We start from the raw sequence: 55835 nt of genomic DNA, 5'->3' as shown, positions 1-55835 counted from the left end.
GTGGACCGACACCCGCACGGACGTCATCGTCTGGAGCCTGCTGCCGGAAGACCTCGCCGCCGTCAGCGAGCAGCTGGCCGACATGGGTGGTTTCACCGCGTACCCGGACTGGAACTGAGCCTCCGGGCACCGGACGCACCCCTGGCTTCACCAGGTACCCTCACGAAGCCCGCCCGGGCCCCGAAGACCTGCATGAACCCTCTGGAGACTGACTGCGATGGCCGACCGCGTCACGGTGATCGGCTGGGACGGCTCGCCGCTGACCGACGCGGCACGCGCCGCCCTCGGCGCCGCCACGCTCGTGGCCGGCGCGGCTCACCACCTGGCGCTCCCCGAGGTCCCGCCCGCCGCCGAGCGCATCCGCCTCGGCAGCCTCGCTCTGGCCGCCCGCCGCATCGCCGCCCACCGCGGCACCGCCGTGGTGTTCGCCGACGGCGACCCCGGCTTCTTCGGCGTCGTACGGACCCTGCGCGCACCGGAGTTCGGCCTGGAGGTCGAGGTCGTCCCCGCCGTCTCCTCGGTGGCCGCCGCCTTCGCCCGGGCCGGGATGCCCTGGGACGACGCCCAGGTGGTCGTCGCCCACCCGCGCACCCTGCGCCGGGCCGTGAACGTGTGCCGCGCCCACACCAAGGTCGCCGTCCTCACCGCACCGGGCGCGGGCCCCGCGGAACTCGGTCTGCTGCTGGACGGGGTCCATCGAACCTTCGTCATCTGCGAGGAACTGGGCACCGAACGCGAACAGGTCACCGTCGTCACCTCCGACAAGGCCCCCGACCACACCTGGCGCGACCCGAACGTCGTCATCGTCATCGGCGGCCCGGTCGGGGCCGCCGAGGGCGGCGGCTGGATCGCCGGGCGCGACCCGGCCACCGGCCCGCGCGGCTGGGTGCAGCCAGACGCGGACTACGCGGCGTACGGCGGCGGCCTCGGCGAAGGGGAGACCCAGCTGCTGCGTGCCGCCCAACTCGCCCGCCTCGGCCCCCGGGTCGGCGACCTCGTCTGGGACATCGGCTGCGGCAGCGGCGCGTTCGCCGCCGAGGCCGCGCGCGCCGGAGCCGCCGTCATCGCCGTCGACCGGCGGCACGACGCCTGCACCCGCACCGACGCGGCCGCGCGCCGCTTCGGCGTCCACCTCCAAGTGGTGCAGGGCACCGCCCCGCACGTCCTCGAAAACCTGCCCGAACCGGACGTCGTACGGGTCGGCGGCGGGGGAGCGGCCGTCGTTTCCGCGGTCGCCGACCGCCGTCCGCAGCGCATCGTGACCCACGCCGCGACCCGGGACGAGGCCGAACTCATCGGCCGCGACCTGACCGAGCACGGATACCGGGTCGAGTGCGCCCTGCTGCAGTCCGTCGAACTGGACACCAGGGCCTGGACGGAGACCGAGCGGAACGTTGCGTTCCTGCTCACCGGGGAATTGCTCCGGCGCGAAGCGCCTCGTTGAGGGGTGGTCGTCGGGCGACGGGCGGGCCTGCCGGATCGCGCCCCGTGATCCTGTTGTCGTACCGCGCGCGGTAGGCTGGCCGATCGTTGTACCGCATCCGCGGCCCGGAACTTCGTTCGCCAATGTCCGGAAAGCGTGCCCGTTTTGGGGTGGGTGTGGTACGGCAGAACCCGAGGACGCGCAACGTGGCGCAGTCCACAGCGGGCTGTCGCGGATCATGCTGTCGCGATGGCGGAACGGCCGGGACAATGCCACTGAATGGCTTTGTCGCCTTTTTGGGGCGGGTCGTTCGTGCCGCTGGGCACGCACGCTCGTTCTTCACTACGGGGCGGTCGGTGCGCCGTTCCGGGTGAGCTGGTCGTAGAAGCACTAACCGATGGGCGAGGGGTACGCATGACCGACACCGGCCAGGTCCCGGGCGAGGGACAGCCGGAGAGCGCAGGCATGGTGGAACAGCCGGGCGCCCCCGCGCACGGCGCGTACACCTACCTCTCCGAGGCTCCCGCCGAGGACGAAGACCTGCTGCTGCCGGGTGCCCAGGGCGCGTGGGGCAACGAAGTGCCGCCACCCGCCCCGGAACCGGTCGTCGAGGCCGTCCACGAGCCGGGCCCGCACGAGACGGGCGGCCGGGACAGTGGTTCCGTCGACCTCAGCGGCGTCCGGCTGCCGAACCCGGCGCAGGCGTCGGTGCCGCCGTCGCCCATCCTGTCGGCCCCGCACGACCCTGCGGCGCCACCGCAGCCGCAGCGCCGACCGCTGCACCTCGGCCCGCCGATCCCCGACGCCTCCGCCAGCCCGGTCCGCTCTCTCGCCGACCGCGGGCCCGCGGGAGCGCCGGTACGCCAGCCGGCTCCGGCCACGACCGGGCCCGAGTATCTCGACGTCCAGCCGCTGCGCGACATGGCACCGCAGAGCGCGGCCCCCTGGGGCGCCGCGCCTGCCGCCGTGGCCCAGGTCGGCGCCGAGGCACGGGCTGCGGAAACGGTTAGTCCGGTTGCTCGGCCCGAGGGCACCGCCGAAGCGCCCGATGCCGCCCAGGCCGCGATGACCCGCGTCGCCGCGCAGGCGTCCGCGCCGGTGCCGGGCGAGCAGATCCAGGCCCCGGTCCAGATGCCGGGCGGTGTGCACGGTCATGACGGTGTGCAGGCCGAGCACGGCCACGACGGCGGCTACGCCGTTGCTGCCGGGCAGGGCGCCGAGGGTGCCCAGAGTGCTCCGGCTTCGGCGGAGGGCGGGCAGGGCGCGCAGCCGCCCGCTGCCGTGAACATCCCCGGGCCCGGGGAAGCGGCCGCCACCGGTCCCGTGGCTCCTGCCGAGGGTGGTGCCGCTGCCGACGGGGGTGTACCCGCTCCCGAGGTCGTGGCGGCGGCTCCGGCTGCCGAGGTCACGGCGGTCGCCGAGACCGGCCAGGCGGCTCCTGCGGCGGACGCGGCCGAGCAGGGCGCGCCGGTCCAGGACGAGGCCGTACTGGTCCAGGCGCCGGAGGGGGCGCAGGTCGCGGAGGGCGCGGAAGCCGTCCAGGTGCCCGAGGCCGTTCAGCCGAGTGAGGGTGTGCAGCCGGTTGCGGGCGCGCAGGCCGCCGAAGCCGTGCAGGCCGAGGGACCTGCGGCTGCGGTCGCCGGCGCTGCTGCCGAGAGCGCGGATGCCGGTGCGACACACGCTCCGGCCGCGGGGGGCGACGCGGTCGCCGCCCAGGCCGTGCCCCCCACCCCCGATGTCGTCGCCGCCCAGGGTGCGGTTCAGAGCACTGACGCTGTTGCCGGCCAGGCCGTGCCCTTGGCTGCCGACGCCGTTGCCGCCGAGGGTGCGGTTCAGGGCGCCGATGCTGGTGCTGTCCAGGCTGTCCCCTTGGCTGCCGACGCCGTTGCCGCCCAGGCCGTTGCTCCGGCGCCCGGCGCCGTTCCCGCACAGCACACGGCCGAAGCCGCCGGCGTTGCTGCGGCGCAGGCCGACCCGCAGGTCTCCGGTGCCGTGGCGGCCGGCCCGGACTCTGCCGATCTAGCCACCCCGGCTGCCGAACCCGAGCACGCCGTTGCCGTCGAGCCCGTTGCCACCGCCCCCGGCGCGGAAACCGCGGCCGTCGCCGCCCCGGAGCCCGACGCCGTACAGACCCCGCCCGGCCCCGCCGCGCCCGCCGAGGTGCCCGAGCCGGCTCTCCACCAGGCGCAGGGCCCGCAGCTGGCCGGAGCCGTCCCGAACGACGGGGAGGCCGTGGCCGCCGCGCACGAGTTGCCGGAACTGCCGGCGCACGCTCAGGAGGCCCCCGGCCAGGGCGAGGGCGCCCCTGCCGCCACGCCGACCCTGGCACCCGGCGCCGCCCCTGCCGGCCCGCAGCTTCAGTCCGCCCAGGCCGAGCCCGTCGTACCGGACGGCGTCCCTGGGCAGGTCGAGTCCGGCGCAACCGCCGAATCCCGCCCCGCCGACGCCCCGGCGGAGCCGCAACCCGACCAGCCGCTCGGCGAGTTCGTGCCCGTCGAGGGCCAGGTGCCGACCACCCCGCACCTGGCACCGACGCCGCCGCAGCCCCTCGTGCTGCCCGCCCAGGAACAGCACGAGCCCGTAGCCATGGTCACGGTCCCCGCGCCACGCGAGGCCGAGCCCGCCGCCGCACCGGCCGGGCCGGTCGACGAGCACGCCCCCGACGTCGTCCAGCACGCGGAGGACCTGGAAACCAGGGCCGCCGAGCAGGAAGAGAGCACGGCCGCAGTGGAAGAGGCAGGACAGTCCTCCGGACCGGCCGCGCCCGCCTACGACGACGTCGAGCGCGAGGCGGTCCTCAAGGTGATGCGCGAGCGCCGCGACATCCGCAACGGCTTCCGCAGCGACCCGATCCCGCACGAGGTGCTGCTGCGCGTGCTGGAGGCCGCCCACACGGCGCCGTCCGTGGGCCACTCGCAGCCCTGGGACTTCGTCGTCATCCGGTCCGCCGACACCCGCCGCGCCATGCACGAACTGGCCATGCGCCAGCGCGACGCGTACGCGAAGTCGCTGCCCAAGGGCCGGGCCAAGCAGTTCAAGGAACTGAAGATCGAGGCCATCCTCGACACCCCGGTGAACATCGTCGTCACCGCGGACCCGACCCGCGGCGGCCGCCACACCCTCGGCCGCCACACCCAGCCGCAGATGGCGCCGTACTCCGCCGCGCTCGCGGTCGAGAACCTCTGGCTTGCCGCACGCGCCGAGGGCCTCGGCGTCGGCTGGGTCAGCTTCTTCGACGAGCGGGAGATGGTCCGCGCGCTCGGTCTGCCCGAGCACCTGGAGGTCATCGCCTACCTGTGTGTCGGGTACGTCGACGAATTCCCGGACGAGCCCGAGCTGATGCAGGCCGGCTGGTCCAAGCGGCGCCCGCTGTCGTGGGTGGTGCACGAGGAGACGTACGGCCGCCGCGCCCTGCCCGGAGAGGAACCCCACGACCTGCTTGCCGAGACCGTCGCACAGATCCGCCCGCTCGACGCCAAGGCGCTCGGCGAGGCCTGGGAGCGCCAGAAGCGCATGACCAAGCCGGCCGGCGCGCTCGGCATGCTGGAGATCATCTCCGCGCAGCTGTCCGGGCTGTCCCGGCAGTGCCCGCCGCCGATCCCGGAGCCCGCCGCCGTCGCCATCTTCGCCGGCGACCACGGCGTGCACGCCCAGGGCGTCACCCCCTGGCCGCAGGAGGTCACCGCCCAGATGGTGGCCAACTTCCTGGGCGGCGGAGCGGTCTGCAACGCCTTCGCGGGCCAGGTCGGCGCCGAGGTGTGCGTCGTGGACGTCGGCGTGGCCGCCGACCTGCCGGCCACGCCCGGTCTGCTGCCCCGCAAGATCCGCGGCGGCACGTCGGACATGACCACCGGCCCCGCGATGACCCGCGAGGAGGCCAAGGCGGCCATCGAGGTGGGCATCGAGACCGCCCGCGACCTGGTGGCGGCGGGGAACAAGGCGCTGCTCACCGGTGAGATGGGCATCGCCAACACGACGGCGTCCGCCGCGCTCATCTCCGTCTTCACGGGTGCCGACCCCACCGAGGTCACCGGCCGGGGCACCGGCATCAACGACGAGACCCTGGCCCGCAAGACCGAGGTGGTCCGCCGGGCCCTGGAGCTGCACCAGCCGGACCCGGCCGACCCGATCGGCGTCCTCGCGGCCATCGGCGGGTTCGAGCACGCGGCGATGGTGGGCCTGCTGCTGGGCGGCGCGTCTCTGCGCACCCCGGTGATCCTGGACGGCGTCAGCGCCGGCGCCGCCGCCCTCGTCGCCCGCGCCATCGCCCCCGAGGTGCTCGCGGCCTGCATCGCCGGCCACCGCAGCGCGGAGCCCGGGCATGTCGCCGCCCTCAACAAGCTGGGCCTGCGGCCCCTGGTCGACCTCGACCTCCGCCTCGGCGAGGGCACGGGCGCACTCCTGGCCCTGCCGCTGGTCCAGAGCACGGCACGGGCGATGCACGAGGTGGCGACGTTCGATTCGGCAGGGGTCACCGAGAAGTAGGGGTTCACCTCAGAGGCGGAGCGGGCGTCACCAGGGGTGGTCCGGTTTCAACTGCCGGACCACCCGTGCGGTCTGCCCTGCTCACACCTTAAAATCCGCACGTCAGGGCCGCTCCGGAGCCGCAGCGTGCCCACCGCAAAGCTGTCCGAGGAGCCGCCCCTCATGGCCGAACACCCCGCCTACCCCGTAGGCCTCCGTCTCTCCGGCCGCACAGTGGTCGTCCTCGGCGGCGGCCAGGTCGCCCAGCGCCGCCTCCCGGCACTGATCGCGGCCGGCGCGAACATCCTCCTCGTGTCCCCCGAGGCGACCCCCTCGGTGGAGGCGATGGCGGACGCGGGCGAGATCACCTGGGAGCGGCGCCCCTACGCGGACGGCGACCTCGCGGCGGCCTGGTACGCCCTCATCGCCACCAGCGACCCCGAGGCCAACGCCCGGGCCTCCGCCGAAGCGGAGCGCCACCGCGTCTGGTGCGTCCGCTCCGACGACGCGGACCAGGCGACAGCCTGGACCCCGGCGACCGGCCACAGCGAGGGCGTCACGGTCGCCGTCCTCACCACGGACGCCAAGGGCCGCGACCCGCGCCACACGGCCGCCATCCGCGACGCCGTGGTCGAGGGCCTGCGCGACGGCACCCTGGTCGCCCCCCATCACCGCACGCGCACGCCCGGCGTGGCCCTGGTCGGCGGCGGCCCCGGCGACCCGGACCTGATCACCGTCCGCGGCCGCCGTCTCCTCGCCGAGGCCGACGTCGTGATCGCGGACCGGCTCGGCCCGCGCGACCTGCTCGCCGAACTCCCGCCGCACGTCGAGGTCATCGACGCCGCGAAGATCCCGTACGGCCGCTACATGGCCCAGGAGGCCATCAACAACGCGCTGATCGAGCACGCCAGGCAGGGCAAGTCCGTCGTACGGCTCAAGGGCGGCGACCCCTTCGTCTTCGGCCGGGGCATGGAGGAGGTGCAGGCGCTCGCCGAGGCCGGTATCGCCTGCACGGTCGTCCCCGGCATCTCCAGCTCGATCTCGGTGCCGGGCGCGGCCGGCATCCCCGTCACGCACCGCGGTGTCGCCCACGAGTTCACCGTGGTCAGCGGCCATGTCGCCCCGGACGACGAGCGCTCCCTGGTCGACTGGCCGTCGCTGGCGAAGCTGACCGGTACGCTCGTGATCCTCATGGGCGTCGACAAGATCGGGAAGATCGCCGAGACGCTCGTCGCGCACGGCAAGTCGCCCGAGACCCCCGTCGCCCTCGTCCAGGAGGGCACGACCGCCGCACAGCGCCGGGTGGACGCGACGCTCGCCACGGTCGCCGAGACCGTACGCGCCGAGGACGTGAAGCCCCCGGCGGTCATCGTCATCGGCGAGGTCGTGAACGTCGGCCCGGAGCCCGCGGCTTGATGCGTTTGCCATGGCCGGCGAGGCTGGCACGTAACCACGGGTAACACAACCCGTCTCCAGCCGTTGGCAGCACACCCAGGACAAGGCAGTATCACCCTGTGGCCGATCTCATCACCATTGAGGATCCCGACGACCCGCGCCTGCGCGACTACACGGGCCTGACCGACGTCGAACTGCGCCGCAAGCGCGAGCCGGCCGAGGGCCTGTTCATCGCCGAGGGCGAGAAGGTCATCCGAAGGGCCAAGGAAGCCGGCTACGAGATGCGCTCCATGCTGCTCTCGGCCAAGTGGATCGACGTCATGCGCGACGTCATCGACGAACTTCCGGCCCCCGTGTACGCCGTGAGCCCCGAACTCGCCGAGCAGGTCACCGGCTACCACGTGCACCGCGGCGCCCTCGCCTCCATGCAGCGCAAGCCCCTGCCCACCGCGGCGGAGCTGCTCCGCTCCGCCCGCCGGGTGGTGGTCATGGAGTCGGTCAACGACCACACCAACATCGGCGCGATCTTCCGCTCGGCGGCCGCGCTCGGCATGGACGCGGTGCTGCTGTCGCCCGACTGCGCCGATCCGCTGTACCGCCGTAGCGTCAAGGTCTCGATGGGCGCGGTGTTCTCCGTGCCGTACGCCCGTCTGGAGTCCTGGCCCAAGGGCCTGGACTCGGTCCGCGAGGCCGGCTTCACGCTGCTCGCGCTCACCCCGGACGAGAAGGCCAGGTCCCTCGACGAGGCCGCTCCGCACAGGATGGACCGGGTCGCCCTGATGCTCGGCGCCGAGGGTGACGGCCTGTCCACGCAGGCTCTGGTCGCCGCCGACGAGTGGGTGCGCATCCCCATGTCCCACGGGGTCGACTCCCTCAACGTGGGCGCGGCGGCCGCGGTGGCGTTCTACGCGGTGGCCTCGGGACGGCCCGGGGCCTGATCCGGACCGGGGACGGTCACTTACCGGGGCCGGACCGGAAGGTCGAGTCGTACCGCTGCGACATCAGTTTTCCCTCGTCCAGCGGCTTGACGGTCGGCTGTGTGCGCTGCGGCCGCCCCTTGCCGTCCTCGCCGAGGCTGCGCGCCGGCCCCTGACAGCCCTGGGCCACCGCGATGCCGAGCGCCACCAGCAGCGTCACCACCACGAAGACGAACAGTCGCTGACGCAGCAGCCGGGGGTTGGCCGGCCGTCTTCCGGTCACCGTCTTACGCGGCGCCGGACGCCCGGTGCCGCCCCGTGCAGCGGGCCGGCCTCCGCTCGCGGAGCGCGGACCGCCGGCCCGGGGGGCCAGGGTGGGACGGGCCGAGCCCGGCCGGGAGGCGAGGCCGCCGCGCGAGGGCGCACCGCCCCGGGAGGGCATGCTCCCGCGCGGCACCGGGGTCCCGGGGGAGGTGCGTCGCTGAGTGCTGCGCTGCTGCTCGGGATAGGTGTCCGCGAGCCGTCCGGTCGGCCGGTCGGCCTCCCCGGTGCGGGGCGCGGGCGGCCGTGCTTCGGCCAGGCCCTGTGCCTCGCGGGCGGCGATCTCCTTGAGCCGCAGAGACAGTTGAAGGGTGCTGGGCCGGTCGTCGGGGTCCTTGGCGAGACAGGCCCGCAGGAGCGGGGCGAGCGCGTCCGGGACGCCGTACAGCTGTGGCTCCTCGTGCACCACGCGGTACAGCATCACCTCGGAACTGCCGTGTCCGAAGGGGGAGTCGCCGGTCGAGGCGTAGGCCAGGGTGGCGCCGAGGGAGAAGACGTCCGTGGCGGGCGTCACGGCAGCGCCGCGCACCTGCTCGGGAGCGAGGAAGCCGGGGGAACCGACCGCGGTGCCGACGTGGGTGAGCGTGGAGGCGCCCGTGGCCCAGGCGATGCCGAAGTCGATGATCCGCGGCCCCTTGGGGGACAGCAGGATGTTGGAGGGCTTCAGGTCACGGTGGACGACACCGGCCTCGTGCACGGCGACCAGTCCCTCGGACAGGGCCGCGCCGACCGCCGCCGTCTCGGCCGCGTCGAGCGGGCCCTCGTCGGCGACCTTGTCGTGCAGGGAGGGCCCGGGCACGTACTGCGTCGCGAACCAGGGCCGGTCGGCCTCCAGGTCCGCCGCCACCAGCCGCGCCGTGCAGCCGCCCCTGATGCGCCGGGCCGCCGAGACCTCGCGGGCGAAGCGCGACCGGAACTCCTGATCCTCCGCCAGATCGGGCCGGATCACCTTCAGCGCGACCCGCTGCCCCTTCTTGTCGGAGCCGAGGTAGACCACGCCCATTCCGCCCGCGCCGAGCCGTCGGTGAAGCCTGAACGAGCCGACGACGCGCGGGTCCTCGCGCCTCAGGCGCATCATCGCCATGTTCATCCCCGCTGCCCGGTCCCTGTGACGTGGCACAGCTTACGTTTCCACAGGCGCCTGCGCGCAGAGGCCGCGCCCTCTCGGGCGGACGGATTGTGCGCGGCGGGAGCGCGAGGTGAAACGTGGTCAGGAAGCCGCTCGGTGCTGTGCCCTTGAGGTTCCTGTGATCTCAACGTGCCGACGCGGCAGGGAGGTTGACCTCGGTCCGGCTGACCATGGAGGGGGACCGGGACCGGCCGCGAGAACCCGGCGGCCCCCCGGACGCCCGGCACCCGGGTGTGCCCACCACCCGACCACACTCCATCCCCCCACCCCGGTCGAAGTGAGCGAAGTCACTCGTTCCACGCGCCTGAGGGTCCGGACATGGCGGGACACGGCGGGCAACCCCTCCGGGAAGACCCCGAGACCTAGGACCACGTCTCCACCCAGGGGAGTACGAGGCAGGTCATGGCTCATCCTCCGGGAGGCCCGTCATTCGGTACGAGGGCATGACGTCCGCCGCGGGCCGCGCGCCTAGATTTGAGGTCAAGCGGCGGGTGCAGCACTCGTCCCCCGAGGTCAGGCACCCGCCGCTGCCAACGACAACCGAGACGGTCAGGAGAGGGACCATGGCCCACACGGCACCGCGGCGCACAGCGTTCCGCCCCCGCCGGACGGGCCGCCGCCACCCCGCGGTGGCGACACTCATGGCCCTACCCCTGGCGGCCCTGCTCCTCCTCGTCTTCGACGGCTGGGAGACGGTGGCCACACAGGCGTCGTCCGTGGGTGCGATGCTGGGGCGCTGAGCGGCGACCCCAGGCCCGGAAGAGCGGTCCGGGCGGGGACATCCATCCATGAAACCCCGTGGGGACGGGGGTGCGGCGGACGGCACAAATGCCGGCGCAGCTGGGGAGCTGCGCCGGCATTGCGCCGTTTCTGCGCCTCGCGCCACCTCCGACTACAGGCACGTGGTGGCTGGTCGCGTCGCGCAGCTCCCCGCACCCTGACCAATCGGAGCAGTGAACGCACCGTACGCAGCTGCGGGCAGTCGTGCGGCCTGGGAGAGGCACCCCGCCGGCGCGGGCAAGCGAAACCCACCCCCGCCCAGCTGCAGCACCGGCACCAGTGCAGCCCCGCCCCCGGCCCCCCGCGTACGCTCACCCCGCACACCCCCACCCACCGAGGCCCCATGAACCTCCTCACCGCGCTCACCGCAAAAGTCAGAGCCACCGCCCACCCGCAAACCGGCGGAGCCACCTGCACCTGCGGCAGCACCCCCCTCGCCGACCGTCCCGACGCCACCGTCGTCCGCCACGCCGACACCGTTGCGAAGGCTCACGCCCCGGACACCGACCCTGCCGAGCTGACCCTCCGCCTCACCGCGGCGGCAGCGCTCCCGGACGTCCTCCTGGCCCCGCTCACCACCACCCCCGCTGCCCTGCACAACCGTCAGGTGACCTTCTGGCCGTTCGGCGCCCCCGTGGACCCGAACGACCCCGACGCCGCCCCCTGGGAGGCCGCCGCCGCACTTCTCGCCCGGCTGCACCGGACGCCCTCGCCCGCGCCCCTGCCCCCGATGCGCGGCCCCGAGAAAGCCGCAGGCGCCATCAGCCGACTGCGGACGGCCGTGAGCGCCACGCCCCATCCGGCCGCCCCCGCTGTCCTCCAGGCCTGGACCGCACTCCCCGCCTGGGCCCGCGCCGAGGCCCCCATGCCCGGCACCCCGGCCCTCTGCCACGGCGACCTGCACCTGGGCCAGCTCGTCCGGCACCCGGCCCCCGACGGCCCCTGGCGCCTGATCGACGTGGACGACCTCGGCCTCGGCGTCCCCGCCTGGGACCTCGCACGCCCCGCCGCCTGGTACGCCTGCGGACTCCTCCCACCCGACGAGTGGACCCGCTTCCTGACCGCCTACCGCGAGGCCGGCGGCCCCGCCGTACCCGCCGACGGCGACCCCTGGCCCGCCCTGGACGTCCCGGCCCGGGCGCTCACCGTGCAGACCGCGGCCCGTGCGATCACCAAGGCGCTCGCCGCGGACCGCCCGCTGGACGAGGTGGAGCAGGCCCTGGCGGACGCCTGTAACCGAATGACGTCGGTACCCCGTCAGTTGAGGCACGGATTCCCGGCGTAAGGTGCAACCGACCGGGGCCGGACGGAGTCTGTCCTGGGGAAACACGAAGCAGGACCAACCGGCGAGGAGTTGAGCCGACCATGCAGTGTCCGAAGTGCCATGCGCCGATGCACACCTACAACCGCAACGGCGTCCAGATCGAGCAGTGCAGCGGCTGCCGCGGCATCTTTCTCGACTACGGCGAGCTGGAGGCGCTGACCCGCCTGGAGTCCCAGTGGTCCCAGCCGGCGCCGCCCCCGCAGGCGTACCCGGCGGCGCCGCCCGCCCCCGCCTGGGGCGCCCCGCACGGCGGCGGTCACCACGGCGGCGGCCACTACGGCGGCCACGGCGGTCACCACCGTCACAAGAGCTTCGGCCACATGCTGTTCTCCAGCTGAGCCGACACGAAGAAGCCCCCGGCCGTACGAGACGGCCGGGGGCTTCCTGCTGTGTGGACGATACTGGGATTGAACCAGTGACCTCTTCCGTGTCAGGGAAGCGCTCTCCCGCTGAGCTAATCGTCCGCGGACTGTGACCCGCAGGTCACAGGCAGTGCGCGATACTGGGATTGAACCAGTGACCTCTTCCGTGTCAGGGAAGCGCTCTCCCGCTGAGCTAATCGCGCGGGCAAGGATCTTGGAGAAGATCCAGTGGACGATACTGGGATTGAACCAGTGACCTCTTCCGTGTCAGGGAAGCGCTCTCCCGCTGAGCTAATCGTCCTTGGAGGTGGAGACGGGATTTGAACCCGTGTAGACGGCTTTGCAGGCCGTTGCCTCGCCTCTCGGCCACTCCACCAGGAGTGTAGGGGATCGGGAAGACCCCTTCTTCCTTCGAGCGGACGACGAGGCTCGAACTCGCGACCTCAACCTTGGCAAGGTTGCGCTCTACCAACTGAGCTACGTCCGCTTGTCGTTTCGGTCCGCTTCCGCGTCCCGGCGACGTGTTGAACTCTAGCGGATTCCCGGGCCAGTACAAAAACGCGTTTGCGCAGCGTGCTGCGGTGCACCCGACGGACGTCGTGGTCAGCGCCCCCGGAGGGACATGCCCGGGTCACCTTTCGGCCACCCGCCCTAGACTCGACCACGTGCTCGACCTCCCTTCCCGCCTCCCTCCTCTCGCCCGCTTCGGCGACCGCCTCGCCACCGGCCTCCTCGACGTCACCGACGATCCCGCCGCCCTGGACTCCGCCGGCTTCTGGGCCGTGTGCGCGGACTTCGAGGGGCGGCTGACCTGCGCGCGCTTCGCGGACGTACGGGAGGAGCCGGTGCCCGCACCGGTGCCGGGCGGCTGGCACGGCCCGGCTGTGGAGGAGTGGACCACCTCCCTGGACCGCGCCGCGTACACCGCGGCCGTGGGCCGGATCCGCGAGCACATCGCGGCCGGCGAGGTCTACCAGGCGAACCTCTGCCGGGTGCTCAGCGCGCCCGCCGCACCGGACGCCGACGTGGACGCCCTGACCGCACTCCTGGCCCGCGGCAACCCCGCGCCGTACGCGGGCACGATCCGGCTGCCGGAGCACGGCGTGGAGATCGCCACCGCCTCGCCCGAGCTGTTCCTGCGCCGGGACGGCCGTACCGTCGAGTCGGGCCCCATCAAGGGCACCGGGCGCACCGAGGCGGACCTCCTGGAGAAGGACTACGCCGAGAACGTCATGATCGTGGACCTGGTCCGCAACGACATCGGGCGCGTCTGCGCCACCGGCAGCGTGACCGTCCCCGACCTGTGCGCCGTGGAGAAGCATCCCGGCCTGGTCCACCTGGTCTCCACCGTCCGGGGCGAGCTGCGCGACGGTTCCGGCTGGCCGGACCTGCTGGCCGCCGCCTTCCCGCCCGGCTCGGTCACCGGCGCCCCCAAGTCCAGCGCTCTGAGGATCATCGAGGCGCTGGAGACCGCGCCGCGCGGCCCGTACTGCGGCGGCATCGGCTGGGTCGACGCCGACCGGGGCGTCGGCGAGCTGGCCGTGGGGATCCGCACCTTCTGGATCGACCGGTCCTGCGCGGGCGCGGCGATGCTCCGCTTCGGCACCGGCGCCGGCATCACCTGGGGATCCGATCCCGAGGGGGAGTGGCGGGAGACCGAACTGAAGGCGTCCCGGCTGCTCGCGGTAGCGTCGGGGACGTACGAGGAGAATGGAGGGGGTCTTTCATGAAGATCTGGCTGGACGGCGGGCTGCAGGACATCGAGTCCGCCCGTGTCTCCGTCTTCGACCACGGGCTGACCGTCGGCGACGGCATCTTCGAGACGGTGAAGGCGGTCGACGGGCAGCCGTTCGCGCTCACCCGCCACCTCGATCGGCTGACCCGCTCGGCCCGCGGCCTCGGCCTGCCGGACCCCGACCACGCCGAGGTCCGCCGCGCCTGTGCGGCCGTCCTGGAGGCCAACCCGATGCCGCTGGGCCGGCTGCGCATCACCTACACCGGCGGCCACGGCCCCCTCGGCTCCGACCGCGGCGAGCACGGCCCGACCCTGGTGGTGGCCCTGGGGCAGACCACCCGCCGCCCCGACTCCACCGCCGTGATCACCGTGCCGTGGACCCGCAACGAGCGCGGTGCCCTCACCGGCCTGAAGACCACCTCGTACGCCGAGAACGTCGTCGCTCTGGCCCGCGCCCACCAACACGGCGCCTCCGAGGCGCTGTTCGGCAACACGGTCGGACAGCTCTGCGAGGGCACCGGGTCGAACGTCTTCGTCGTCCTGGACGGCGAGATCCACACCCCGCCGGTCGACTCGGGCTGCCTCCCCGGCATCACCCGGGCCCTGGCCGTCGAGTGGACCGGCGCCAAGGAGACCGACCTGCCGCTGGACGTGCTGGAGCGGGCCGAGGAGGTCTTCCTCACCTCCACCCTGCGAGACGTCCAGGCCGTGCACCGCGTCGACGGCCGGGAACTGCCCGGCGCTCCCGGCCCGGTGACCGCCAAGGCGATGCGGATCTTCGACGAGCGGTCCGGCGAGGACCTGGACCCCTGACAAACGCCGGGAAAATCGGCTGACCGGGGGCTCCGGAGCGGGTAGAACACCCGTGATGACGACGACCCTGCGGCCGGCCGAGCCGCTTCAGCAGCATCCCGACGGGACCCGTACCCGCCGCTACCAGGTGTGTGTGAACAGCCGTCCGGTGGGCGGGATCCACCTCGGCACCTCGCCGGCCCTCGGCCCCTCGGTGGCCCGCATCATCGACCTGCGGATAGCCGAGCCCGACCGGCGACGCGGCCGGGGCACGGTGGCCGCGCTCGCGGCGGAGGAGGTGGCCCGCGGCTGGGGCTGCACCCGGATCGAGGCCCAGGTGCCCGCCGAGGCGGAGGCCGCACTACGGCTCGTCGGCGCCCTCGGTTACACGCTGCGCAACCGCGGCATGCGCAAGCGCCTCGCGGACACACCTCCCGCACTGCCCCCGGGCAGCGGTGCGCGGCCGATGACTCCGGCCGAGTTCGAGGCGTGGCACGCGTACGAGTCCCAGCACTACGCCCGGTCGTGGATCGAGCGAGGCGTGCCCGAGGCGGATGCGTACGCCAAGTCCCGCCGGGACCTCGAGACGCTGCTGCCGCGCGGCCTGGAGAGCGACGGCATGATCTTCAGCGTCCTGGAACACGAGGGGGCCCGCGTGGGCATCCTGTGGCTGGCGCTTCAGGAGGACGGGGCGTTCGTCTTCGACGTCGAGGCCGACGCGGTCCACCGCGGCCGCGGGCACGGCCGTACGCTCATGCTGCTGGCGGAGCGCCAGGCGATCGGCGCCGGCCGGCCCGTCCTCGGGCTCAACGTGTTCGCGGGCAACACCCCGGCCGAGCGGCTGTACGAGTCACTCGGCTACGAGACGACGAGCAGCGCGTTCATGAAGCCGCTGCTGTAGGGCTCCGGGTCAGGCCTGTCCGGCCAGCAGCCGGTCTGCGATCTCCTCGATGCGCTCGCGCAGGCCCTCCTGGCTCTTGCCGCCGTCGAGGCGTTCGCCGCCGATGACGTAGGTCGGCGTGCCGGTCACGCCGATCGCCTTGCCCTCGGCCTGGTCGGCGTCGACGATCAGGATGTGCCGGCCGTCGATCAGCGCGGTGTCGAACTCCTCGGCGTCCAGCCCGAGTTCACGGGCGACCTCGACCAGGAAGGGTTCTCCCTTACGGTCCAGTTCCTCGACCCGCCCGAGGACGGCCTCGACGTACGGCCAGCCCTGACCCTGCTCCAGGGCCTCCTCGGCCGCCTGGGCGGCGGCGAAGGCGTGCTTGTGCTTCTCCACCGGGAAGTGCCGCAGCCGCAGCTCCAGCCGGTCGCCGTAGCGGGCGCGCAGGGCACTGACGTCGTCCAGGGCGCTGCGGCAGTCGGGGCACTGGAGTTCGCACCAGACGTCGAGGACGACGGGTTCGGTGCGTGCGGGGGAGGAGTCGCTCATGGGCACCAGTCTTCCAGGCGAGACCCCGGTGACCGAATCGGGACGGTACGGCGTCCACCGGCACCTCGGGAGGAGACGACCCGGAGATCTCCCTGATGTCGGGCCGGAGCATGGCATCGCGAGGACCGGGCGGTGCAGGATGGAAGGGACGAAGCGCGCCCTGCGCCCCGTCCGCCCACCGAGCCCGCCGGGAGGATCGGATGATTGCCGAGACCGTGTGTTCCGCCGTCTCCGCGGCCGGCCTGGGCATCGCCGCGGTCACTGCCTACCGCAAGCGTTTCCTGGCCGCCACCCGCATCGCCGCCTACTCTCTCGTCCCCGTCGGTCTGGTGATGACGGGCGTCGTCGGCTGGCTGGCCGACACGGCGTTCAGCCCGACGGCCTGGGCCGGCTTCGGTGTCCTGGGCGCGGCCTGGGCCCTGTTCGCGACGACACGGGCCGTGGAGCGCAGGCGCGGGGGCACCCGTGCGGAGCGCAAGGCGGCGCGTGCCTCCGGACGCGACGCGGTGGCCCCGTCGGCCTCGGCCCCCTCCCTGGGCCCGGCCGCCCGGTCCGCGAGCACCCAGCGCACCACCGACTCCGGCGAGGACTTCAGCGACGTCGAGGCCATCCTCAAGAAGCACGGCATATGACCTGAAACCGTTCACAAGCGGAAGCAAGTCGCACCGGCCGGTACGGAAATCGGTGAAGTACCGCACTCGAGGGGTGTGTGATCGCCAAGGGGGCACGCCCTGGGCCATCATCACCGCGAGATGCTGGACACGAGACAGAGCGAGGCCGCGCCGCCGAAGGACGAGCCGCGCGGGTGCCTCTTCGCCCTTTCCCAGCCACCGCTGATGATCTTCCTTGCGGTGATCGGGTGTCTGCTCCTCATGGCTGCGCTGCACGACCTGCTGTTGCTGTGAGCCGTACACGTCCGTCCCGGCGCCACCCGCCGGGACAGGCGTCGCCCCTGGCGGCCGGGGATCAGCCTGCCGCTTCCTTGCGCCGGGCCCGGTAGGCGGCCACATGCAGCCGGTTCCCGCAGGTGCGGCTGTCGCAATAGCGGCGCGAGCGGTTGCGGGAGAGGTCCACGAAGGCACGCCGGCAGTCCGGCGCCTCGCACCGCCGCAGCCGCTCCTGCTCCCCGGCCACGACGAAGAACGCGAGCGCCATCCCGCAGTCCGCGGCGAGATGGTCGGCCACGGAGGCTCCGGGGGCGAAGTAGTGCACATGCCAGTCGTAGCCGTCGTGGTCCGTGAGGCGCGGGGTGGTGCCGGCCGCGGCGATCAGCTCGTTGATCATCCCGGCGGCGGACCGGGCGTCCGGGGCGGCGAAGATCCCCGCGAACCGGCCGCGGATCTTGCGCACCGCCGACAGGTCGAACTCCGACAGCACCCCGACATCGCTGATTTTGTGGCTTCGCACGAAATCGGCCAGAGTCGCGACATCCGGCAGTCCGTCCGCCGCCGTGTCGTCCTCCGGCACGGTGTTCACCAGATCCACCACGGTGTCGAGGGCGCACCGGGTGTCGTGGGTGATCAGCACGTTTCGCTCCCTGGCCTGGGGGGTCGGGCGGGCGCCCGCCTGCTGGCCGATGGTAGCGACTACCGCGTCCACCGCACCGGGTTCCGCTCCACCGATGACTGCCCGGTAGAACGCCCCCGTGGCTCTCGGCGGTTCCCGGGACCGTCCTGTGCCCCGACCCTATGCCGTGCAGCGGCCGCGGAACAGGCCCGCGCCGCCCCGTGAACACTCACGGTGACGGCGCCGGTCTGTGCCGGTATGCGGTTGTCTTGGCCCGAGCCGTCTCCCCGAGTGGACGGCGCCGGGCGGCTTCGAGGGGCGCGGCCTAGCTCTCCGCCAGGATGTGCGAGAGCTCCTGATCCAGATCGAAGTGCCGGTGCTCCGTGCCGGGCGGCACGGCGGCGTCGGTTCGCTTCAGGAAGGACTCCAGGGCCCGCGCCGGGGCTTCCAGCAGAGCTTCTCCCTCCGGAGAGCTGAGGGCGATGCACACGACGCCCTGACCATGACTGCGCGATGGCCAGACGCGGACGTCGCCGGTGCCGGTGGGGCGGTGGAGCCCCTCGGCGAGGAGGTCGCGGGCGAACACCCACTCGACGGTCTCCTCGGCTCCGGTGTGGAAGGTGGCGTGCACGGCGTAGGGGTCGGCCGTGTCGTACCGCAGGCCTGCGGGGACAGGCAGGGAGGACTCGCTCGACACAACGAGGCGCAGGTGCAGCTCGCAGCTGACCGTGGTGTTCATAAGCGCCAGGGCCTTTCGCTCAGTGTGCGCTCGGGGATTCGCACGTCGGCGAAATCGACATGCCACCTACGGTGCCGTTGTAAACCCCTCTGAGGGTTTTGCGTGTCTTTACGTAACTCTTCCGGCCGAGAACTCGTACGAGACCTACGACCATTTCAGTGACCGGATTCACTCGGGTAGGGTTTGGCTGCATGAATACGGGGAGTGACGAGCCGGGCGAGGTTGCCGTGGCTGCGGACAAGGCGAAGGCGGGCGAGGAGCGGTCCGGGCGGGGGCTGGGCTCACGGGCGCCGGAATTCATCAAGGCACGCCGGGCCCTGCACCTGAGCTGGCAGGTCGGCGTCTTCGTGGTCGGTCTCGCGGTCGTCGTGGCCGGCATCATCATGCTTCCGCTGCCCGGCCCGGGCTGGGTGGTGATCTTCGCGGGCATGGCGATCTGGGCGACCGAGTTCGTCTGGGCCCAGCTCGTGCTGCGCTGGACGAAACGCAAGGTCACCGAGGCGGCCCAGCGGGCCCTCGATCCCAAGGTGCGGCGCCGGAACATCACGCTGACCGTGGTCGGCCTGGTGATCGTGGGCGCGCTGGTCGGGATCTACCTGTGGAAGTTCGGCATCGTGATGCCGTGGAAGATCAAGGACCAGTGATCCGGCGCCCGAGGTCGGCCGCACACCGGTCCGGCCCCTGGTCGGAGGCACCCCCTGACATGGGGTAATGTTCTTCCTGCGCCCGGGCGATTAGCTCAGTGGGAGAGCGCTTCGTTCACACCGAAGAGGTCACTGGTTCGAACCCAGTATCGCCCACCCGGACCGACGGCCCACCTGCCGACAGCAGGTGGGCCGTCGTCGTGTGTGGCCTCCCCGATACGCCCGACCGGGGGAGAAACGGCCGGTGAGCCGGCCTGCTCCGTCCGCCTGTCGCCGAACCGGCAAAAAGTCATCGTGAGGGTTGCGCCGTCCGGTGGATGATCGCTGCTGCGGGAGCTGTCCGGCTGGGTCCGGGATCCAGCCCTGCGACCTCACTCGGTCACAGAGCGAAGTCGGCCGCGAGCCGTGAACAGGGACCTGGGGCCGCTGCAGGGTGGATCTCCCCGGCCGCAGGGGGCACCCCGAGCCGCATGTGCCGGAAGAAAATCCTGTCCGAATCATTGACGCACTCCTGGGCCCGCCCTCCGTAGCTGTGCCAGCAAGCGCTTACTTGAAACGATTCATGACGGCGATGACGACGCCGCGGAGAGGGGCCCGAAGATCAAGGTCAAGACCGACTTCCAGACCTACCAGTCGTTCTGGGAGAAGTTCCAGACGCAGGCGGCCGGCGGAAATCCACCGGACGTTTTCCAGAACGCCATCGGATTTCTTCGGAAGTACGACAAGCGAGGAATTCTGCTCGACCTCAAGTCCCAGGTGCAGGCAGGCAATCTGAGCCTGGATCACTTCCGTGAGCGCGTCACGAAGGTAGGCGAGGTCGACGGCAAGCAGCTGGGAATTCCCGTCGGTTCCAACACCATGGCGCTCGTCATCGACAAGAAGGTCTTCCAGAAGGCGGGAGTCGAGCCGCAGCAGGGCTGGATCTGGGACGACTACTTCAAGGCCCTGCAGACCATTCACGACAAGACCAAGGTCCCCGGGGACACCGGCTACTTCGCCATCATGTATCTGTACGACCTCTATCTCCGGCAGAACGGCAAGGCGTTCTTCACCAAGGACGGACTCGGTTTCGACCAGGCCGATCTGACGGAGTGGTGGACCGACGGCTACAACCGCGTCAACGCCGGCATCGTCACCGACCCGAAGGTCGTCTCCCAGGACTACCCCAAGTCCTCGCTCTCCGCGGGCCACGCAGCCTCGGAGTTCACCTGGGACAACTTCACCGTCCGTTACCAGACGGAGGGAAGCAGCGAGTACGGCCTCGCCCCCATCCGCACCATGGACGGCAAGCACACCGGCCAGTACCTCGCCTCCCTGATGCTCAGCGCCTCCGCCCGCACCGCGCACCCCAAGGAAGTCGCCCGGTTCATCGACTTCATGGTCCACGACCCCGAGGTCGGCAAGATCATGGGCTACGACCGGGGCATCCTCGCGAGCACCGAGCAGTACGAGGCGTTCCAGCCGACGGACGCGGTGAGCAAGGAGATCGCGCAGTACGAGGAGGACACCGCCAAGTCCGGCGTCCTCGGCACGATCACCCCGCACCCCTCCGGTGCCGACACCGTCGAGGCCGCCTTCCTGCGCCTCGTTCCTCGTCCTCGACCCGCAGCGCAAGGTCCGCACCAATCCCTACACCCCCGACCCGCACGCCCCGTCGATCGGCTTCGGCACCGACTGGAGCGGCCTGGTGTCGGCGTGGCTGACGGAGTGGGAGCGCAAGGGCCCGAAGTGGGAGAAGGCCAAGGGGCGCGTCCTGTCCACCATGGAGACCATCGCCGCCCAGCCGAACGGCTTCGTCCAGGGCAGCGGCCTGTACGACATCGACACCGGCAGGTTCGCCGTCGCCGACAAGCCGGTGGTGTCCGTCTCCCACCTGTCGGCCGTCTTCGGCCTGGGCGAGCTGTGCGCCGAGCTGATCCACCCGGTGGACATGCCGAAGTTCAAGGAGGCCTACCTCGACTACTGCCGCTACTTCAACGCCACCAAGGCCGAACAGGCCGCCCGCTACGGCAGCAACTTCGGCACCCTGCTGCTCTTCCAGGGCCACTCGCGCCTGGACGCCTAGGCCGCCGTACAGACCGGTGACGCGACACTCGCCAAGCGCGCCTGGACCAAGTTCTACGGCTCCGACGGCTACACCGAGTCCTCGCCGTGGAAGGCCGAGCAGCTGACCGGACCGGCCACCCTGGTCGAGGGGAGCGAGGCGAGCTGGGTGTCGACCAACGACACCGCGCTGTACGGCCTCGCGGCCATCGAGAACCTGGCCCTGCTCGGCGACAGGATGCCCGGCTGACGGCGATGGGGGAGCGCCGTCGCACGGGCGGCGGCGCTCTTCCCCCGAGTGTGTTCCGCGTCACGGCGAGGCGCATGAGTACGCGTACTCAGATGGACGCCCCCACCAGGGCACACTCACTCCATGGACTGGTTCCGCTACCGCTTCCGCAGCCTGTGGTCCCTGCCCGCGCCGCCGGCCGTCGTGTACGCGGTGCTGGAGCGGCCCGAGGACTATCCGCGCTGGTGGCCGCAGGTACGGGCGGTGACGCGGTGCGACGACGGCACCGGCGTCATCACCGTCCGCTCCGTACTGCCGTACGCCATGACCTTCACCGCCCGCGAGACCCGCCACGACCCGGCCGCCGGCGTCCTGGAGATCGCCATGTCCGGTGACATCGAGGGCTGGGCCCGCTGGACGGTCACGGCCGCCGGCACGGGCACACTGGCCCGCTACGACCAGGTCGTGGACGTCGGCAAACCCCTGCTGAGGTGGCTCGCCGTACCGGGGCGGCCCCTGTTCCGCGCCAACCACCGGCTGATGATGCGGGCCGGGCGCCGCGGACTGCTGCGCCACCTCGAAGCGGTTTGAAGTAACACCGCAGGGACCTGTATTGTTCAGTGCGTTCCCGGGCGATTAGCTCAGTGGGAGAGCGCTTCGTTCACACCGAAGAGGTCACTGGTTCGAACCCAGTATCGCCCACCGGGAAAGGCCGGTCCGCAGCAGCGGACCGGCCTTCTTCATGCCGCCGGGGAATCACGCCGCCGCCGGCAGCTCCGGTCGCAGCGGCCAGTCCGTGTTCACCGTCTCCTCCGAGCCACTGCGCGCGAACCACGCCTGCAGGCCGCGGGCCTGCGCCGCGTGCCAGGTGGCCTGGAGCGTGTGCAGTTCGGCGGGGGAGAGCCGCTCCAGCCGGGCCGCGAAACGGCGGCCCAGGGCGCGTACGACATCCAGCGCGGCCAGGGCGTCCGCCGCCGCGTCGTGCGCGCCCTCCAGCGTCACGCCGTAGTGTGCGCACAGGTCGGTCAGCGTGCGCCGCCCCTTGCGGTAGCGGTCCAGGTGCTTGTCCAGGACCCGCGGATCCAGCACCTGAAGCGGCGTCGCCTCGAACCAGCGGTCCAGCGAGGACGCGCGGTGGCGGCGCAACTCCCGGTCCAGCAGCGTGAGATCGAACGGCGCGTTCATCACCACCAGCGGGCGGTGCATCGCCGCGTGCTCGGCCAGCTGCTCGGCTATCTCGAACATCACCGGCGCCGGCCAGCGGCCGTTGTGCTGCAGGTGTTCCTCCGTCAGCCCGTGCACCGCCGTCGCCGCCTCCGGCACCGGCACCCCCGGGTTCACCAGCCACCGGGTGATCCGTGGCCGGGTGCCCGGCGCGTCCTGGACGACGACGGCGGCCGACACGATCCGGTCGGTCTCCACGTCGACGCCCGTCGTCTCCGTGTCGAAGGCGGCCAGCGCCCCCTCGTACCAGCACGTCATCCCAACCCAACTCCTTGTTCACCCACGGCAGATGAAGTTCCGTCTTCTGCCCGTTTGGTGATACCCGGGCCGTTTGCGCCGTACGCCGCAAGGACACAACAGGAGTGCGGGTCTTTGCAGTTCAGCAGCCCGCAGCGGGGAAACTCATTGCTTGGAAGGCTGTTGGTCATGGCCATAGCGCAGCCCGAGCGGGGCGGGCTGCTGCCCGAACGTTCGGGCACCGTCCGCGGCACGCTCGCCACCACCGCCTGCATGGAGACACTGCAGGTGGGCTATCTCCACGCGGTCGCCGCCGCGGCGGGCTGCTCGCTGTCCCAGCCCTTCCCGGACAACGGCATCGACTGGCACGTCAGCCACAGCGCACCCGGACACACCGTCGACGACGAGGTCACCATCAAGGTGCAGCTCAAAGCCACCTACCAAGTCGCGCCGAACCCGCCGGGCCGCTTCTTCTCCTTCACGCTCGACAACGACCACCTGCGCAAACTCGCCCGCACGCCCGTCTCGGTGCACAAGATCCTGGTCGTCATGCTGGTCCCGCGTGCCCAGGACGACTGGCTGCGCGCCAGCCACGACCGGCTCGACCTGAGGCACTGCTGCTACTGGGTCAACCTCGCCGGCCAGCCGGTCACCGGCCGGCACCGGACCACCGTGCGGATACCGACCTCGCGCATCTTCGACGACCGGGCGCTGTGCGAGATCATGACGCGGGTCGGGACGGGAGGCAGGCCATGAGGATCCGTCCGTACGACGAGCCGGCCCGGCAGGTCCGGCCGCACCCCGAGGACCTCTCCTGGAACCGGCCGCCCGACCCGGCCGAGGTCGACCCCGCCGTGCTCGGCGCCCTGCTGCACCGGCACGGCTGGCAACGGCGCGGGGGAGCGGCCGGACGCTACGGCCGCTGGACCCCGCCCGGGCCGGGCGGCGGCGGGACCAGCCTCCTGGTGCCCGAGAGCCGGGCCTTCCCCGACAGCGAGGATCTGCTCGGCGAGGCCCTCGACGCGCTCGCCCGCAGCGACATGCCCTCCGCGCGCGAGGTGCTGATCTCCCTCGCCGTGCCCAGCGACGAGATCCGCTGGTGGCGGGACACGCCGACCTGGCCCGTCGGCGCCTCCCCGTGGACGGTCGACGAGCGCCTGCGCTCCGCGTCCCGCCAGATGCTCCTCGCGGCCGCGCTCGCCACACGCGCGCGTGCCGGCTACTACGGCGCCCGGCACCGCCGGGCGGCCGCCACCCTCCTGGAGGAGGTCCTCGTCGGTCCCGCCGCCGAGGGCCGCCGGCTGACCGCCTTCGTGCCCGTGCCCACCGGCCGTGCGCTCGCCGTCCGCCTCCACCAGGCCCTCTACGCGGCCCGCGAGGCCATCGACTACCAGCGCGCCACCGGCGGCATGGACGCGTTCGACGGCGCCGTCGAGGCCGGCGTCAGCCGTGAACTGACCGAGGCGCTGACCCTGCTCGTCCGCGGCACCGAGGGCGCCCGCATCGGCATCGCCTGGGACCCCGGGGCCGGAGTGCCCGAGGGCTGCGCCCCGTCCGCCGAGCCCGTCGAGTTCTCACCCGGCGACCTGCCCGTGCTGTACGCGGCCGGCGCCCGCTACCTCCAGGAGGAACCCTCGGTCCCGGTCCTGATCACCGGGGCGGTGGTCCGTCTGCGCCGCTCCGGCCCGCGCGGCGAGGGCACCGTACGGCTGCGGGTGCTCTCGGGCGCCGAGGTCCCGCACGTCCGCCTCACCCTGGACGAGGAGGACTACCGCATCGCCGGCCACGCCCATCTCGTCGGCCTGCCGGTGCGGGTGCACGGCCGGCTCGAACGCCGGGGCGGCTTCCGCAGGCTCACCGGCGCCTCCGGGGTCGTACCCGTGCAGGTCGACGAGGCCGAGCGGGACCGGCTGATGAAGTCCCTGCAGGAGAACCTCGACTTCTTCGAGGAGGCGTGCGGGGAGGCGTACGGGGGCGAGGACTGAGGGTGACCGTTTCGCGGTCGGTGGTGTCGGGTCGGTACGATCCCTTGTGCGCGCGCTCCTGGTATGGCGCCGCACCCCACCTTCAGTCAGGAGAGACCGGTGTCAGACGTCCGTGTGATCATCCAACGCGATTCCGAGCGGGACGAACGCGTGGTGACGACGGGCACTACGGCCGCCGAGCTCTTCGCCGGCGAGCGCTCGATCATCGCCGTGCGTGTCGGGGGCGAGCTGAAGGACCTCGGCTACGAGGTCAAGGACGGCGAGACCGTCGAGGGCGTCGAGATCTCCTCCGAGGACGGCCTGAACATCCTGCGCCACTCCACCGCGCACGTCATGGCGCAGGCCGTGCAGGAGCTGTTCCCCGAGGCCAAGCTGGGCATCGGCCCGCCCGTCAAGGACGGCTTCTACTACGACTTCGACGTCGAGAAGCCGTTCACGCCCGAGGATCTCAAGGCCATCGAGAAGAAGATGCAGGAGATCCAGAAGCGGGGGCAGAAGTTCTCCCGCCGCGTCGTCACCGACGAGGCCGCCCGCGCCGAGCTGGCCGCCGAGCCGTACAAGCTGGAGCTGATCGGCCTCAAGGGCTCCGCCTCCTCCGAGGACGGCGCGGACGTCGAGGTCGGCGCCGGCGAGCTGACGATCTACGACAACCTGGACGCCAAGACCGGCGAGCTGTGCTGGAAGGACCTCTGCCGCGGTCCCCACCTGCCCTCGACCCGCACCATCCCGGCGTTCAAGCTGATGCGCAACGCGGCCGCCTACTGGCGCGGCAGCGAGAAGAACCCGATGCTCCAGCGCATCTACGGCACCGCCTGGCCGTCCAAGGACGAGCTGAAGGCGTACCTGGACTTCCTCGCCGAGGCCGAGAAGCGCGACCACCGCAAGCTCGGCAACGAGCTGGACCTCTTCTCGATCCCCGAGCAGATCGGCTCCGGCCTCGCCGTCTTCCACCCCAAGGGCGGCATCGTCCGCCGTGTGATGGAGGACTACTCGCGCCGCCGGCACGAGGAAGAGGGCTACGAGTTCGTCTACACCCCGCACGCGACCAAGGGGAAGCTCTTCGAGACGTCGGGCCACCTCGACTGGTACGCCGAGGGCATGTACCCGCCCATGCAGCTCGACGAGGGCGTGGACTACTACCTCAAGCCCATGAACTGCCCGATGCACAACCTGATCTTCGACGCGCGCGGCCGCTCGTACCGTGAACTGCCGCTGCGCCTCTTCGAGTTCGGGACCGTGTACCGGTACGAGAAGTCGGGCGTCGTGCACGGCCTGACCCGTGCCCGCGGCTTCACCCAGGACGACGCGCACATCTACTGCACCCGTGAGCAGATGTCCGAGGAGCTGGACAAGACGCTCACCTTCGTCCTCGGCCTGCTGCGCGACTACGGCCTGACCGACTTCTACCTGGAGCTGTCCACCAAGGACCCGGAGAAGTTCGTCGGCTCCGACGAGGTGTGGGAGGAGGCGACCGAGACGCTGCGCCAGGTCGCGGAGAAGCAGGGCCTGCCCCTCGTGCCGGACCCGGGTGGCGCCGCCTTCTACGGCCCGAAGATCTCCGTCCAGGCCAAGGACGCGATCGGCCGGACCTGGCAGATGTCGACCATCCAGCTCGACTTCAACCTGCCCGAGCGCTTCGACCTGGAGTACACCGGCCCGGACGGCTCGAAGCAGCGCCCGGTGATGATCCACCGCGCCCTCTTCGGCTCGATCGAGCGCTTCTTCGCGGTGCTCCTGGAGCACTACGCGGGTGCCTTCCCGGCGTGGCTCGCCCCCGTCCAGGCCATCGGCATCCCCATCGGCGACGCGCACGTCGAGTACCTGGACAAGTTCGCCGCGGCGGCCCGGAAGAAGGGCCTGCGCGTCGAGGTCGACTCCTCCTCGGACCGTATGCAGAAGAAGATCCGCAACGCCCAGAAGCAGAAGGTGCCCTTCATGGTCATTGCGGGCGACGAGGACATGTCGAACGGCTCGGTGTCCTTCCGCTACCGCGACGGCTCGCAGGAGAACGGCATCCCGTTCGACGAGGCCATCGCGAAGATCGCGACGATCGTGGAGGAGCGGGCCCAGGTCTGACCGGGGCGACTGCCACCTGCGAAGGCCCTCGGGACGGTCAGCGTCCCGGGGGCCTTTCGTCGCTCTCGCGGGAGAACGTCTGCAGTAGCCAGGACGAGAACGAACCCGTCACCGCGCCGAGCAGGGCCAGCCCGCCGGCCATCATCACGGTCGCGATCACCCGGCCGAGACCGGTCACCGGGGTGATGTCGCCGTAACCGACCGTGCTGAGGGTCGAGCAGGCCCACCACACGGCATCCCCGAAGGTCCGCATGGTCGCGCCGGGCGCCCCGCGCTCCTGCTGGTAGACCGCGAGGGAGCCGGCGAAGCCGAGCAGCAGGGTGGACAAGCCGGCGTAGGAGATCACGCGCGCGTACAGCGCGAGCCGGGGCTCCCCGCGCCGGCCCTGGATGACCTCGTACAACGGCACGATCCGCAGCGGCCGCAGCAGGGGCAGCAGCACCACGACCGTGTTCAGCACATGGGTGAGGACGAAGTGCCACCACCGCTGTCCGCTGAGCCGCCAGCGCACCACGTAGTCCACGGCGAAGACCACCCACAGGGCCAGCAGCACGAACCCGCACAGGTCCCGCCAGAACGGCGCCAGGCCGGTCGCCAGGACGCGGGTCGCGTACGCGGCCATGAAGATCAGCGAAGCAGTGAAGAGCGGGATCTCGGTGCGCTGCTCCCAGCGGGCCAGGGGGCTGTCGTCCACCGGCCAAGCTTGGCCGGTGAGCGTCCTCGCACCGCCCCGGCGACACGCCGCGAACGGGCGAAGCCATATGCTGCCTAGCATGACGAGTGAGCCGGAGCAGCAGATCGGAGTGGGGACGCAGGATGCGTTCCAGCGCCTGTGGACGCCCCACCGGATGGCCTACATCCAGGGCGAGAACAAGCCGACCGGTCCGGGGGCCGAGGACGGCTGCCCCTTCTGCTCGATCCCGGCCAAGTCCGACGAGGACGGCCTGATCGTCCGTCGCGGCGAGCACGTGTACGCCGTCCTCAACCTCTACCCGTACAACGGCGGCCACCTGATGACCGTGCCGTACCGGCACGTGGCCGACTACACCGACCTCACGGGGCCGGAGACCGCCGAGCTGGCCGAGCTGACCAAGCAGGCGATGACCGCCCTGCGCACCGCCTCCGGCGCGCACGGCTTCAACATCGGCATGAACCAGGGCACGGTGGCCGGCGCCGGCATCGCCGCCCACCTGCACCAGCACATCGTCCCGCGCTGGGGCGGCGACACGAACTTCATGCCGGTGGTCGGCCACACGCGGGTACTGCCGCAGCTGCTGGCGGACACGCGAAAGATGCTGGCGGAGGCTTGGCGGGCGTAGGTCCCCGGGCGCCCTTGGCGGGTGGCACCCCCTACGCGTCGTACAGATCGGCCTTCCGCGGTGACGCATCCTGCACCAGCCCGCTGAGGACGGACGAGCGGGTGCCGAACTTCTCGGTGTTCACGCCGTTCTCCGACAGCACCCGGAGCGCGGCCGAGTGCACCACCCGCAGCACCGGTGTGGCCGCGCGCAGCGCGTCGTCGGCCATGAAGCGGTGCCGCCACGGCTGATCGGCCCAGGCGTGCCGCAGGCCGAACGGCTCGGGCAGGGCGAGTGAACCGCCGAGCCAGTTGAGCAGCGGCGGATACCAGGTCAGCGGGGCGCGCGCGGCCAGCCGTACCACCTCGTCGGTGGGGACCAGCGGCAGCTTGACCGTCCGCATCTCCCAGGGCTTGAGGGACTTGCTGACCTCCTTGGTCGGTGCCTCGGGCTTCGCCGTGAACAACGGATTCACCGGACCCAGGGCGTGCCCGGTCACCTCGATGCGCAGCGTCTCGTGCAGCACGGTCACGGTGATCAGCATCGTGATCACCAGCTGGCCGTCCCACAGCATCCACTGCACGCCCAGGTAGTGCCGGTCACCGCTGCCGAACTGCTGCTTGTTGCAGATGTCCTGTATGGCGTGCTGCTTGACCTGGAACGCCTCGACGTCCGTGCCCTCGGGACGGGACACCGCCTTCGCGTTCTCGCCGATCGGGGTGACGATCCAGTGCCGTATCGAGGGCCGCGGGAAACCGCCGGTGTTCAGCGGGCCGCGCTCCAGCATCCGCAGCTGGTCGTGGATCGCGCGTATGACGTCCCAGCTGCGGAAGGGGTGGATCTCCCGGGTGGGGTCCGCGGGCACCAGGTCCTCGGCGAGCTGCCAGGCGCCCCAGCGGGTGCCCATGCCGAGTATGCCCTTGGGGCCGGCGTAGAAGACCGAGTTGGACTGCTGCTCGGCGCTGAGCCGGGCCAGCGACTGCCGCAGCTGCTCGGCGGCGGTCTCGCCGGGGCTGCGCGGCACGGCCTCGGGGACCTTGGCGCCGACGCTGCTGCCCGACAGCAGGCCGTCCCAGCGCGCCCGCAGGTCCTTCGCGGTGCGCTCGCAGATCTGCTTGGCCCAGAACCAGCCCAGCACGGGGGCGACGACGGCCGCACGCGCGTACCACGCCCAGAACCCGGTGAACGGCATCTTCAGCAGGAACAGCGCGGCGACCACGCCGACCCCGGTGAGCAGGGCGGTGGCGAGCGCCCCGGCCCGCTTGTCCTCGCGCTTGGCGACGTACGCGCGCAGCTGGAAGACGAGCAGCCAGCCGATGAGCCCCGGCAGGAAGATCAGGCCGCACAGCACCATCACGGCGGACAGCCGGTTGTCGCGCTCGCGGCGGATGTTGTTGGCCGCCAGGCAGTGCTCCACGACGACCTGGGGCTCGGCGCCGAAGGACTGGATGAGCGGCTTGCGGCCGGGAGCGAGCATGCGGTCGACGACGGCCCGGGAGAAGGCCTCGCCCAGGTTCGGCCTGACCAGCTTCCACTTGCCGGCCTTGACCGTCGACTGATGCCACTCGTTGTCGGTCTTCTTGATGTCCTCGATCACGTTGTCCCGGTAGGCCGCCGAGGCCAGCGCGAACGTCGCCGCCTGGCCCCCGTCGCCGGAGACGGGCACCTGCGGTCCGTCCCACTCCGTTCCAACCGACATTCCCGCCCCCATCGCCGCCGGTGTCGCTTCTGCGGCCTTCCCGACTTCCAGGCTCCGCACACCTGTTGAACAGGCCGTCGCGTCGATACCGCCCCCCTTACCGCACGAGTTCGGCACGACGTGATCAGGTGATCAGCGTATCCGCAGCCACCGACACCGCGTCGGCGGACGGCCGAAGCCGCCCGCCGGCGCATCGAGTCCAGTGGGGTGAACTACGTGGATTCTCCCGCCTGTTCACGGATCCGCTCGGCGATCTGCGGCGGCATCGGCTCGTGCCGGGCGTACTCGCGGCTGAAGCGGGCCGTGCCGTGGGACAGCGAGCGGAGGTCGATGGCGTAGCGGCCGATCTCGAACTCGGGCACCTCCGCCCGGACCACGGTCCTTCCCGAGCCCACCTGCTCGGTGCCGAGCACCCGGCCGCGCCGGCTCGACAGGTCGCTCATCACCGGGCCGACGTAGTCGTCGGCGACCAGCACGGACACCTCGGCCACCGGCTCCAGCAGGTGGATCCGCGTCTGAGCCGCGGCCTCGCGCAGGGCCAGCGCGCCCGCCGTCTGGAAGGCGGCGTCGGAGGAGTCCACCGAGTGCGCCTTGCCGTCCAGCAGCGTGACCCGCACGTCCACCAGCGGATAGCCGGCGGCCACTCCCTTCGCGGCCTGCGCCCGTACGCCCTTCTCCACGGACGGGATGAACTGGCGTGGTACGGCGCCGCCCACCACCTTGTCCACGAACTCGATGCCCGAGCCGCCGGGCAGCGGCTCCACCTCGATCTCGCAGATGGCGTACTGCCCGTGCCCGCCGGACTGCTTGACGTGCCGGCCGCGCCCGGCGGCCTTGGACGCGAACGTCTCCCGGAGGGAGACCTTGTGCGGGACGACGTCGACCTGGACGCCGTACCGGCTGCGCAGCCGCTCCAGGGCCACGTCCGCGTGAGCCTCGCCCAGGCACCACAGGACCACCTGGTGGGTGTCCTGGTTCTGCTCCAGGCGCATCGTCGGGTCCTCGGCGACCAGCCGGGACAGGCCCTGGGAGAGCTTGTCCTCGTCCGCCTTGCTGTGCGCGTGGATGGCCAGCGGCAGCAGTGGATCGGGCATCTGCCAGGGCTCCATCAGAAGCGGGTCGTCCTTGGCCGACAGCGTGTCCCCGGTCTCGGCGCGGCCGAGCTTGGCCACGCACACCAGATCGCCCGCGACGGCGTGCGACACCGGGCGCTGCTGCTTGCCGAACGCCATGGACAGCGCGCCGATCTTCTCGTCGACGTCGTGGTCCTCGTGCCCGCGGTCGGCCAGGCCGTGCCCGGAGACGTGCACCGTCTCCTCGGGGCGCAGGGTGCCGGAGAAGACGCGGACCAGCGAGATACGGCCGACGTACGGGTCGGAGGAGGTCTTCACGACCTCGGCGACCAGCGGGCCGCCCGGGTCACAGGCCTTCAGCTCGCGCGGCTTGCCGTCGACCGTGGTGACCTGGGGCATGGGGTGCTCGAACGGGGTCGGGAACCCGCCGGTGATCAGCTCCAGCAGCTCGACCGTGCCGAGCCCCTGCCGGGCGCCGTCGGCGGCGGGGGCGGCCGCCAGGACGGGGAAGAAGGTGCCGCGCGCGACGGCCCGCTCCAGGTCGTCGATCAGCGTCTTGACGTCGATCTGTTCGCCGCCCAGGTAGCGGTCCATGAGGGTCTCGTCCTCGCTCTCGGCGATGATGCCCTCGATGAGCCGGTTGCGGGCCTGCTCGATGTCCGGCAGCTGGTCCTCGCCGGGCTCGGACTCCTTGCGCTCACCGGACGCGTAGTCGAACAGCTTCTGCGACAGCAGCCCGATCAGCCCGGTCACGGGCGCGTGCCCGTCCGGACCCTCCGGCCCGCGCAGCGGCAGATACAGCGGCAGCACGGCGTCCGGGTCGTCGGCGCCGAAGGCCTCCGCGCACACCCGGGTCATCTCCTCGAAGTCCGCGCGGGCGGCCTCCAGGTGAGTGATCACGATCGCGCGGGGCATGCCGACGGCCTGGCACTCCTCCCACACCATGCGGGTCGAGCCGTCCACCCCGTCCGAGGCCGAGACGACGAAGAGGGCCGCGTCCGCCGCTCGCAGACCGGCCCTCAGCTCGCCGACGAAGTCGGCGTATCCGGGGGTGTCGAGGATGTTGATCTTGATGCCGTCCCACTCCACCGGGACCAGGGAGAGCTGTACCGAGCGCTGCTGCCGGTGCTCGATGTCGTCGTAGTCCGAGACGGTGCCGCCGTCCTCCACACGGCCCGCCCGGTTCACCGCCCCCGCGCTCAGCGCGAGGGCCTCCACCAATGTTGTCTTGCCCGAACCGGAGTGGCCGACCAGCACCACATTCCGTACGGACGCGGGGTGGTCGGCCGCCACTGCCCTGCCGGCGGCCCCGGTGTGTGTTTGCGCCTTGTCGCCCATGATCCTGCCTCCCGTGGACGGTGAGGTCACTGTGGGCGCGGACACGCGGCACCGCGTGCACTGGCGGCTCCTGCGACGCCCGCGGTCCTTCGAGCTTTCCACTCCCGTCACGTTGCGTCCATACGACGGACGCCGATCGCGCCGCCGCGCCGCGTGCGCGGGGTGCGCACCGCAGCGCGCCACGGCTGTGGGTGCCCGCCCGTCACGCACGCACGCGCGTGGCTACGATGGGCCAGCCGGCGGCCACCAGGGCCGCGGCGACAACGACCGTCGGGAAGGCCATGCTGAACAAGTACGCGCGTGCATTCTTCACGCGTGTCCTCACGCCGTTCGCCGCGTTTCTCATCCGCCGGGGCGTGAGCCCCGACACGGTCACGCTCGTCGGCACGGCCGGTGTGGTCGCGGGAGCGCTGGTCTTCTTCCCCCGGGGCGAGTTCTTCTGGGGCACGATCGTGATCACCCTGTTCGTCTTCTCCGACCTGGTCGACGGCAACATGGCCCGTCAGCTGGGCCGCTCCAGCCGCTGGGGCGCCTTCCTGGACTCCACCCTGGACCGGGTCGCCGACGGCGCGATCTTCGGCGGCTTCGCGCTCTGGTACGCGGGCAACGGCGACAACAACGCCCTGTGCGCGGTCTCGATCTTCTGCCTGGCCAGCGGCCAGGTGGTGTCCTACACCAAGGCGCGCGGCGAGTCGATCGGACTGCCGGTCGCCGTCAACGGGCTCGTCGAGCGTGCCGAGCGCCTGGTGATCTCGCTGGTCGCGGCCGGTCTGGCGGGCTTCCACAAGTTCGGCGTGCCGGGCATCCAGTGGCTGCTGCCCATCGCCCTGTGGATCGTCGCCGTGGGCAGCCTCATCACGCTGATCCAGCGGGTCGTCACCGTCCGCCGCGAGTCCGCCGATGCGGAGGCGGCGACGCAGCGCAGCGCGTCCCAGGGGAGTGAGGCGGCGAAGTGAGCACCGCGGAACGGCTCACCGACGCGCTGTACGGCCTCGGCTGGAGCACCGTAAAGAAGCTCCCCGAACCCGTCGCGGCACGCCTCGGCCGGTCCCTTGCGGACCTCACCTGGAAGCAGCGCGGCAAGGGCGTGCAGCGCCTGGAGGCGAACTACGCGCGCGTGGTGCCCGACGCGGGCCCCGAGCGCCTCGCCGAGCTCTCCCGCGCGGGCATGCGCTCGTACCTGCGCTACTGGATGGAGTCCTTCCGGCTGCCCGCCTGGAGCGCCGAGCGCGTGAAGACGGGCTTCGAGTGCAAGGACGTGCACTACCTGACCGACGGGATCGCCTCCCCGCGCGGCGTGATCCTGGCGCTGCCGCACATGGGCAACTACGACCTGGCCGGCGCCTGGGTCACCACCAGGCTCGAGACGCCGTTCACCACGGTCGCCGAGCGCCTGAAGCCCGAGACGCTCTACGACCGCTTCGTCGCCTACCGCGAGAGCCTCGGCATGGAGGTCCTGCCGCACAGCGGCGGCACCGCCTTCGGCACCCTGGCCCGGCGGCTGCGCGACGGCGGCCTGGTCTGCCTGGTCGCCGACCGCGACCTGTCCGCGTCCGGCATCGAGGTCGACTTCTTCGGCGAGCGGACCCGGATGCCCGCCGGTCCGGCCCTGCTCGCCCAGCAGACGGGCGCGCTGCTGCTGCCCGTCACGCTCTGGTACGACGACTCGCCCGTCATGAAGGGCCAGATCCATCCCCCGATCGAGGTACCGGAGTCAGGTACGCGGGCCGAGCAGACGTCCGTGATGACACAGGCGCTGGCCGACGCCTTCGCCGCCGGGATCGCCGACCATCCGGAGGACTGGCACATGCTCCAGCGGCTGTGGCTCGCCGACCTCGACCCCGCGAAGGGACCCTCGTGAGAATCGGGATCGTCTGCCCGTACTCCTGGGACGTGCCCGGGGGCGTCCAGTTCCACATCCGTGACCTCGCCGAGTACTTCATCCGCCTCGGCCACGAGGTCTCCGTCCTCGCCCCCGCCGACGACGACACCCCGCTGCCGCCGTACGTCGTCTCGGCCGGCCGTGCGGTCCCGGTGCCGTACAACGGCTCCGTGGCCCGCCTGAACTTCGGCTTCCTGTCGGCCGCGCGGGTGCGGCGCTGGCTGCACGAGGGCGCCTTCGACGTGGTCCACATCCACGAGCCCACGTCCCCCTCGCTCGGCCTGCTGACCTGCTGGGCGGCCCAGGGCCCGATCGTGGCCACCTTCCACACCTCCAACCCGCGCTCGCGCGCGATGATCGCCGCCTACGCGATCCTCCAGGCCGCGCTGGAGAAGATCAGCGCACGGATCGCGGTCAGCGAGTACGCCCGCCGCACCCTGGTCGAGCACCTCGGCGGCGACGCGGTGGTCATCCCCAACGGCGTGGACGTCGACTTCTTCGCCAAGGCCGAGCCCAACCCCGAGTGGCAGGGGGACACCCTGGGCTTCATCGGCCGGATCGACGAGCCCCGCAAGGGCCTGCCGGTGCTGATGAAGGCCCTCCCGAAGATCCTTGCCGCCCGCCCGCAGACCCGTCTGCTGGTCGCGGGGCGCGGCGACGAGGAGGCGGCCGTCGAGGACCTGCCCGAGGAGCTGCGCTCCCGCGTCGAGTTCCTCGGCATGATCAGCGACGAGGACAAGGCGCGCTTCCTGCGCAGCGTCGACCTGTACCTCGCGCCCAACACCGGCGGCGAGAGCTTCGGCATCATCCTCGTCGAGGCGATGTCGGCGGGCGCCCCCGTCCTCGCCTCCGACCTGGACGCCTTCGTCCAGGTCCTCGACCAGGGCAAGGCCGGCGAGGTCTTCGCCAACGAGGACGCGGACGCCCTGGCCGAGGCGGCCGTACGCCTGCTGGACGACCCGGCACGACGGGCCGAACTGCGCGAGCGGGGGAGCACCCACGTCCGCCGCTTCGACTGGTCCACCGTCGGCGCGGACATCCTGTCGGTGTACGAGACGGTCACGACCGGCACGTCGGCGGTGGCCACGGACGACCGGCCCGGCCTGCGGGCACGGTTCGGCCTGGCACGGGACTGAGGCGGCCGCCCGCACCGACTAGCCTTGCCGCCCGTGACTGCAACCCTCATCTGGATCCTCGTCGCGCTCGTGGCCGTCGGCCTGTACCTGAGCTGGACGGCCGGACGGCTGGACCGGCTGCACGTGCGGATGGACGCCGCGCGGGCCGCGCTGGACGCGCAGCTGCTGCGGCGGGCCTCCGTGACGCAGGAGCTGGCGACCTCGGGCGTGCTGGACCCCGCCGCCTCGATCGTCCTCTACGAGGCCGCGCACGCCGCCCGGCAGGCCGAGGAGGAGCAGCGTGAGGTCGCCGAGAGCGAGCTGAGCCAGGCTCTGCGGGCGGTGTTCGAGGACCCGCGGCAGGTCGAGGCCGTACGGGAGGCCCCGGGCGGCGAGGCGGCGACCCACGAGCTGGCCGAGGCCGTACGCCGTGTCCCCATGGCACGCCGCTTCCACAACGACGCCGTGGGGGCCGCTCGCAGGCTCCGCGAGCACCGCAAGGTGCGCTGGTTCCGGCTGGCCGGCCATGCCCCGTTCCCGCTGGCCTTCGAGATGGACGACGAGCCGCCCGCGGCCCTGGTGGAGCGGATCTCCTGAACGTCAGGTGGACCAAAAGGATCCACCGGCTTGCCATTGGCCCTTGCTGTGGCCTGGTCCACTCGCGTTTGCTCTCTGGAGCAGAAAACGCTCTTTCACCTTCAGTGAGGTCATCCGTGTCCACTTCCGAGAACCAGGCTCCCGAGACCGGCACCGCGCGCGTGAAGCGCGGCATGGCCGAGCAGCTCAAGGGCGGCGTGATCATGGACGTCGTCACGCCGGAGCAGGCGAAGATCGCAGAGGACGCGGGCGCCGTCGCGGTCATGGCGCTGGAGCGGGTCCCGGCCGACATCCGCAAGGACGGCGGCGTGGCCCGTATGTCCGACCCGGACATGATCGAGGGCATCATCAACGCCGTCTCGATCCCGGTCATGGCCAAGTCCCGCATCGGCCACTTCGTCGAGGCCCAGGTTCTCCAGTCCCTCGGCGTCGACTACATCGACGAGTCCGAGGTCCTCACCCCGGCCGACGAGGTCAACCACTCCGACAAGTGGGCCTTCACGACCCCCTTCGTCTGTGGTGCCACCAACCTGGGCGAGGCCCTGCGCCGCATCGCCGAGGGCGCCGCGATGATCCGTTCCAAGGGCGAGGCCGGCACCGGCAACGTGGTCGAGGCCGTCCGCCACCTGCGCCAGATCAAGAACGAGATCGCCAAGCTGCGCGGCTTCGACAACAACGAGCTGTACGCCGCCGCCAAGGAGCTGCGCGCCCCGTACGAGCTCGTCAAGGAAGTCTCCGAGCTCGGCAAGCTCCCGGTGGTCCTCTTCTCCGCCGGTGGCGTGGCCACCCCGGCCGACGCCGCGCTCATGCGCCAGCTCGGCGCCGAGGGCGTCTTCGTCGGCTCCGGCATCTTCAAGTCCGGCGACCCGGCCAAGCGCGCCGCCGCCATCGTGAAGGCCACCACCTTCTACGACGACCCGAAGATCATCGCGGACGCCTCCCGCAACCTGGGCGAGGCCATGGTGGGCATCAACTGCGACACCCTCCCCGAGTCCGAGCGCTACGCGAACCGCGGCTGGTAAGGCACCGGATCACATGAACACCCCCGTCATAGGCGTCCTGGCCCTCCAGGGCGACGTACGGGAGCACCTCATCGCCCTGGCCGCGGCCGACGCCGTGGCCAGGCCGGTGCGGCGCCCCGAGGAACTCGCCGAGGTCGACGGCCTCGTCCTGCCCGGCGGCGAGTCCACCACCATCTCCAAGCTGGCCGTCCTCTTCGGAGTGATGGAACCCCTCCGCGCGCGCGTACGCGACGGCATGCCCGTCTACGGCACCTGCGCCGGCATGATCATGCTCGCCGACAAGATCCTCGACCCGCGCTCGGGCCAGGAGACCATCGGCGGCATCGACATGATCGTGCGCCGCAACGCCTTCGGGCGGCAGAACGAGTCGTTCGAGGCGGCGGTCGACGTCAAGGGAGTCGCGGGCGATCCTGTAGAGGGCGTCTTCATCCGCGCCCCGTGGGTCGAGTCCGTCGGCGCCGAGGTCGAGGTGCTCGCCGAGCACGACGGCCACATCGTCGCGGTCCGTCAGGGCAACGCGCTCGCCACGTCGTTCCACCCGGAACTGACCGGGGACCACCGCGTGCACTCCCTGTTCGTCGACATGGTGCGCGCCAACCGGACACCTGAGTCCTTGTAGGATCTCTGGCGTTCGTTCATAGATGGGTTACGCGAAGGAGACAGGCAGATGTCCGGCCACTCTAAATGGGCCACGACGAAGCACAAGAAGGCCGTGATCGACGCCAAGCGCGGCAAGCTCTTCGCGAAGCTGATCAAGAACATCGAGGTCGCGGCGCGCATGGGCGGCGTCGACCTCGACGGCAACCCGACGCTCTACGACGCCGTCCAGAAGGCCAAGAAGCAGTCGGTCCCGAACAAGAACATCGACTCCGCGATCAAGCGCGGCGGTGGTCTCGAGGCCGGTGGCGCCGACTACGAGACGATCATGTACGAGGGCTACGGCCCCAACGGTGTCGCGGTGCTCATCGAGTGCCTCACCGACAACCGCAACCGCGCCGCCTCCGACGTCCGTGTCGCCATGACCCGCAACGGCGGCAACATGGCCGACCCGGGCTCGGTGTCGTACATGTTCAGCCGCAAGGGCGTCATCATCGTCCCCAAGGGCGAGCTGACCGAGGACGACGTCCTGGGTGCCGTCCTGGACGCGGGTGCCGAGGAGGTCAACGACCTCGGTGAGTCCTTCGAGGTCATCAGCGAGGCCACCGACCTGGTCGCGGTCCGCACCGCCCTCCAGGAGGCCGGGATCGACTACGACTCCGCCGAGTCCAGCTTCGTGCCGTCCGTCCAGGTCGAGCTGGACGAGGAGGGCGCCAAGAAGATCTTCAGGCTGATCGACGCTCTCGAGGACAGCGACGACGTGCAGAACGTCTTCGCGAACTTCGACGTCAGCGACGACATCATGGAGAAGGTCGAAGCCTGACACCGACCCGAACGCGACGGGCCGACGGGACACACCCCGTCGGCCCGTCGCGTTGTCGGTGCCACCCGATAGCCTGCACAAACAGGCGAGCGAAGGGAGGGGCGCGCGTGCGTGTACTGGGGGTGGACCCCGGACTGACGCGGTGCGGTGTCGGCGTCGTCGAGGGGGTCGCGGGCCGCCCGCTCACCATGCTCGGCGTGGGGGTCGTACGGACGCCCGCCGATGCCGATCTGAGCCACCGGCTGCTCGCCGTCGAGCAGGGCCTCGAGGAGTGGCTGGACACGCACCGGCCCGAGGTCGTCGCCGTCGAGCGCGTCTTCAGCCAGCACAACGTGCGTACGGTCATGGGCACGGCCCAGGCCAGCGCCGTCGCCATGCTGTGCGCCGCCCGGCGCGGCATCCCGGTCGCCCTGCACACCCCCAGCGAGGTCAAGGCCGCCGTCACCGGCACCGGCCGCGCCGACAAAGCCCAGGTCGGAGCCATGGTCACCCGTCTGCTCCGGCTCAGCGCCCCGCCCAAGCCCGCCGACGCGGCCGACGCCCTCGCCCTCGCCATCTGCCACATCTGGCGCGCCCCCGCGCAGAACCGGCTCCAGCAGGCCGTCGCCCGGCAGACCCTCAACGCAACGAAAGGCCGTACGGCATGATCGCGTTCGTCAGCGGCCCGGTCGCCGCCCTCGCCCCCGACTCCGCGGTGGTCGAGGTGGGCGGCATCGGCATCGCCGTCCAGTGCACCCCGAACACGCTCTCCGGCCTGCGCAGGGGCCAGCAGGCGAAACTCGCCACCTCCCTGGTGGTGCGCGAGGACTCGCTGACCCTGTACGGCTTCGCCGACGACGACGAGCGCCAGGTCTTCGAGCTGCTGCAGACCGCGAGCGGGGTCGGCCCGCGCCTGGCCCAGGCGATGCTCGCCGTGCACACGCCGGACGCGCTGCGCCGTGCCGTCGCCACAGGTGACGAGAAAGCCCTCACGGCCGTTCCCGGCATCGGCAAGAAGGGCGCGCAGAAACTGCTGCTGGAGCTGAAGGACCGGCTGGGCGCACCCACCGGCGCCCCCGCGGTCGGCGCCCCGGTCACCCAGGGCTGGCGCGACCAGCTGCACGCGGCCCTCATCGGCCTCGGCTACGCCACCCGCGAGGCCGACGAGGCGGTCTCCGCCGTGGCCCCCCAGGCCGAGGCCGCCGACGGTACACCGCAGGTGGGCCGGCTGCTGAAGGCCGCCCTGCAGACCCTCAACCGCGCCCGCTGACCTGCGCCCCCCGCTAGGAGATCTTGAGTGAACTGGGACGACACCACCGGCACCTCCGCCGAGGAACGGCTGGTGGGCCCTGCAGCCGACCGGGAGGACCAGGCCGTAGAGGCTGCCCTGCGCCCCAAGGACCTCGGTGAATTCATCGGCCAGGAGAAGGTCCGCGAACAGCTCGACCTCGTCCTGCGCGCCGCACGCGCGCGCGGGGCCACCGCCGACCACGTGCTGCTCTCCGGTGCGCCCGGCCTCGGCAAGACCACCCTATCGATGATCATCGCGGCCGAGATGGGCGCGCCCATCCGCATCACCTCCGGCCCCGCCATCCAGCACGCCGGCGACCTCGCCGCGATCCTCTCCTCCCTCCAGGAGGGCGAGGTCCTCTTCCTGGACGAGATCCACCGCATGTCCCGGCCCGCCGAGGAGATGCTGTACATGGCCATGGAGGACTTCCGCGTCGACGTCATCGTCGGCAAGGGCCCCGGCGCCACCGCCATTCCCCTGGAGCTGCCCCCGTTCACGCTGGTCGGCGCCACCACGCGCGCGGGCCTGCTGCCGCCCCCGCTGCGCGACCGCTTCGGCTTCACCGCGCACATGGAGTTCTACGAGCCCGCCGAGCTGGAGCGGGTCGTGCACCGCTCGGCGAACCTGCTGGACGTCGAGATCGGGTCGGACGGCGCCGCCGAGATCGCCGGCCGCTCCCGCGGCACGCCCCGGATCGCCAACCGTCTGCTGCGCCGCGTCCGCGACTATGCGCAGGTCAAGGCGGACGGCGTGATCACCCGCGAGATCGCGGCGGCCGCCCTCGCCGTCTACGAGGTCGACGCGCGCGGCCTAGACCGACTCGACCGGGCCGTCCTGGAAGCGCTGCTGAAACTGTTCGGCGGCGGCCCGGTGGGCCTGTCCACGCTCGCCGTCGCGGTCGGGGAGGAGCGGGAGACCGTCGAGGAGGTCGCCGAACCCTTCCTCGTCCGGGAGGGTCTGCTCGCCCGCACACCGCGCGGCCGGGTCGCCACGCCCGCGGCATGGACGCACCTCGGTCTGACCCCGCCGCGCACGTCAGCCGGGGGAAACGGACAACAGGACCTGTTCGGGGCGTGATGACTCTGTGACGGCGAGGGCAATGGCGGGCGCAGGAACCCAGGTGCCATGCTGAGCGTTGTTCCATGCACGCGGACTCGCTTAGACTCCGCCGATGCCGCCTTTGCGGGCGGCGCCGACCAACCCCCATCCATCAGGCCGCTCACCGCGCGGTCGCGCGAAGGAAATTCCGTCCCGTGAATGCCTTTACCCTTCTCCCCTTCATCGTGCTCATCGCGGCCATGTTCCTGATGACGCGCTCGGCCAAGAAGAAGCAGCAGCAGGCCGCACACATGCGGAACGAAATGCAGCCCGGCTCGGGCGTGCGCACCATCGGGGGGATGTACGCGACGGTCAAGGAGGTCAACGAGGACACCGTCCTCCTCGACGCCGGACCGGGCGTCGACCTCCTCTTCGCCAAGAACGCGATCGGCGCCGTGCTCTCCGACGACGAGTACAACCGCATCGTGCACGGCATCGAGCACGACCTGAAGTCCGACGCCGCCATCGTCCCGGACGACGCCTCCTCCCTCACCGAGACCGACGCCACCGACGAGCCTGCCGCCGCCTCCGACGACAAGGCCGTCGACCTCGGTAAGAAGGACGCCGTCGAGGACAAGGCCGAGGCCGAGGCGGCCGAGGCCGAGGCGGACGAAGAGCCGAAGAAGACCGACGGCGGCTCCGAAGCGAAGTAGTCACGTCCCGGGGTGTGCGACGCGGCCTTGACCGCGCCCCGCGCACCCCGGGCGCGTCTGCTCCCCGCAGTGGAGCCCGACACCATGTCATGGCCGACCGCGCCGACCGGGCGCGGAGCGGCCCGAGAGGGAGTACGAGAAGGTGGCAGCACCTAAGAGGGGCCGGAGCGCGAGCGCCCAGAGCAAGCCAGGGCGCTCGCTGGCCCTCATCCTGATCGCCATCGTGGCGCTCACCGGGGGAATGTTCGCCTCCGGAAACACCACTCCGCGTCTCGGTATCGACCTCGCCGGTGGTACGAGCATCACGCTCAAGGCGAAGGCCGACCAGGGGTCCGCGATCAACAAGGCCAACATGGACACCGCGGTCGACATCATGAACCGCCGTGTCAACGGTCTGGGCGTCACCGAGGCGGAGGTGCAGACCCAGGGGACCGACCACATCATCGTGAACATCCCCAAGGGCACCAACTCCAAGCAGGCCCAGCAGCAGGTCGGCACCACCGCCAAGCTGTACTTCCGCCCGGTCCTCGCCAGCGAGCCCACCGGCTCCGCGGCGCCGAGCCCCTCGCCGAGCGCGTCCTCCAGCGGCAGCAGCTCGCCGAGCCCGTCGAGCAGCGCCTCCTCCAAGGAGAAGGCGTCCTCGTCCTCCTCCGGCTCGCCGACCCCGACGGCCTCCGCCACCGCGCAGGGCCGCGCGGTAACCGACGCCCTGAAGGCCGACGCCACGCCGTCGTCCTCCCCCTCCGGGAGCGCCACGTCGTCCCCGAGCCCGTCCGCGTCGCCCTCCGGGGGCACCGCCGACATCAAGAAGCTTCAGGCGCAGTACGCGGCCCTGGACTGCTCCAAGCCCGCACAGCGGGCCAAGGCCGGCACGAGCGCCAAGCCGGGCGAGGTCACCGTGGCCTGCGGTCAGGTCGACAAGGTCTGGTACAAGTACCTGCTCGGCCCGGCCGCCGTGGACGGCACCGAGGTGAAGAAGGCCCAGGCGATCTTCGACACCCAGGGCGCCTCCGGCTGGCAGGTCCAGATGAGCTTCACCTCCAGCGGTTCGAAGAAGTTCGCGGACGTCACCTCCGAGCTGGCCAAGAAGCAGTCCCCGCAGAACGAGTTCGGCATCGTCCTCGACGGCCAGGTCGTCTCCAGCCCGTACGTGACTACCGCCATCACCGGTGGTAATGCGTATATCTCCGGTCGCTTCACGCAACAGGAGGCGCAGAACCTCGCCAACATGCTGTCCTACGGCGCGCTGCCGCTGTCGTTCAAGGAAGAGACCGTCACCACGGTGACCGCCGCGCTCGGCGGTGAGCAGCTGCACGCCGGTCTGCTCGCCGGGGCGATCGGCCTCGCCCTGGTCGTGATCTACCTGATCGCCTACTACCGCGGCCTGTCGATCGTGGCCATGGCCTCCCTGCTGGTCTCCGCGATCCTCACCTACGTGATCATGGCTCTCCTCGGCCCGGCCATCGGCTTCGCGCTGAACCTGCCGGCCGTCTGCGGTGCCATCGTCGCCATCGGTATCACCGCGGACTCGTTCATCGTGTACTTCGAGCGCATCCGGGACGAGATCCGAGAGGGCCGCTCGCTGCGTCCCGCCGTCGAGCGGGCCTGGCCGCGCGCCCGGCGCACCATCCTCGTCTCCGACTTCGTGTCGTTCCTCGCCGCCGCGGTGCTGTTCATCGTGACCGTCGGCAAGGTGCAGGGCTTCGCGTTCACGCTCGGCCTGACCACCGTCCTCGACGTGGTCGTCGTCTTCACCTTCACCAAGCCGCTCATGACGCTTCTCGCCCGTCGCGCGTTCTTCGCTGACGGCCACAAGTGGTCCGGCCTCGACCCGAAGAGCCTGGGTGCCAAGCCGCCGCTGCGCCGCACCCGCCGTCCCGCCGGTCCTGCCGCCGGCTCTGTCGACCCGAAGGAGGCCTGAGCGATGTCGAAACTCGGCAACCTCGGCGCTCGACTGCACCGCGGCGAGATCAGCTACGACTTCGTCGGCAAGCGCAAGATCTGGTACGGCGTCTCCATCCTGATCACCATCACGGCCATCGTCGGCCTGGCGGTGCGCGGCCTGAACATGGGCATCGAGTTCCAGGGCGGCGCGGTCTTCACGACGCCGACGAAGATGAGCACGTCGGTGGCGAAGGCGGAGGAGTACGCGAAGGACGCCTCCGGCCACGAAGCGGTCGTGCAGAAGCTCGGCAACGGCAGCCTGCGCATCCAGATCGCGGGCATCGACACCGACAAGTCCGACCAGATCAAGCAGACGCTGGCCAAGGACCTGAGCCTCGACCCGGAGAAGCTGGCCGCCGACCTGGTCGGCCCGAGCTGGGGCGAGCAGATCGCCAACAAGGCCTGGGAGGGCCTGGCGATCTTCATGGTCCTGGTGGTGATCTACCTGGCGATCGCCTTCGAGTGGCGCATGGCCGTCGCGGCGCTCGTCGCGCTGATCCACGACATCACCATCACGACCGGCATCTACGCCCTCGTCGGCTTCGAGGTCACGCCCGGTACGGTCATCGGTCTGCTGACGATCCTCGGTTACTCGCTCTACGACACGGTCGTCGTCTTCGACAGCCTCAAGGAGCAGACGAAGGACATCACCAAGCAGACCCGCTGGACGTACAGCGACATCGCCAACCGGTCGATCAACGGCACGCTGGTCCGCTCGATCAACACCACCGTGGTCGCCCTGCTGCCGGTGGCGGGCCTGCTGTTCATCGGTGGCGGCTTCCTCGGGGCCGGCACGCTGAACGACATCTCGCTGTCGCTGTTCGTCGGCCTCGCGGCCGGTGCGTACTCCTCGATCTTCATCGCCACACCGCTCGTCGCCGACCTCAAGGAGCGCGAGCCGGCGATGAAGGCGCTCACGAAGCGGGTCCTGGCCAAGCGCGCCCAGGCCGCCACCGAGGAGGACCTCGCTCAGGCGCGGTCCGCCGACGGTGACGAGCGCGACGACGCCGCTCCCGCCGTGGTGGGTCCGCGCAACCAGCCCGCGTCCCGCACCCGGGGCCGCGGCCGCCCCTCCGGGAAGCGCCGATGACGGACATCAAGGAGCTACTCCTCAGCCGCATCCGCGATGTGGCGGACTACCCGGAGCCGGGCGTGATGTTCAAGGACATCACGCCGCTCCTGGCGGACCCGGCAGCCTTCACGGCCCTCACGGACGCGCTGGCCCAGATCGCCGCGGACACGGGCGCGACCAAGGTCGTCGGCCTGGAGGCCCGGGGCTTCATCCTGGGCGCCCCGGTCGCGGTCCGTGCGGGCCTCGGGTTCATCCCGGTGCGCAAGGCGGGCAAGCTGCCGGGGGCGACGCTCCGGCAGGCGTACGACCTGGAGTACGGCTCGGCGGAGATCGAGGTGCACGCGGAGGACCTGTCCTCCGGCGACCGTGTGCTGATCGTGGACGACGTGCTCGCCACGGGCGGCACCGCCGAGGCCGCGATCCAGCTCATCCAGCGGGCCGGCGCCCAGGTCGCGGGCCTCGCCGTCCTGATGGAGCTGGGCTTCCTGGGCGGCCGGTCCCGTCTGGAGCCGGCCCTCGCGGGGGCACTACTGGAGGCACTCCTCACCATCTGAGAGACAGCCGCAGGACAGAGGGTGCCCCGGGACATCCCGGGGCACCCTTTGCGCCGCAGTTCTCGGTGACGTTCGGTCCGCGATCACATACTCAGATCATCCTCAAATCTATGTTCGATGACATGTTCAGGCTGATTGGATCTTCCCGATGCCTCCGACCAAGGCATCGCAGAGGAGAAAACGATGAGCATGTCACGCAAGATGACGACCGGGCTGGTCTCTCTCATCTCCGTCGCCGCGCTCAGCGCGGGCGCGACTACCGCCAGCGCGAGCCAGGCTCACGCACCGGCCAAGACTGTCGCTTCCGTGCCGGCCGGCTGCGGCGACTGGAACCGGGCGGTGGCCGTTCCGTGGAAGTGGCAGACCCTTAGTGACGGGTGCGGCCACTTCGGTCGCCCTGGTCTGCGAATGGGCTACTCCTGGGCCGTCTTCCGGGGCACCAAGGTCTGTGTCAAGGCCTTGGGCTTCGTCAACGGCAACAAGAAGTGGTTCGACCTCGGCTGCGGCAAGTCCGGCTCGTTCACCGTGCCGTGGGGGAACAATCTTGCCGAGAAGCAGATCAAGGTGAAGGGCGCGGCTGCCTTCAACTGGAAGTGACGTTCACGTTCCGCCCTGCTCGAAGCCAGATGACGAGCAGGTGAAGTGAGGTCAGGGGCCTGAGCCGGACTCGGGCCCCTGACCGGTATCCGGGCTCGTCGGCGCCACGGAGGCTGGCTCGCTACCATGGACATCCGGGCCGATCGGGGACCCGGATCGCGCACGAGGAGCCCTCTTGCCAGACGAGGCCCAGCCACTGACCGCCGCCAAGCCCGAGCCTGCTTCGGCACCCGCGGCCAAGCCCGCGCCGAACGTGTCGCACGCGAAGAACGACACCCGCGGGACGGTCGAGCACGCCCAGTCCGCGCCCGTCGAGAAGGCAGCCGAGGTCACGCGGCCCAAACCGCCCCCCACTCCCGACTCCGCTCGAGCGGGTGGAGCTCCGTCGCCCGTGCGCCCCGCCGCCGGCCAGCCCGCCCGCAGCGGCTCCTCCAACCGCGTCCGCGCCCGCCTCGCCCGCCTCGGCGTCCAGCGCGCGAACCCGTACAACCCCGTGCTGGAGCCGCTGCTGCGGATAGTGCGCAGCAACGATCCGAAGATCGAGAACTCCACGCTGCGGCAGATCGAGCGCGCTTACCAGGTCGCCGAGCGCTGGCACCGCGGCCAGAAGCGCAAGAGCGGCGATCCGTACATCACGCACCCGCTCGCCGTCACCACCATCCTCGCCGAGCTGGGCATGGATCCGGCCACGCTGATGGCCGGGCTGCTGCACGACACCGTCGAGGACACCGAGTACGGCCTGGACGACCTGCGCCGTGACTTCGGCGACGTCGTCGCCCTGCTCGTCGACGGCGTCACCAAGCTGGACAAGGTCAAGTTCGGCGAGGCCGCGCAGGCCGAGACCGTACGCAAGATGGTCGTGGCGATGGCGAAGGACCCGCGCGTCCTCGTCATCAAGCTCGCCGACCGCCTGCACAACATGCGCACCATGCGCTACCTCAAGCGCGAGAAGCAGGAGAAGAAGGCGCGCGAGACCCTCGAGATCTACGCGCCGCTCGCCCACCGCCTGGGCATGAACACCATCAAGTGGGAGCTGGAGGACCTCGCGTTCGCGATCCTCTATCCCAAGATGTACGACGAGATCGTACGGCTGGTGGCCGAAAGGGCACCGAAGCGCGACGAGTATCTGGCCATAGTGACCGACGAGGTCCAGGCCGACCTCCGCGCCGCCCGCATCAAGGCGACCGTCACCGGACGCCCGAAGCACTACTACAGCGTCTACCAGAAGATGATCGTCCGCGGTCGCGACTTCGCGGAGATCTACGACCTGGTGGGCATTCGTGTCCTGGTCGACACGGTCCGCGACTGCTACGCCGCCCTCGGCACCGTGCACGCGCGATGGAATCCGGTCCCCGGCCGGTTCAAGGACTACATCGCGATGCCCAAGTTCAACATGTACCAGTCGCTGCACACGACGGTCATCGGGCCCAACGGCAAGCCCGTCGAGCTGCAGATCCGCACGTTCGACATGCACCGGCGCGCGGAGTACGGCATCGCCGCCCACTGGAAGTACAAGCAGGAGGCCGTCGCCGGCGCCTCCAAGGTCCGCACGGACGTGCCCAAGGCCTCCGGCAAGGACAAGGACGCCATCAACGACATGGCGTGGCTGCGGCAGCTGCTGGACTGGCAGAAGGAGACCGAGGACCCCAGCGAGTTCCTGGAGTCCCTGCGCTTCGACCTGTCCCGCAACGAGGTCTTCGTCTTCACGCCGAAGGGCGACGTCATCGCGCTCCCGGCCGGCGCCACCCCGGTCGACTTCGCGTACGCCGTCCACACCGAGGTCGGCCACCGCACCATAGGAGCGCGGGTCAACGGCAGGCTCGTACCGCTCGAATCCACCCTGGACAACGGCGACTTGGTGGAGGTCTTCACCTCCAAGGCACCGGGCGCGGGTCCGTCCCGCGACTGGCTCGGTTTCGTCAAGTCGCCGCGCGCCCGCAACAAGATCCGTGCCTGGTTCTCCAAGGAGCGCCGGGACGAGGCGATCGAGCAGGGCAAGGACGCCATCGTCCGCGCCATGCGCAAACAGAACCTGCCGATCCAGCGCATCCTCACCGGCGACTCCCTCGTCACGCTCGCGCACGAGATGCGCTACTCGGACATCTCCGCGCTGTACGCGGCGATCGGTGAGGGCCATGTCTCCGCGCAGCACATCGTGCAGAAGCTCGTGCAGGCGCTCGGCGGCGAGGAGGCGGCCACCGAGGAGATCGACGAGGCCGTCCCGCCGACGCGCACCCGCGGCCGCAAGCGCCGCTCCAGCGCCGACCCCGGCGTCGTGGTCAAGGGCGTCGACGACGTGTGGGTCAAGCTGGCCCGCTGCTGTACGCCCGTCCCCGGAGACCCGATCATCGGCTTCGTCACGCGGGGCAGCGGTGTATCGGTTCACCGCAGCGACTGCGTCAACGTGGAGTCACTGTCCCGCGAGCCCGAGCGCATCCTGGACGTCGAGTGGGCGCCCACCCAGTCCTCGGTGTTCCTGGTCGCCATCCAGGTCGAGGCCCTGGACCGCTCGCGCCTGCTGTCGGACGTCACCCGCGTCCTGTCCGACCAGCACGTCAACATCCTCTCCGCGGCCGTCCAGACCTCCCGTGACCGGGTGGCCACCTCCCGCTTCACCTTCGAGATGGGCGACCCGAAGCACCTGGGCCACGTCCTGAAGGCCGTACGGGGCGTGGAGGGCGTGTACGACGTCTACCGCGTGACCTCGGCGCGCAGCCGGTCGTAGACACCCAGGCATGCAGAAGGGCCCCGTACGCCACGTACGGGGCCCTCACGCGTAGGACCGGGGGATCAGCCCCCGAACTCCTGCAGACCCTTCAGAGCCTGGTCCAGGAGCGCCTGACGGCCCTCCAGCTCCCGCTCCAGCTTGTCGGCCCTGGCGTTGTTGCCCTGGGCGCGCGCCTGCTCGATCTGCGCCCTCAGCTTGTCCACGGCGGCCTGCAGCTGACCGGTCAGACCCTCGGCACGCGCGCGTGCCTCCGGGTTCGTCCGGCGCCACTCGGCCTCCTCGGCCTCCTGGATGGCCCGCTCGACCGCGTGCATCCGGCCCTCGACCTTGGGACGCGCGTCCCGCGGGACGTGGCCGATGGCCTCCCAGCGCTCGTTGATCGAGCGAAAGGCGGCCCGGGCGCCCTTCAGGTCCGAGACCGGCAGGAGCTTCTCGGCCTCCTCGGCCAGCTCCTCCTTGAGCTTCAGGTTCTCCGACTGCTCGGCGTCCCGCTCGGCGAAGACCGAGCTGCGGGCGGCGAAGAACACGTCCTGGGCGCCGCGGAAGCGGTTCCACAGGTCGTCCTCGTGCTCGCGCTGCGCGCGGCCCGCGGCCTTCCACTCCGCCATCAGCTCGCGGTAGCGGGCCGCGGTCGGACCCCAGTCCGTCGAACCGGACAGCGCCTCGGCCTCGGCGACCAGCCGCTCCTTGGTCTTGCGGGCCTCCTCGCGCTGCGCGTCCAGCTGCGCGAAGTGCGCCTTGCGGCGCTTGGAGAACGCCGACCGGGCGTGCGAGAAGCGGTGCCACAGCTCGTCGTCGGACTTGCGGTCCAGACGCGGCAGACCCTTCCAGGTGTCCACCAGCGACCGGAGCCGCTCGCCGGCCGCCCGCCACTGGTCGGACTGCGCCAGCTGCTCCGCCTCCGTGACCAGGTCCTCCTTGGCCTTGCGGGCCTCGTCGGACTGCCTGGCCCGCTGTGCCTTGCGCTCCTCGCGGCGGGCTTCGACCGTCGCCACGAGCTTGTCCAGGCGGCTCCGCAGCGCGTCCAGGTCGCCGACCGCGTGATGTGCGTCCACCTGCTCACGCAGATGGTCGATCGCGGTCTGGGCGTCCTTCGCCGACAGGTCCGTGGTCTGCACTCGCTTCTCGAGGAGGCCGATCTCGACAACCAGGCCCTCGTACTTGCGCTCGAAGTAGGAAAGCGCCTCCTCAGGGGAGCCGGCCGCCCAGGAACCGACGACCTGCTCGCCGTCGGCCGTACGCACGTACACGGTCCCCGTCTCGTCGACGCGGCCCCACGGGTCGCTGCTCACAGCGCCTCCTCCACATGATGCCTGCGGGGGGCCTCAGCACCCCCGGGCATCGTCCACAGTTTCGTCACGGCCAACATAGGCGACCGGCGGGTTGCCTGTCCGCATCCAGCGCGACCGAAATTCCGCTGTTGGCCGTCTTGGGCTTTCTTCAGATTTCGGGACGGCGTCAGGACTTGGTGACCGTCGCCTTGTTGATCACTACCGTCGCGTTCGGGGCACCGTCACCGGCACCCGTGTTCTCGCCCGCGGCCGCGATCTTGTTGAGCACCTTCAGGCCCGCCGCGTCGATCGTGCCGAACGGGGTGTAGTTGGCCGGCAGAGGGCTGTCCTTGTAGACGAGGAAGAACTGGCTGCCGCCGGTGTGCTTCTGGCCGGTGTTGGCCATGGCCACCGTGCCCGCCGGGTACTTGTCGCCCTTCAGGCTCGTGTCCTTCAGGTTCTCGTCCGGGATCGTGTAGCCCGGGCCGCCGCTGCCGACGCCCGTTGGGTCGCCGCACTGCAGCACGTAGATGCCGTTCGTGGTCAGACGGTGGCACTTGGTGTGGTCGAAGAAGCCCTTGCCGGCCAGGAAGTCGAACGAGTTCACGGTGTGCGGGGCCGCCGACGTCTTCAGCGCGATGCCGATGTCACCGCACGTCGTCGCGAGCTTCATCGTGTACTTGGCCGACGTGTCGATCGACATCGTCGGCTCCTGCTTCCAGCTCTGCTTCTTGATCGAGCCCGCGGCCGGCTTCTCGCACGGGTCCGGCGCCTTGCTGGTCGGCGTCGCGCTCGGCGAGACGTCGGCGCTCGCGTTGGTCTTCTTGTCGTCGTTCTTCAGCACACCGGTCGTGTACAGCGCAAGGCTGCCGATCACGACCACGCCGAGCACCGACGCGATCACGGAGTTGCGCATGCGTGATTTGCGCCGTGCGCTGGTGCGCCGCTGCTGCTGCCGCAAGAACTTCTCCCGGGCGAGCTGACGCCGCCGCTGCTCCTGGCTGACCACCGGTTTCTCTCCTCATGCGTGTCGTGTGTCGACCGGTACGCGTGCGTCCTGTGAGCCGACAACCGCGTGTAGCCCCGTACCGTATATGGGTTCGCTGAGGAAACGGCAGCGCCGGTAGGCTCTGGACCACGGGCTGCCGGCCCGCAAGCCCTCCCGTATCGACACAACGAAGGACGATCGTGCTCATTGCCGGGTTCCCCGCCGGGGCCTGGGGGACGAACTGTTATCTCGTCGCCCCCGCCGCCGGTGAGGAGTGCGTGATCATCGACCCGGGCCACCAGGCCGCCCAGGGCGTCGAGGAAGCGCTGAAGAAGCATCGGCTCAAGCCCGTCGCCGTCGTCCTCACCCATGGCCACATCGACCACGTGGCCTCGGTCGTCCCCGTGTGCGGCGCGCACGGCGTACCGGCCTGGATCCACCCCGAGGACCGGTACATGCTGAACGACCCCGAGAAGGCGCTCGGGCGGTCCTTCGGCATGCCGCTGATGGGCGACCTGACCGTGGGGGAGCCGGACGACGTCAAAGAGCTGACCGACGGCGCCAGGCTGGAGTTGGCCGGGCTGGAGTTCTCCGTCGCGCACGCGCCGGGCCATACCAAGGGGTCGGTGACCTTCGGCCTGCCCGAGGCGGCGGACATCCCGCCGATCCTGTTCTCGGGCGACCTGCTGTTCGCCGGCTCCATCGGACGCACCGACCTGCCCGGTGGCTCCATGGAGGACATGCTCGAATCGCTGGCCCGCGTGTGCCTGCCGCTCGACGACTCCACCGTGGTGCTGCCCGGTCACAACGAGCACACGACCATCGGCCGTGAGCGCGCCACCAACCCCTATCTGCGGCAGGTGGCGGCCGGCCAGGGAGCTCTCCAGGCTCCCCGACGAGGAATGTGACGAGAGAGCTTCCGTGAGCACCTTCAAGGCCCCCAAGGGCACCTATGACCTGATCCCGCCGGACTCCGCCACGTACCTGGCGGTCCGCGAGGCGATCGCCGCCCCGCTGCGCAACTCCGGGTACGGCTACATCGAGACGCCCGGTTTCGAGAGCGTCGAACTCTTCGCACGCGGTGTGGGCGAGTCCACCGACATCGTGACCAAGGAGATGTACGCCTTCGAGACCAAGGGCGGCGACAAGCTGGCCCTGCGTCCCGAGGGCACGGCGTCCGTCCTGCGCGCGGCCCTGGAGGCCAACCTGCACAAGGCGGGCAACCTCCCGGTCAAACTCTGGTACTCCGGCTCGTACTACCGCTACGAGCGTCCCCAGAAGGGCCGTTACCGGCACTTCTCCCAGGTCGGCGCCGAGGCGATCGGCGCCGAGGACCCGGCGCTGGACGCCGAGCTGATCATCCTGGCCGACCAGGCGTACCGCTCCCTGGGCCTGAGCAACTTCCGCATCCTGCTGAACAGCCTGGGCGACAAGGAGTGCAGGCCGGTGTACCGGGCGGCGCTGCAGGACTTCCTGCGCGGCCTGGACCTGGACGAGGACACGAGCCGGCGCGTCGACATCAACCCGCTCCGGGTCCTCGACGACAAGCGCGAGTCGGTCCAGAAGCAGCTGACCGGGGTCCCGCTGCTGCGTGACTACCTGTGCGACGCCTGCAAGGCGTACCACGAGGAGGTCCGCGAGCTGATCACCGCGGCGGGCGTGGCCTTCGAGGACGACCCGAAGCTGGTCCGCGGCCTGGACTATTACACCCGCACCACCTTCGAGTTCGTGCACGACGGTCTGGGCTCCCAGTCCGCGGTGGGCGGCGGCGGCCGCTACGACGGCCTGTCCGAGATGCTCGGCGGCCCCGCGCTGCCCTCGGTGGGCTGGGCCCTCGGCGTCGACCGCACGGTCCTCGCCCTGGAGGCCGAGGGCATCGAACTGGACATCCCGTCCTCGACCAGCGTCTACGCGGTGCCGCTCGGCGAGGAGGCCCGCCGGGCCCTGTTCGCCAAGGTCACCGAGTTGCGCAAGGCCGGCATCGCGGCGGACTTCTCCTACGGCGGCAAGGGCCTGAAGGGCGCCATGAAGAACGCCAACCGCAGCGGGGCCCGCTACGCGATCGTCGCCGGCGAGCGCGACCTCGCCGAGGGCGTCGTCCAGCTCAAGGACATGGAGTCCGGCGAGCAGACGGCGGTCGGCCTGCACGAGATCGTCGCCGAGCTGGAAGCGCGGCTCGGCTAGCCGCACGCGCGCGTGGGCGCCGGACGCTCCCCGAGGGCGTCCGGCGCCTTTGTCGTCGGCGGGGTACGAGCGCTGTCCGGAACCGAACAGGTGGCACCGGTCGTACGTACACCCTTATGCGAAGCGAACGGTGCGCACCCGCGCGCGTGCGGCACAATGACCCGTGCCCGAAGATGGTCCAACTCTCAAGTGACGGAATCGGCGTGATGAGCAAGACGACAGTCAAAGACGTCTCCACGGAGCCCGGGCCCGAGCGTGCCGCCGACGCACCCCTCGCGGTGGGCGGCAGTCGCGCCTTCGCCATCCTGCTGGTGATCACCGGCGCGGCCGGACTGCTGGCCGCCTGGGTCATCACGATCGACAAGTTCAAGATCCTCGAGGCCAAGGTCGCGGGCAAGACCTTCACCCCGGGGTGCAGCGTCAACCCGGTCGTCTCCTGCGGCAGCGTCATGGAGAGCAAGCAGGCCGCGGTCTTCGGTTTCCCGAACCCGATGCTCGGCCTGGTCTGCTACGGCATCGTGATCTGCGTCGGCATGAGCCTGCTGGCCCGCGCCCGCTTCCCGCGCTGGTACTGGCTGACCTTCAACTTCGGCACCCTCTTCGGCGTGGGCTTCTGCACCTGGCTGCAGTACCAGTCCCTGTACGAGATCAACGCGCTGTGCCTGTGGTGCTCGCTGGCCTGGGCCGCCACGATCACCATGTTCTGGTACGTGACCTCGTTCACCGTGCGCAACGACTTCCTGCGCGCGCCCCGCCCGGTCAAGAACTTCCTCGGCGAGTTCACCTGGGTGCTCCCGGTCACCCACGTCGGCATCATCGCCATGCTGATCCTGACCCGCTGGGGCAGCCAGCTCTGGGCCTGAGCCCCGGCCCGAGGGGTGTTGTCAGTGCGGTGATTTAGGGTTTTGGACGTGGAGCCCGACCTGTTCACCGCCGCCGCAGAAGAACGCCAGGAGAAGGACCCCGCCGCGAGCCCCCTGGCGGTGCGGATGCGCCCGCGCACGCTCGACGAGGTGGTGGGCCAGCAGCATCTGCTCAAGCCCGGCTCACCGCTGCGCCGACTGGTCGGCGAGGGCAACGGCGGCCCCGCCGGCCCGTCCTCGGTGATCCTGTGGGGCCCGCCCGGCACCGGCAAGACGACCCTCGCCTATGTCGTCTCCAAGGCCACCAACAAGCGGTTCGTGGAGCTGTCCGCGATCACGGCGGGCGTCAAGGAGGTCCGTGCCGTCATCGACGGCGCCCGCCGAGCCACCGGCGGCTTCGGCAAGGAGACCGTCCTCTTCCTGGACGAGATCCACCGCTTCAGCAAGGCCCAGCAGGACTCCCTGCTCCCCGCGGTCGAGAACCGCTGGGTGACCCTGATCGCGGCGACCACGGAGAACCCCTACTTCTCGGTGATCTCCCCGCTGCTGTCCCGGTCCCTGCTCCTCACCCTCGAACCCCTCACCGACGACGACGTCCGCGGACTCCTGCGGCGGGCGCTGAGCGACGAGCGCGGCCTCAAAGAGGCCGTCGCCCTTCCCGAGGACACCGAGGAACATCTGCTGCGCATCGCCGGCGGTGACGCCCGCCGCGCCCTGACCGCCCTGGAAGCGGCCGCCGGAGCCGCCCTGGACCAGGGTGAGACGGAGATCAGCCTCCAGACCCTGGAACAGACCGTCGACCGGGCCGCGGTGAAGTACGACCGCGACGGCGACCAGCACTACGACGTCGCCAGCGCCCTCATCAAGTCCATCCGCGGCTCCGACGTCGACGCAGCCCTGCACTACCTCGCCCGCATGATCGAGGCCGGCGAGGACCCCCGCTTCATCGCCCGCCGCCTGATGATCTCCGCCAGTGAGGACATCGGCCTGGCCGACCCGAACGCGCTGCCGATCGCGGTCGCCGCCGCCCAGGCCGTCGCCATGATCGGCTTCCCCGAGGCCGCCCTCACCCTCAGCCACGCCACCATCGCGCTCGCGCTCGCCCCCAAGTCGAACTCCGCGACGACCGCGATCGGCGCCGCCATGGAGGACGTACGCAAGGGCCTGGCCGGACCGGTACCGCCGCACCTGCGGGACGGGCACTACAAGGGCGCGGCCAAGCTCGGCCACGCCCAGGGCTACGTGTACCCGCACGACCTGCCCGAGGGCATCGCCCCGCAGCAGTACGCCCCGGACGCCCTCAAGGACCGCGCGTACTACACGCCGACCCGGCACGGCGCCGAGGCCAGATACGCGGACGCCGTGGAGTGGACCCGCAAGCACCTCGGTCGCAAGCGGTCCTGAGCGCCCTGTAGACTTGCCCGAAGTGCTGAGTCCCGCGCAGTCAGAGCGGGACAGCCAGCCGGAGATCCAGTCCCTCGGGACTGACTCCAGGAGCGTCGCGCACCGTCGAACGGTGTCGCGGGCAGCCCACCACCACCCGGAGCCCGGGAGAGGTCGGTGGGCCACTCGCGTGCTGCACGTATGTGCCCAGACCAGGGAAGCGGCTGCCCGGCAGGTCCCCTGCGGACCCGGCGGGTTTTCCCGGCTGCGGATGCGACCTCCCTAACTCTGACGAGCCGAAACCTACGAAAGAGATAGAGACAGTGGCGAACCAGTCCCGCCCCAAGGTCAAGAAGTCGCGTGCCCTCGGCATCGCGCTGACCCCGAAGGCCGTCAAGTACTTCGAGGCCCGCCCCTACCCGCCGGGTGAGCACGGCCGCGGCCGCAAGCAGAACTCGGACTACAAGGTCCGTCTGCTCGAGAAGCAGCGTCTGCGTGCGCAGTACGACGTGTCCGAGCGTCAGCTCGTCCGCGCCTACGAGCGTGCCTCCAAGGTCCAGGGCAAGACCGGTGAGGCCCTGATCATCGAGCTCGAGCGCCGTCTCGACGCGCTGGTCCTGCGTTCGGGCATCGCCCGCACGATCTACCAGGCCCGCCAGATGGTCGTCCACGGCCACATCCAGGTCAACGGCCAGAAGGTCGACAAGCCGTCCTTCCGCGTCCGCCCGGACGACGTCGTGCAGGTCCGCGACCGCTCCAAGGACAAGACGCTCTTCCAGATCGCCCGTGAGGGTGGCTTCGCCCCCGACGGTGAGACCCCGCGCTACCTGCAGGTGAACCTCAAGGCCCTGGCGTTCCGCCTGGACCGCGAGCCGAACCGCAAGGAGATCCCGGTGATCTGCGACGAGCAGCTCGTCGTCGAGTACTACGCCCGCTGATCTCAGCCCCGGCGTAGCACCTCAGCCCGCCGTCTCCCCGCCCTTCCGGGTGGGCGAGGCGGCGGGTTCGCGTTTCCCGGCGCCCTCGCGG

The 55835-nt window shown here is 71.0% G+C and carries 51 protein-coding genes, 7 tRNA genes and 2 pseudogenes (2 of these 60 only partly in view); 44 read left to right on the top strand and 16 right to left on the bottom strand.

Features of this window, described 5'->3' with window-relative positions:
• The 5 genes from ACZ5DS_RS16785 to ACZ5DS_RS16765 form a co-directional block, all read left to right on the top strand.
• Window positions 1–118, top strand: the 3' portion of a protein-coding gene (locus tag ACZ5DS_RS16785; protein ID WP_468238661.1) for a GNAT family N-acetyltransferase. The gene continues 521 nt to the left of window position 1, outside the view; the window shows 118 of its 639 coding nt (coding positions 522–639); its start codon lies off the left edge, out of view; the stop codon is at window positions 116–118.
• A 99-nt stretch (window positions 119–217) separates the two neighbouring features.
• Complete coding sequence (cbiE, locus tag ACZ5DS_RS16780) at window positions 218–1444, top strand: precorrin-6y C5,15-methyltransferase (decarboxylating) subunit CbiE (RefSeq protein ID WP_468238659.1); 1227 nt, start codon at window positions 218–220, stop codon at window positions 1442–1444.
• A 393-nt stretch (window positions 1445–1837) separates the two neighbouring features.
• Window positions 1838–5908 carry a nicotinate-nucleotide--dimethylbenzimidazole phosphoribosyltransferase gene (gene cobT, locus ACZ5DS_RS16775; protein ID WP_468238657.1) on the top strand — a complete coding sequence of 1357 codons (4071 nt, stop codon included), beginning with the start codon at window positions 1838–1840 and terminating at the stop codon, window positions 5906–5908.
• Between the two features lie 162 nt (window positions 5909–6070).
• Window positions 6071–7303 carry a uroporphyrinogen-III C-methyltransferase gene (cobA, locus tag ACZ5DS_RS16770; protein ID WP_468239302.1) on the top strand — a complete coding sequence of 411 codons (1233 nt, stop codon included), beginning with the start codon at window positions 6071–6073 and terminating at the stop codon, window positions 7301–7303.
• 98 nt (window positions 7304–7401) lie between these two features.
• A complete protein-coding gene (locus tag ACZ5DS_RS16765) occupies window positions 7402–8220 on the top strand; it encodes a TrmH family RNA methyltransferase (protein WP_468238655.1) in 819 nt (272 codons plus the stop codon).
• 16 nt (window positions 8221–8236) lie between these two features.
• On the opposite strand, the gene ACZ5DS_RS16760 is transcribed toward ACZ5DS_RS16765, so the two are convergent.
• Entirely contained in the window at window positions 8237–9610 is a 1374-nt protein-coding gene (locus ACZ5DS_RS16760; RefSeq protein WP_468238653.1) for a serine/threonine-protein kinase, read from the bottom strand.
• 602 nt (window positions 9611–10212) lie between these two features.
• Between ACZ5DS_RS16760 and ACZ5DS_RS16755 the strand changes: the two genes are divergently transcribed.
• The 3 genes from ACZ5DS_RS16755 (at window position 10213) to ACZ5DS_RS16745 (ending at window position 12091) form a co-directional block, all read left to right on the top strand.
• A complete protein-coding gene (locus ACZ5DS_RS16755) occupies window positions 10213–10389 on the top strand; it encodes a hypothetical protein (protein ID WP_468238650.1) in 177 nt (58 codons plus the stop codon).
• A gap of 383 nt (window positions 10390–10772) precedes the next feature.
• A complete protein-coding gene (locus tag ACZ5DS_RS16750; RefSeq protein WP_468238647.1) occupies window positions 10773–11714 on the top strand; it encodes a phosphotransferase family protein in 942 nt (313 codons plus the stop codon).
• A gap of 80 nt (window positions 11715–11794) precedes the next feature.
• Window positions 11795–12091, top strand: a complete 297-nt coding sequence (locus ACZ5DS_RS16745) for a TFIIB-type zinc ribbon-containing protein (protein ID WP_468238645.1) — start codon at window positions 11795–11797, stop codon at window positions 12089–12091.
• A 54-nt stretch (window positions 12092–12145) separates the two neighbouring features.
• On the opposite strand, the gene ACZ5DS_RS16740 is transcribed toward ACZ5DS_RS16745, so the two are convergent.
• The 5 genes from ACZ5DS_RS16740 to ACZ5DS_RS16720 all read right to left on the bottom strand — a co-directional run bounded on the left by ACZ5DS_RS16740 (window position 12146) and on the right by ACZ5DS_RS16720 (window position 12602).
• Window positions 12146–12217, bottom strand: a tRNA-Val gene (locus tag ACZ5DS_RS16740).
• A 29-nt stretch (window positions 12218–12246) separates the two neighbouring features.
• Window positions 12247–12318: transfer RNA gene (locus tag ACZ5DS_RS16735), tRNA-Val, on the bottom strand.
• A gap of 26 nt (window positions 12319–12344) precedes the next feature.
• Window positions 12345–12416, bottom strand: a tRNA-Val gene (locus ACZ5DS_RS16730).
• A 1-nt stretch (window position 12417) separates the two neighbouring features.
• Window positions 12418–12491 (bottom strand) — tRNA-Cys (locus ACZ5DS_RS16725).
• A 38-nt stretch (window positions 12492–12529) separates the two neighbouring features.
• Window positions 12530–12602, bottom strand: a tRNA-Gly gene (locus ACZ5DS_RS16720).
• A 178-nt stretch (window positions 12603–12780) separates the two neighbouring features.
• Between ACZ5DS_RS16720 and ACZ5DS_RS16715 the strand changes: the two genes are divergently transcribed.
• The 3 genes from ACZ5DS_RS16715 to ACZ5DS_RS16705 are packed head-to-tail and all read left to right on the top strand — an operon-like array spanning window position 12781 to window position 15543.
• Complete coding sequence (locus ACZ5DS_RS16715; RefSeq protein WP_468238642.1) at window positions 12781–13845, top strand: chorismate-binding protein; 1065 nt, start codon at window positions 12781–12783, stop codon at window positions 13843–13845.
• Complete coding sequence (locus ACZ5DS_RS16710; RefSeq protein ID WP_468238640.1) at window positions 13842–14663, top strand: aminotransferase class IV; 822 nt, start codon at window positions 13842–13844, stop codon at window positions 14661–14663. Before ACZ5DS_RS16715 ends, ACZ5DS_RS16710 begins: the two co-directional genes overlap by 4 nt.
• 55 nt (window positions 14664–14718) lie before the next feature.
• Window positions 14719–15543: a GNAT family N-acetyltransferase gene (locus ACZ5DS_RS16705; protein ID WP_468238638.1), complete on the top strand. Its 825-nt coding sequence runs from the start codon at window positions 14719–14721 to the stop codon at window positions 15541–15543.
• Between the two features lie 9 nt (window positions 15544–15552).
• Here ACZ5DS_RS16705 and ACZ5DS_RS16700 read toward each other — a convergent pair whose 3' ends face one another.
• Window positions 15553–16074 (bottom strand): DsbA family protein, encoded by a 522-nt coding sequence (locus ACZ5DS_RS16700; RefSeq protein WP_468238635.1) that lies wholly within the window; start codon window positions 16072–16074, stop codon window positions 15553–15555.
• A gap of 200 nt (window positions 16075–16274) precedes the next feature.
• Here ACZ5DS_RS16700 and ACZ5DS_RS16695 point away from each other — a divergent pair, with 200 nt between their 5' ends.
• Window positions 16275–16706 carry a hypothetical protein gene (locus ACZ5DS_RS16695; RefSeq protein WP_468238633.1) on the top strand — a complete coding sequence of 144 codons (432 nt, stop codon included), beginning with the start codon at window positions 16275–16277 and terminating at the stop codon, window positions 16704–16706.
• Between the two features lie 120 nt (window positions 16707–16826).
• Entirely contained in the window at window positions 16827–16979 is a 153-nt protein-coding gene (locus tag ACZ5DS_RS16690; RefSeq protein ID WP_165289388.1) for a hypothetical protein, read from the top strand.
• Between the two features lie 61 nt (window positions 16980–17040).
• On the opposite strand, the gene ACZ5DS_RS16685 is transcribed toward ACZ5DS_RS16690, so the two are convergent.
• Window positions 17041–17601 carry a CGNR zinc finger domain-containing protein gene (locus ACZ5DS_RS16685; RefSeq protein WP_468238631.1) on the bottom strand — a complete coding sequence of 187 codons (561 nt, stop codon included), beginning with the start codon at window positions 17599–17601 and terminating at the stop codon, window positions 17041–17043.
• 304 nt (window positions 17602–17905) lie between these two features.
• On the bottom strand, window positions 17906–18319 hold the full coding sequence (locus ACZ5DS_RS16680) for an SsgA family sporulation/cell division regulator (RefSeq protein ID WP_004002642.1): 414 nt from the start codon (window positions 18317–18319) through the stop codon (window positions 17906–17908).
• A gap of 191 nt (window positions 18320–18510) precedes the next feature.
• Between ACZ5DS_RS16680 and ACZ5DS_RS16675 the strand changes: the two genes are divergently transcribed.
• The 6 genes and pseudogenes from ACZ5DS_RS16675 (at window position 18511) to ACZ5DS_RS16650 (ending at window position 21937) form a co-directional block, all read left to right on the top strand.
• A complete protein-coding gene (locus tag ACZ5DS_RS16675; protein WP_468238629.1) occupies window positions 18511–18963 on the top strand; it encodes a TIGR02611 family protein in 453 nt (150 codons plus the stop codon).
• A gap of 84 nt (window positions 18964–19047) precedes the next feature.
• A tRNA-Val gene (locus tag ACZ5DS_RS16670) sits at window positions 19048–19119 on the top strand.
• Between the two features lie 438 nt (window positions 19120–19557).
• A pseudogene (locus ACZ5DS_RS16665) lies at window positions 19558–20550 on the top strand (ABC transporter substrate-binding protein); the annotation flags it as partial.
• Window positions 20549–21256: pseudogene (locus ACZ5DS_RS16660) on the top strand (exo-rhamnogalacturonan lyase family protein); the annotation flags it as partial. The pseudogenes ACZ5DS_RS16665 and ACZ5DS_RS16660, both read left to right, overlap by 2 nt.
• A gap of 123 nt (window positions 21257–21379) precedes the next feature.
• Window positions 21380–21826, top strand: coding sequence for an SRPBCC family protein (locus tag ACZ5DS_RS16655; protein WP_468238627.1), 447 nt, complete (start codon window positions 21380–21382; stop codon window positions 21824–21826).
• A 39-nt stretch (window positions 21827–21865) separates the two neighbouring features.
• Window positions 21866–21937, top strand: a tRNA-Val gene (locus ACZ5DS_RS16650).
• A 54-nt stretch (window positions 21938–21991) separates the two neighbouring features.
• On the opposite strand, the gene ACZ5DS_RS16645 is transcribed toward ACZ5DS_RS16650, so the two are convergent.
• Window positions 21992–22717, bottom strand: a complete 726-nt coding sequence (locus tag ACZ5DS_RS16645) for an exonuclease domain-containing protein (RefSeq protein ID WP_468238625.1) — start codon at window positions 22715–22717, stop codon at window positions 21992–21994.
• Window positions 22718–22885: 168 nt separating this feature from the next.
• Here ACZ5DS_RS16645 and ACZ5DS_RS16640 point away from each other — a divergent pair, with 168 nt between their 5' ends.
• The 3 genes from ACZ5DS_RS16640 to thrS all read left to right on the top strand — a co-directional run bounded on the left by ACZ5DS_RS16640 (window position 22886) and on the right by thrS (window position 26757).
• Entirely contained in the window at window positions 22886–23452 is a 567-nt protein-coding gene (locus tag ACZ5DS_RS16640) for a DUF4365 domain-containing protein (protein WP_468238622.1), read from the top strand.
• Window positions 23449–24681, top strand: a complete 1233-nt coding sequence (locus ACZ5DS_RS16635; RefSeq protein WP_468238620.1) for a hypothetical protein — start codon at window positions 23449–23451, stop codon at window positions 24679–24681. Before ACZ5DS_RS16640 ends, ACZ5DS_RS16635 begins: the two co-directional genes overlap by 4 nt.
• Window positions 24682–24780: 99 nt before the next feature.
• Window positions 24781–26757, top strand: coding sequence for a threonine--tRNA ligase (gene thrS, locus ACZ5DS_RS16630; protein WP_468238618.1), 1977 nt, complete (start codon window positions 24781–24783; stop codon window positions 26755–26757).
• Window positions 26758–26794: 37 nt separating this feature from the next.
• Here thrS and ACZ5DS_RS16625 read toward each other — a convergent pair whose 3' ends face one another.
• Complete coding sequence (locus ACZ5DS_RS16625; RefSeq protein WP_468238615.1) at window positions 26795–27451, bottom strand: potassium channel family protein; 657 nt, start codon at window positions 27449–27451, stop codon at window positions 26795–26797.
• 67 nt (window positions 27452–27518) lie between these two features.
• Between ACZ5DS_RS16625 and ACZ5DS_RS16620 the strand changes: the two genes are divergently transcribed.
• The gene (locus tag ACZ5DS_RS16620) at window positions 27519–28076 is read left to right on the top strand and encodes an HIT family protein (RefSeq protein WP_468238613.1); all 558 of its coding nucleotides are present in this window, start codon (window positions 27519–27521) and stop codon (window positions 28074–28076) included.
• Between the two features lie 31 nt (window positions 28077–28107).
• Here ACZ5DS_RS16620 and ACZ5DS_RS16615 read toward each other — a convergent pair whose 3' ends face one another.
• Window positions 28108–29754 (bottom strand): hypothetical protein, encoded by a 1647-nt coding sequence (locus ACZ5DS_RS16615; RefSeq protein ID WP_468238610.1) that lies wholly within the window; start codon window positions 29752–29754, stop codon window positions 28108–28110.
• Window positions 29755–29966: 212 nt separating this feature from the next.
• Window positions 29967–32165, bottom strand: a complete 2199-nt coding sequence (locus tag ACZ5DS_RS16610; protein ID WP_468238608.1) for an elongation factor G-like protein EF-G2 — start codon at window positions 32163–32165, stop codon at window positions 29967–29969.
• A 227-nt stretch (window positions 32166–32392) separates the two neighbouring features.
• On the opposite strand from ACZ5DS_RS16610, the gene pgsA reads away from it, so the two are divergent.
• From pgsA to ACZ5DS_RS16530, 16 genes are all read left to right on the top strand, one after another.
• The gene (gene pgsA, locus ACZ5DS_RS16605; RefSeq protein ID WP_468239299.1) at window positions 32393–33121 is read left to right on the top strand and encodes a phosphatidylinositol phosphate synthase; all 729 of its coding nucleotides are present in this window, start codon (window positions 32393–32395) and stop codon (window positions 33119–33121) included.
• Window positions 33118–34026, top strand: a complete 909-nt coding sequence (locus tag ACZ5DS_RS16600; protein ID WP_468238606.1) for a phosphatidylinositol mannoside acyltransferase — start codon at window positions 33118–33120, stop codon at window positions 34024–34026. Before pgsA ends, ACZ5DS_RS16600 begins: the two co-directional genes overlap by 4 nt.
• Entirely contained in the window at window positions 34023–35183 is a 1161-nt protein-coding gene (locus tag ACZ5DS_RS16595) for a glycosyltransferase family 4 protein (RefSeq protein ID WP_468238604.1), read from the top strand. Before ACZ5DS_RS16600 ends, ACZ5DS_RS16595 begins: the two co-directional genes overlap by 4 nt.
• Window positions 35184–35216: 33 nt before the next feature.
• Entirely contained in the window at window positions 35217–35759 is a 543-nt protein-coding gene (locus tag ACZ5DS_RS16590; RefSeq protein WP_468238602.1) for a LemA family protein, read from the top strand.
• Window positions 35760–35875: 116 nt separating this feature from the next.
• Entirely contained in the window at window positions 35876–36781 is a 906-nt protein-coding gene (gene pdxS, locus ACZ5DS_RS16585; protein WP_468238600.1) for a pyridoxal 5'-phosphate synthase lyase subunit PdxS, read from the top strand.
• A 13-nt stretch (window positions 36782–36794) separates the two neighbouring features.
• The gene (pdxT, locus tag ACZ5DS_RS16580) at window positions 36795–37400 is read left to right on the top strand and encodes a pyridoxal 5'-phosphate synthase glutaminase subunit PdxT (protein WP_468238598.1); all 606 of its coding nucleotides are present in this window, start codon (window positions 36795–36797) and stop codon (window positions 37398–37400) included.
• A gap of 48 nt (window positions 37401–37448) precedes the next feature.
• Window positions 37449–38201, top strand: a complete 753-nt coding sequence (locus ACZ5DS_RS16575; protein WP_468238596.1) for a YebC/PmpR family DNA-binding transcriptional regulator — start codon at window positions 37449–37451, stop codon at window positions 38199–38201.
• Window positions 38202–38308: 107 nt separating this feature from the next.
• A complete protein-coding gene (ruvC, locus tag ACZ5DS_RS16570) occupies window positions 38309–38848 on the top strand; it encodes a crossover junction endodeoxyribonuclease RuvC (protein WP_468238593.1) in 540 nt (179 codons plus the stop codon).
• The gene (ruvA, locus tag ACZ5DS_RS16565) at window positions 38845–39450 is read left to right on the top strand and encodes a Holliday junction branch migration protein RuvA (protein WP_468238591.1); all 606 of its coding nucleotides are present in this window, start codon (window positions 38845–38847) and stop codon (window positions 39448–39450) included. Before ruvC ends, ruvA begins: the two co-directional genes overlap by 4 nt.
• A 27-nt stretch (window positions 39451–39477) precedes the next feature.
• Window positions 39478–40548: a Holliday junction branch migration DNA helicase RuvB gene (ruvB, locus tag ACZ5DS_RS16560; RefSeq protein ID WP_468238589.1), complete on the top strand. Its 1071-nt coding sequence runs from the start codon at window positions 39478–39480 to the stop codon at window positions 40546–40548.
• Between the two features lie 176 nt (window positions 40549–40724).
• Window positions 40725–41222, top strand: a complete 498-nt coding sequence (gene yajC / locus ACZ5DS_RS16555) for a preprotein translocase subunit YajC (protein ID WP_468238586.1) — start codon at window positions 40725–40727, stop codon at window positions 41220–41222.
• A 142-nt stretch (window positions 41223–41364) separates the two neighbouring features.
• Window positions 41365–43143, top strand: coding sequence for a protein translocase subunit SecD (gene secD, locus ACZ5DS_RS16550; RefSeq protein ID WP_468238584.1), 1779 nt, complete (start codon window positions 41365–41367; stop codon window positions 43141–43143).
• Between the two features lie 3 nt (window positions 43144–43146).
• Window positions 43147–44256, top strand: a complete 1110-nt coding sequence (gene secF, locus ACZ5DS_RS16545) for a protein translocase subunit SecF (protein ID WP_468238582.1) — start codon at window positions 43147–43149, stop codon at window positions 44254–44256.
• Entirely contained in the window at window positions 44253–44792 is a 540-nt protein-coding gene (locus tag ACZ5DS_RS16540) for an adenine phosphoribosyltransferase (protein WP_468238580.1), read from the top strand. Before secF ends, ACZ5DS_RS16540 begins: the two co-directional genes overlap by 4 nt.
• Window positions 44793–44975: 183 nt before the next feature.
• On the top strand, window positions 44976–45389 hold the full coding sequence (locus ACZ5DS_RS16535; RefSeq protein ID WP_468238577.1) for a hypothetical protein: 414 nt from the start codon (window positions 44976–44978) through the stop codon (window positions 45387–45389).
• Between the two features lie 175 nt (window positions 45390–45564).
• Window positions 45565–48114, top strand: a complete 2550-nt coding sequence (locus ACZ5DS_RS16530) for a RelA/SpoT family protein (RefSeq protein ID WP_468238575.1) — start codon at window positions 45565–45567, stop codon at window positions 48112–48114.
• A gap of 65 nt (window positions 48115–48179) precedes the next feature.
• Here the strand turns inward: ACZ5DS_RS16530 and ACZ5DS_RS16525 are convergent, their stop codons facing one another.
• Both ACZ5DS_RS16525 and ACZ5DS_RS16520 read right to left on the bottom strand, forming a co-directional pair.
• On the bottom strand, window positions 48180–49409 hold the full coding sequence (locus ACZ5DS_RS16525; protein ID WP_468238573.1) for a DUF349 domain-containing protein: 1230 nt from the start codon (window positions 49407–49409) through the stop codon (window positions 48180–48182).
• 166 nt (window positions 49410–49575) lie between these two features.
• Window positions 49576–50397, bottom strand: a complete 822-nt coding sequence (locus ACZ5DS_RS16520; protein WP_468238570.1) for a peptidylprolyl isomerase — start codon at window positions 50395–50397, stop codon at window positions 49576–49578.
• Between the two features lie 179 nt (window positions 50398–50576).
• Here ACZ5DS_RS16520 and ACZ5DS_RS16515 point away from each other — a divergent pair, with 179 nt between their 5' ends.
• From ACZ5DS_RS16515 to rpsD, 5 genes are all read left to right on the top strand, one after another.
• Window positions 50577–51284, top strand: a complete 708-nt coding sequence (locus ACZ5DS_RS16515; protein WP_468238568.1) for an MBL fold metallo-hydrolase — start codon at window positions 50577–50579, stop codon at window positions 51282–51284.
• Window positions 51285–51297: 13 nt separating this feature from the next.
• Complete coding sequence (gene hisS / locus ACZ5DS_RS16510; RefSeq protein ID WP_468238566.1) at window positions 51298–52560, top strand: histidine--tRNA ligase; 1263 nt, start codon at window positions 51298–51300, stop codon at window positions 52558–52560.
• A 206-nt stretch (window positions 52561–52766) separates the two neighbouring features.
• Window positions 52767–53423: a vitamin K epoxide reductase family protein gene (locus tag ACZ5DS_RS16505; protein ID WP_468238564.1), complete on the top strand. Its 657-nt coding sequence runs from the start codon at window positions 52767–52769 to the stop codon at window positions 53421–53423.
• Between the two features lie 48 nt (window positions 53424–53471).
• Window positions 53472–54827: a replication-associated recombination protein A gene (locus ACZ5DS_RS16500; RefSeq protein ID WP_468238561.1), complete on the top strand. Its 1356-nt coding sequence runs from the start codon at window positions 53472–53474 to the stop codon at window positions 54825–54827.
• A 302-nt stretch (window positions 54828–55129) separates the two neighbouring features.
• The gene (gene rpsD, locus ACZ5DS_RS16495; RefSeq protein WP_066996810.1) at window positions 55130–55744 is read left to right on the top strand and encodes a 30S ribosomal protein S4; all 615 of its coding nucleotides are present in this window, start codon (window positions 55130–55132) and stop codon (window positions 55742–55744) included.
• 21 nt (window positions 55745–55765) lie between these two features.
• On the opposite strand, the gene ACZ5DS_RS16490 is transcribed toward rpsD, so the two are convergent.
• A protein-coding gene (locus ACZ5DS_RS16490; RefSeq protein ID WP_468238558.1) for an ATP-binding protein crosses the window boundary here: on the bottom strand, window positions 55766–55835 show its end. The gene runs 2096 nt beyond the window's last position; only the last 70 of its 2166 coding nucleotides appear in the window; its start codon lies off the right edge, out of view; its stop codon occupies window positions 55766–55768.

The sequence above is a fragment of the Streptomyces sp. NPDC031100 genome (genome assembly GCF_055570785.1).
This window is presented reverse-complemented; position numbering and strand designations above follow the sequence as displayed.

Excerpts from the sequence above, each read along its gene's own strand:
- cbiE (WP_468238659.1), top strand. The coding sequence starts at position 218 with ATGGCCGACCGCGTCACGGTGATCGGCTGGGACGGCTCGCCGCTGACC.
- cobT (WP_468238657.1), top strand. The coding sequence starts at position 1,838 with ATGACCGACACCGGCCAGGTCCCGGGCGAGGGACAGCCGGAGAGCGCA.
- cobA (WP_468239302.1), top strand. The coding sequence starts at position 6,071 with ATGGCCGAACACCCCGCCTACCCCGTAGGCCTCCGTCTCTCCGGCCGC.
- ACZ5DS_RS16760 (WP_468238653.1), bottom strand. The coding sequence starts at position 9,610 with ATGAACATGGCGATGATGCGCCTGAGGCGCGAGGACCCGCGCGTCGTC.
- ACZ5DS_RS16755 (WP_468238650.1), top strand. The coding sequence starts at position 10,213 with ATGGCCCACACGGCACCGCGGCGCACAGCGTTCCGCCCCCGCCGGACG.
- ACZ5DS_RS16750 (WP_468238647.1), top strand. The coding sequence starts at position 10,773 with ATGAACCTCCTCACCGCGCTCACCGCAAAAGTCAGAGCCACCGCCCAC.
- ACZ5DS_RS16745 (WP_468238645.1), top strand. The coding sequence starts at position 11,795 with ATGCAGTGTCCGAAGTGCCATGCGCCGATGCACACCTACAACCGCAAC.
- ACZ5DS_RS16710 (WP_468238640.1), top strand. The coding sequence starts at position 13,842 with ATGAAGATCTGGCTGGACGGCGGGCTGCAGGACATCGAGTCCGCCCGT.
- ACZ5DS_RS16705 (WP_468238638.1), top strand. The coding sequence starts at position 14,719 with ATGACGACGACCCTGCGGCCGGCCGAGCCGCTTCAGCAGCATCCCGAC.
- ACZ5DS_RS16700 (WP_468238635.1), bottom strand. The coding sequence starts at position 16,074 with ATGAGCGACTCCTCCCCCGCACGCACCGAACCCGTCGTCCTCGACGTC.
- ACZ5DS_RS16695 (WP_468238633.1), top strand. The coding sequence starts at position 16,275 with ATGATTGCCGAGACCGTGTGTTCCGCCGTCTCCGCGGCCGGCCTGGGC.
- ACZ5DS_RS16690 (WP_165289388.1), top strand. The coding sequence starts at position 16,827 with ATGCTGGACACGAGACAGAGCGAGGCCGCGCCGCCGAAGGACGAGCCG.
- ACZ5DS_RS16680 (WP_004002642.1), bottom strand. The coding sequence starts at position 18,319 with ATGAACACCACGGTCAGCTGCGAGCTGCACCTGCGCCTCGTTGTGTCG.
- ACZ5DS_RS16675 (WP_468238629.1), top strand. The coding sequence starts at position 18,511 with ATGAATACGGGGAGTGACGAGCCGGGCGAGGTTGCCGTGGCTGCGGAC.
- ACZ5DS_RS16655 (WP_468238627.1), top strand. The coding sequence starts at position 21,380 with ATGGACTGGTTCCGCTACCGCTTCCGCAGCCTGTGGTCCCTGCCCGCG.
- ACZ5DS_RS16645 (WP_468238625.1), bottom strand. The coding sequence starts at position 22,717 with ATGACGTGCTGGTACGAGGGGGCGCTGGCCGCCTTCGACACGGAGACG.
- ACZ5DS_RS16640 (WP_468238622.1), top strand. The coding sequence starts at position 22,886 with ATGGCCATAGCGCAGCCCGAGCGGGGCGGGCTGCTGCCCGAACGTTCG.
- ACZ5DS_RS16635 (WP_468238620.1), top strand. The coding sequence starts at position 23,449 with ATGAGGATCCGTCCGTACGACGAGCCGGCCCGGCAGGTCCGGCCGCAC.
- ACZ5DS_RS16620 (WP_468238613.1), top strand. The coding sequence starts at position 27,519 with ATGCTGCCTAGCATGACGAGTGAGCCGGAGCAGCAGATCGGAGTGGGG.
- ACZ5DS_RS16615 (WP_468238610.1), bottom strand. The coding sequence starts at position 29,754 with ATGTCGGTTGGAACGGAGTGGGACGGACCGCAGGTGCCCGTCTCCGGC.
- ACZ5DS_RS16610 (WP_468238608.1), bottom strand. The coding sequence starts at position 32,165 with ATGGGCGACAAGGCGCAAACACACACCGGGGCCGCCGGCAGGGCAGTG.
- pgsA (WP_468239299.1), top strand. The coding sequence starts at position 32,393 with ATGGGCCAGCCGGCGGCCACCAGGGCCGCGGCGACAACGACCGTCGGG.
- pdxT (WP_468238598.1), top strand. The coding sequence starts at position 36,795 with ATGAACACCCCCGTCATAGGCGTCCTGGCCCTCCAGGGCGACGTACGG.
- ACZ5DS_RS16575 (WP_468238596.1), top strand. The coding sequence starts at position 37,449 with ATGTCCGGCCACTCTAAATGGGCCACGACGAAGCACAAGAAGGCCGTG.
- ruvA (WP_468238591.1), top strand. The coding sequence starts at position 38,845 with ATGATCGCGTTCGTCAGCGGCCCGGTCGCCGCCCTCGCCCCCGACTCC.
- secF (WP_468238582.1), top strand. The coding sequence starts at position 43,147 with ATGTCGAAACTCGGCAACCTCGGCGCTCGACTGCACCGCGGCGAGATC.
- ACZ5DS_RS16540 (WP_468238580.1), top strand. The coding sequence starts at position 44,253 with ATGACGGACATCAAGGAGCTACTCCTCAGCCGCATCCGCGATGTGGCG.
- ACZ5DS_RS16535 (WP_468238577.1), top strand. The coding sequence starts at position 44,976 with ATGAGCATGTCACGCAAGATGACGACCGGGCTGGTCTCTCTCATCTCC.
- ACZ5DS_RS16505 (WP_468238564.1), top strand. The coding sequence starts at position 52,767 with ATGAGCAAGACGACAGTCAAAGACGTCTCCACGGAGCCCGGGCCCGAG.